54 protein-coding genes and 1 riboswitch (2 of these 55 running past the window's edge) are annotated in these 57,671 nt (G+C 38.6%); of the genes, 33 read left to right on the forward strand and 21 right to left on the reverse strand.

Annotation, left to right across the window (positions count from 1 at the left end):
• The 11 genes from ABD005_RS09910 to ABD005_RS09960 all read left to right on the forward strand — a co-directional run.
• A protein-coding gene (locus ABD005_RS09910) for an NUDIX hydrolase (protein ID WP_343817280.1) crosses the window boundary here: on the forward strand, positions 1–366 show its 3' portion. 342 nt of this gene lie to the left of the window's left edge; 366 of the gene's 708 nt are visible here — the last part of the coding sequence; its start codon lies beyond the left edge, outside the window; the stop codon is at positions 364–366.
• A 206-nt stretch (positions 367–572) separates the two neighbouring features.
• Positions 573–1,205, forward strand: a complete 633-nt coding sequence (gene lexA, locus ABD005_RS09915; RefSeq protein WP_215978657.1) for a transcriptional repressor LexA — start codon at positions 573–575, stop codon at positions 1,203–1,205.
• 431 nt (positions 1,206–1,636) lie between these two features.
• On the forward strand, positions 1,637–3,211 hold the full coding sequence (coxB, locus tag ABD005_RS09920; RefSeq protein WP_343817281.1) for a cytochrome c oxidase subunit II: 1,575 nt from the start codon (positions 1,637–1,639) through the stop codon (positions 3,209–3,211).
• Positions 3,212–3,221: 10 nt separating this feature from the next.
• On the forward strand, positions 3,222–4,844 hold the full coding sequence (gene ctaD, locus ABD005_RS09925) for a cytochrome c oxidase subunit I (protein ID WP_215978659.1): 1,623 nt from the start codon (positions 3,222–3,224) through the stop codon (positions 4,842–4,844).
• The gene (locus ABD005_RS09930; RefSeq protein WP_343817282.1) at positions 4,844–5,377 is read left to right on the forward strand and encodes a cytochrome c oxidase assembly protein; all 534 of its coding nucleotides are present in this window, start codon (positions 4,844–4,846) and stop codon (positions 5,375–5,377) included. The genes ctaD and ABD005_RS09930 overlap by 1 nt, the downstream gene beginning before the upstream one ends.
• A 26-nt stretch (positions 5,378–5,403) precedes the next feature.
• Positions 5,404–6,288, forward strand: coding sequence for a cytochrome c oxidase subunit 3 (locus ABD005_RS09935; protein WP_343817283.1), 885 nt, complete (start codon positions 5,404–5,406; stop codon positions 6,286–6,288).
• Positions 6,289–6,336: 48 nt separating this feature from the next.
• On the forward strand, positions 6,337–7,125 hold the full coding sequence (locus ABD005_RS09940) for an SURF1 family protein (protein ID WP_343817284.1): 789 nt from the start codon (positions 6,337–6,339) through the stop codon (positions 7,123–7,125).
• Positions 7,118–7,759 (forward strand): hypothetical protein, encoded by a 642-nt coding sequence (locus tag ABD005_RS09945; RefSeq protein WP_343817285.1) that lies wholly within the window; start codon positions 7,118–7,120, stop codon positions 7,757–7,759. Before ABD005_RS09940 ends, ABD005_RS09945 begins: the two co-directional genes overlap by 8 nt.
• A 2-nt stretch (positions 7,760–7,761) precedes the next feature.
• Positions 7,762–8,868: a COX15/CtaA family protein gene (locus tag ABD005_RS09950; RefSeq protein WP_343817286.1), complete on the forward strand. Its 1,107-nt coding sequence runs from the start codon at positions 7,762–7,764 to the stop codon at positions 8,866–8,868.
• A 52-nt stretch (positions 8,869–8,920) separates the two neighbouring features.
• A complete protein-coding gene (gene cyoE, locus ABD005_RS09955; RefSeq protein ID WP_343817382.1) occupies positions 8,921–9,838 on the forward strand; it encodes a heme o synthase in 918 nt (305 codons plus the stop codon).
• A 60-nt stretch (positions 9,839–9,898) separates the two neighbouring features.
• Positions 9,899–10,540: an SCO family protein gene (locus ABD005_RS09960; protein ID WP_343817287.1), complete on the forward strand. Its 642-nt coding sequence runs from the start codon at positions 9,899–9,901 to the stop codon at positions 10,538–10,540.
• A 33-nt stretch (positions 10,541–10,573) separates the two neighbouring features.
• Here ABD005_RS09960 and ABD005_RS09965 read toward each other — a convergent pair whose 3' ends face one another.
• The 3 genes from ABD005_RS09965 to ABD005_RS09975 form a co-directional block, all read right to left on the reverse strand.
• Positions 10,574–12,970 (reverse strand): TonB-dependent siderophore receptor, encoded by a 2,397-nt coding sequence (locus ABD005_RS09965; RefSeq protein ID WP_343817288.1) that lies wholly within the window; start codon positions 12,968–12,970, stop codon positions 10,574–10,576.
• Between the two features lie 130 nt (positions 12,971–13,100).
• The gene (locus ABD005_RS09970) at positions 13,101–13,982 is read right to left on the reverse strand and encodes a FecR family protein (RefSeq protein ID WP_343817289.1); all 882 of its coding nucleotides are present in this window, start codon (positions 13,980–13,982) and stop codon (positions 13,101–13,103) included.
• 2 nt (positions 13,983–13,984) lie between these two features.
• Positions 13,985–14,479: an RNA polymerase sigma factor gene (locus ABD005_RS09975; protein ID WP_215978669.1), complete on the reverse strand. Its 495-nt coding sequence runs from the start codon at positions 14,477–14,479 to the stop codon at positions 13,985–13,987.
• Positions 14,480–14,638: 159 nt separating this feature from the next.
• Between ABD005_RS09975 and ABD005_RS09980 the strand changes: the two genes are divergently transcribed.
• Positions 14,639–15,064: a tetratricopeptide repeat protein gene (locus tag ABD005_RS09980; protein WP_343817290.1), complete on the forward strand. Its 426-nt coding sequence runs from the start codon at positions 14,639–14,641 to the stop codon at positions 15,062–15,064.
• A gap of 129 nt (positions 15,065–15,193) precedes the next feature.
• On the opposite strand, the gene ABD005_RS09985 is transcribed toward ABD005_RS09980, so the two are convergent.
• A complete protein-coding gene (locus ABD005_RS09985; protein ID WP_343817291.1) occupies positions 15,194–16,267 on the reverse strand; it encodes a polysaccharide deacetylase family protein in 1,074 nt (357 codons plus the stop codon).
• Between the two features lie 89 nt (positions 16,268–16,356).
• Here ABD005_RS09985 and ABD005_RS09990 point away from each other — a divergent pair, with 89 nt between their 5' ends.
• The gene (locus ABD005_RS09990; RefSeq protein WP_343817292.1) at positions 16,357–17,697 is read left to right on the forward strand and encodes an MATE family efflux transporter; all 1,341 of its coding nucleotides are present in this window, start codon (positions 16,357–16,359) and stop codon (positions 17,695–17,697) included.
• On the opposite strand, the gene ABD005_RS09995 is transcribed toward ABD005_RS09990, so the two are convergent.
• The 4 genes from ABD005_RS09995 to ABD005_RS10010 form a co-directional block, all read right to left on the reverse strand.
• On the reverse strand, positions 17,694–18,056 hold the full coding sequence (locus tag ABD005_RS09995; RefSeq protein ID WP_343817293.1) for a VanZ family protein: 363 nt from the start codon (positions 18,054–18,056) through the stop codon (positions 17,694–17,696). The genes ABD005_RS09990 and ABD005_RS09995 overlap by 4 nt on opposite strands.
• 9 nt (positions 18,057–18,065) lie before the next feature.
• A complete protein-coding gene (locus ABD005_RS10000; RefSeq protein ID WP_343817294.1) occupies positions 18,066–18,329 on the reverse strand; it encodes a hypothetical protein in 264 nt (87 codons plus the stop codon).
• A 35-nt stretch (positions 18,330–18,364) separates the two neighbouring features.
• Positions 18,365–18,943: a Fe-S biogenesis protein NfuA gene (nfuA, locus tag ABD005_RS10005; RefSeq protein ID WP_215978674.1), complete on the reverse strand. Its 579-nt coding sequence runs from the start codon at positions 18,941–18,943 to the stop codon at positions 18,365–18,367.
• A gap of 223 nt (positions 18,944–19,166) precedes the next feature.
• The gene (locus tag ABD005_RS10010) at positions 19,167–19,949 is read right to left on the reverse strand and encodes a ComF family protein (protein WP_252738749.1); all 783 of its coding nucleotides are present in this window, start codon (positions 19,947–19,949) and stop codon (positions 19,167–19,169) included.
• A 74-nt stretch (positions 19,950–20,023) separates the two neighbouring features.
• On the opposite strand from ABD005_RS10010, the gene bioH reads away from it, so the two are divergent.
• From bioH to ABD005_RS10025, 3 genes are all read left to right on the forward strand, one after another.
• Entirely contained in the window at positions 20,024–20,878 is an 855-nt protein-coding gene (gene bioH / locus ABD005_RS10015) for a pimeloyl-ACP methyl ester esterase BioH (RefSeq protein ID WP_343817295.1), read from the forward strand.
• An 87-nt stretch (positions 20,879–20,965) separates the two neighbouring features.
• Entirely contained in the window at positions 20,966–21,271 is a 306-nt protein-coding gene (locus ABD005_RS10020; RefSeq protein ID WP_343817296.1) for a hypothetical protein, read from the forward strand.
• Between the two features lie 18 nt (positions 21,272–21,289).
• Complete coding sequence (locus ABD005_RS10025; RefSeq protein ID WP_343817297.1) at positions 21,290–22,276, forward strand: putative metalloprotease CJM1_0395 family protein; 987 nt, start codon at positions 21,290–21,292, stop codon at positions 22,274–22,276.
• A 17-nt stretch (positions 22,277–22,293) separates the two neighbouring features.
• Here the strand turns inward: ABD005_RS10025 and ABD005_RS10030 are convergent, their stop codons facing one another.
• A complete protein-coding gene (locus ABD005_RS10030) occupies positions 22,294–22,968 on the reverse strand; it encodes a TetR/AcrR family transcriptional regulator (protein WP_215978678.1) in 675 nt (224 codons plus the stop codon).
• 242 nt (positions 22,969–23,210) lie between these two features.
• On the opposite strand from ABD005_RS10030, the gene coaD reads away from it, so the two are divergent.
• On the forward strand, positions 23,211–23,681 hold the full coding sequence (gene coaD, locus ABD005_RS10035) for a pantetheine-phosphate adenylyltransferase (RefSeq protein ID WP_215978679.1): 471 nt from the start codon (positions 23,211–23,213) through the stop codon (positions 23,679–23,681).
• Between the two features lie 31 nt (positions 23,682–23,712).
• Here the strand turns inward: coaD and mutM are convergent, their stop codons facing one another.
• From mutM to radC, 8 genes are all read right to left on the reverse strand, one after another.
• Positions 23,713–24,528, reverse strand: a complete 816-nt coding sequence (mutM, locus tag ABD005_RS10040; protein ID WP_343817298.1) for a bifunctional DNA-formamidopyrimidine glycosylase/DNA-(apurinic or apyrimidinic site) lyase — start codon at positions 24,526–24,528, stop codon at positions 23,713–23,715.
• A gap of 15 nt (positions 24,529–24,543) precedes the next feature.
• Positions 24,544–25,038: a hypothetical protein gene (locus ABD005_RS10045; protein WP_343817299.1), complete on the reverse strand. Its 495-nt coding sequence runs from the start codon at positions 25,036–25,038 to the stop codon at positions 24,544–24,546.
• A 107-nt stretch (positions 25,039–25,145) separates the two neighbouring features.
• Complete coding sequence (rpmG, locus tag ABD005_RS10050; protein ID WP_011041084.1) at positions 25,146–25,301, reverse strand: 50S ribosomal protein L33; 156 nt, start codon at positions 25,299–25,301, stop codon at positions 25,146–25,148.
• A gap of 24 nt (positions 25,302–25,325) precedes the next feature.
• A complete protein-coding gene (rpmB, locus tag ABD005_RS10055; protein ID WP_215978682.1) occupies positions 25,326–25,562 on the reverse strand; it encodes a 50S ribosomal protein L28 in 237 nt (78 codons plus the stop codon).
• A 263-nt stretch (positions 25,563–25,825) separates the two neighbouring features.
• A complete protein-coding gene (locus ABD005_RS10060; protein WP_343817300.1) occupies positions 25,826–26,248 on the reverse strand; it encodes a hypothetical protein in 423 nt (140 codons plus the stop codon).
• Positions 26,235–26,903 carry an AAA family ATPase gene (locus ABD005_RS10065; RefSeq protein ID WP_215978684.1) on the reverse strand — a complete coding sequence of 223 codons (669 nt, stop codon included), beginning with the start codon at positions 26,901–26,903 and terminating at the stop codon, positions 26,235–26,237. Before ABD005_RS10065 ends, ABD005_RS10060 begins: the two co-directional genes overlap by 14 nt.
• A 97-nt stretch (positions 26,904–27,000) precedes the next feature.
• Positions 27,001–27,303, reverse strand: coding sequence for a PilZ domain-containing protein (locus ABD005_RS10070; RefSeq protein WP_343817301.1), 303 nt, complete (start codon positions 27,301–27,303; stop codon positions 27,001–27,003).
• 149 nt (positions 27,304–27,452) lie between these two features.
• Entirely contained in the window at positions 27,453–28,160 is a 708-nt protein-coding gene (radC, locus tag ABD005_RS10075; RefSeq protein WP_343817302.1) for a RadC family protein, read from the reverse strand.
• A 135-nt stretch (positions 28,161–28,295) separates the two neighbouring features.
• Here radC and coaBC point away from each other — a divergent pair, with 135 nt between their 5' ends.
• The 6 genes from coaBC (at position 28,296) to ABD005_RS10105 (ending at position 35,209) form a co-directional block, all read left to right on the forward strand.
• Complete coding sequence (coaBC, locus tag ABD005_RS10080; RefSeq protein WP_343817303.1) at positions 28,296–29,504, forward strand: bifunctional phosphopantothenoylcysteine decarboxylase/phosphopantothenate--cysteine ligase CoaBC; 1,209 nt, start codon at positions 28,296–28,298, stop codon at positions 29,502–29,504.
• Between the two features lie 62 nt (positions 29,505–29,566).
• Positions 29,567–30,163 carry a nucleoid occlusion factor SlmA gene (slmA, locus tag ABD005_RS10085; RefSeq protein WP_343817304.1) on the forward strand — a complete coding sequence of 199 codons (597 nt, stop codon included), beginning with the start codon at positions 29,567–29,569 and terminating at the stop codon, positions 30,161–30,163.
• 46 nt (positions 30,164–30,209) lie between these two features.
• Entirely contained in the window at positions 30,210–31,673 is a 1,464-nt protein-coding gene (locus ABD005_RS10090; protein WP_343817305.1) for an aminoacyl-histidine dipeptidase, read from the forward strand.
• Positions 31,674–31,949: 276 nt separating this feature from the next.
• Positions 31,950–32,711 carry a hypothetical protein gene (locus tag ABD005_RS10095; protein WP_343817306.1) on the forward strand — a complete coding sequence of 254 codons (762 nt, stop codon included), beginning with the start codon at positions 31,950–31,952 and terminating at the stop codon, positions 32,709–32,711.
• Positions 32,712–32,971: 260 nt separating this feature from the next.
• Complete coding sequence (locus ABD005_RS10100) at positions 32,972–33,631, forward strand: response regulator transcription factor (protein WP_215978690.1); 660 nt, start codon at positions 32,972–32,974, stop codon at positions 33,629–33,631.
• Positions 33,632–33,844: 213 nt separating this feature from the next.
• The gene (locus ABD005_RS10105) at positions 33,845–35,209 is read left to right on the forward strand and encodes a leucyl aminopeptidase family protein (protein ID WP_343817307.1); all 1,365 of its coding nucleotides are present in this window, start codon (positions 33,845–33,847) and stop codon (positions 35,207–35,209) included.
• A 117-nt stretch (positions 35,210–35,326) separates the two neighbouring features.
• Here the strand turns inward: ABD005_RS10105 and ABD005_RS10110 are convergent, their stop codons facing one another.
• Complete coding sequence (locus ABD005_RS10110; protein WP_215978692.1) at positions 35,327–35,689, reverse strand: Crp/Fnr family transcriptional regulator; 363 nt, start codon at positions 35,687–35,689, stop codon at positions 35,327–35,329.
• A 281-nt stretch (positions 35,690–35,970) separates the two neighbouring features.
• Between ABD005_RS10110 and ABD005_RS10115 the strand changes: the two genes are divergently transcribed.
• The gene (locus ABD005_RS10115; protein ID WP_343817308.1) at positions 35,971–38,034 is read left to right on the forward strand and encodes an alpha/beta hydrolase family protein; all 2,064 of its coding nucleotides are present in this window, start codon (positions 35,971–35,973) and stop codon (positions 38,032–38,034) included.
• Positions 38,035–38,226: 192 nt separating this feature from the next.
• Positions 38,227–38,309, forward strand: a riboswitch (cyclic di-GMP riboswitch).
• Between the two features lie 88 nt (positions 38,310–38,397).
• Complete coding sequence (locus ABD005_RS10120; protein ID WP_343817309.1) at positions 38,398–42,216, forward strand: DNRLRE domain-containing protein; 3,819 nt, start codon at positions 38,398–38,400, stop codon at positions 42,214–42,216.
• A 257-nt stretch (positions 42,217–42,473) separates the two neighbouring features.
• On the opposite strand, the gene ABD005_RS10125 is transcribed toward ABD005_RS10120, so the two are convergent.
• Complete coding sequence (locus ABD005_RS10125; RefSeq protein ID WP_343817310.1) at positions 42,474–42,824, reverse strand: helix-turn-helix domain-containing protein; 351 nt, start codon at positions 42,822–42,824, stop codon at positions 42,474–42,476.
• Between the two features lie 227 nt (positions 42,825–43,051).
• On the opposite strand from ABD005_RS10125, the gene ABD005_RS10130 reads away from it, so the two are divergent.
• The 3 genes from ABD005_RS10130 (at position 43,052) to ABD005_RS10140 (ending at position 44,786) form a co-directional block, all read left to right on the forward strand.
• The gene (locus ABD005_RS10130) at positions 43,052–43,540 is read left to right on the forward strand and encodes a hypothetical protein (RefSeq protein WP_343817311.1); all 489 of its coding nucleotides are present in this window, start codon (positions 43,052–43,054) and stop codon (positions 43,538–43,540) included.
• A 143-nt stretch (positions 43,541–43,683) separates the two neighbouring features.
• Positions 43,684–44,187, forward strand: coding sequence for a GNAT family N-acetyltransferase (locus ABD005_RS10135; RefSeq protein ID WP_343817312.1), 504 nt, complete (start codon positions 43,684–43,686; stop codon positions 44,185–44,187).
• 38 nt (positions 44,188–44,225) lie between these two features.
• Positions 44,226–44,786 carry a DUF922 domain-containing Zn-dependent protease gene (locus tag ABD005_RS10140; RefSeq protein WP_343817313.1) on the forward strand — a complete coding sequence of 187 codons (561 nt, stop codon included), beginning with the start codon at positions 44,226–44,228 and terminating at the stop codon, positions 44,784–44,786.
• Between the two features lie 7 nt (positions 44,787–44,793).
• On the opposite strand, the gene ABD005_RS10145 is transcribed toward ABD005_RS10140, so the two are convergent.
• Positions 44,794–46,071, reverse strand: coding sequence for an alpha/beta hydrolase (locus ABD005_RS10145; protein ID WP_343817314.1), 1,278 nt, complete (start codon positions 46,069–46,071; stop codon positions 44,794–44,796).
• Positions 46,072–46,503: 432 nt separating this feature from the next.
• On the opposite strand from ABD005_RS10145, the gene ABD005_RS10150 reads away from it, so the two are divergent.
• The 5 genes from ABD005_RS10150 (at position 46,504) to ABD005_RS10170 (ending at position 54,878) form a co-directional block, all read left to right on the forward strand.
• A complete protein-coding gene (locus tag ABD005_RS10150) occupies positions 46,504–47,577 on the forward strand; it encodes an acyltransferase family protein (RefSeq protein ID WP_343817315.1) in 1,074 nt (357 codons plus the stop codon).
• Between the two features lie 213 nt (positions 47,578–47,790).
• Complete coding sequence (locus ABD005_RS10155) at positions 47,791–49,896, forward strand: TonB-dependent siderophore receptor (RefSeq protein WP_343817316.1); 2,106 nt, start codon at positions 47,791–47,793, stop codon at positions 49,894–49,896.
• A 175-nt stretch (positions 49,897–50,071) separates the two neighbouring features.
• A complete protein-coding gene (locus tag ABD005_RS10160; RefSeq protein ID WP_343817317.1) occupies positions 50,072–51,658 on the forward strand; it encodes a methyl-accepting chemotaxis protein in 1,587 nt (528 codons plus the stop codon).
• A gap of 241 nt (positions 51,659–51,899) precedes the next feature.
• Entirely contained in the window at positions 51,900–52,976 is a 1,077-nt protein-coding gene (locus ABD005_RS10165) for a hypothetical protein (RefSeq protein ID WP_343817318.1), read from the forward strand.
• Between the two features lie 267 nt (positions 52,977–53,243).
• Positions 53,244–54,878, forward strand: coding sequence for a methyl-accepting chemotaxis protein (locus tag ABD005_RS10170; RefSeq protein WP_343817319.1), 1,635 nt, complete (start codon positions 53,244–53,246; stop codon positions 54,876–54,878).
• 771 nt (positions 54,879–55,649) lie between these two features.
• On the opposite strand, the gene ABD005_RS10175 is transcribed toward ABD005_RS10170, so the two are convergent.
• Positions 55,650–57,671: the 3' portion of a Tex family protein gene (locus ABD005_RS10175; RefSeq protein WP_343817320.1), read on the reverse strand. Its footprint extends 366 nt past the window's final position; 2,022 of the gene's 2,388 nt are visible here — the last part of the coding sequence; its start codon lies beyond the right edge, outside the window; it ends in the stop codon at positions 55,650–55,652.

Genomic DNA, 57,671 nt, shown 5'->3' on the forward strand with positions numbered 1-57,671 from the left:
TCACACATTGCAACCATCGACGAAGTGCAATGGGTAGAGCTTGATAAGCTAAACAGTTTATCAATGGCATTTGATCATAAAATGATTATTGAGCACGCCAAGCAACGCTTACAGCAAAAAGCACTTTATTCGATGGTACCTGTGTATTGTTTACCCGAGTATTTCACTGTCGGTCAGCTAAAATCTGTAATTGAAACCATCATAGGCAAAACCATACAACGCAAAAGTCTTATTCGACGTATTGAGGCTGCCAATATGTTTGAAGCTATTGACGAAAAGGTTAAGTCGGGTGGGCGATTAGCGCAACAATACAAAGTAAAATCGGGTGTTGATATTGTTCATTTTGAACGTAATTTAAGTGTTTAAGCATAAAAGTTAGTTTACAAGGGTATCTTAGCATTAGCTGATCGTCTGTAACATGAGCAATAGCTTTATTAACTGACACCTATTTGCAAAAACTTTCGCTGAATTTCAAACCAACAAAAATCAGTAAAAAACATACAGTACTTGCCTTTAAATACAGCCTGTATATACTAACAGTAACACTGTGTAAATTTACAGGCTAAATAATAATGAATTCGATACTCGATTTACCTTCGTTGACTAAAAGACAGCAACAAATATTAGACCTAATTAAAGATAAAATTGCTGATACTGGTATGCCACCTACTCGGGCTGAAATAGCGACTTTTTTTGGTTTTAAATCAGCTAATGCTGCCGAAGAGCATTTAAAAGCCCTTGCAAAGAAAGGTTACATTGAAATGTTAGCAGGTACCTCTCGTGGTATCCGTTTAACAGAAGAAATTATGGAAGAAGCGGGTTTACCACTTATTGGCCGTGTTGCCGCAGGCGAGCCTATTTTAGCGCAAGAGCATGTTGAAGATCATTACAAAATGGATGGTAGCCTTTTTCATCCGCCCGCCAATTACTTACTACGTGTTAACGGCGAAAGCATGAAAGATATTGGTATTTTAGATGGTGATTTACTAGCGGTTCACCAAACAACTGACGTGCAAAATGGTCAAGTTGTTGTTGCTCGTGTTGAGGATGATGTTACCGTTAAGCGCTTTAAGCGCGAGGGTAATATTGTTTATTTGCATGCTGAAAATGAAGATTTCTCCCCGATTAAAGTTGATTTAACACAACAGCAATTTAGTATTGAAGGTTTAGCTGTTGGTGTAATACGCAACGGTAACTGGATGTAACTCTAGTTTATAAAAACCGCACCACTATTAATAAAGAGCCAGTAAATAAATTTCAATAAATTCTTTTGATCTTTATTTACTGGCTCTTTAGTTTATTAAACCTCCGCTCAAACCTCGTACCTCCTACTAATGAAGACTATTTAGAGTTAACACTCTATTGAATTAAATGGTTTTTTTTCAATTCCTGTTCTATAAATTATATTGACCTACAATCAAATGTAGCGTATTCATAATACAAATAACGCATAAAAAACGAACAAAAAGAATAAGACGTTAATGCGCTAATACTCTCTCATCGAAGATTGTTATTATCAGCTCTCGTCACTAGCTAGTTTATAAAATAATAATAAAACTAACAGATATTCAGTTCAGTGGGCCGTGATTTACATTGCTGCAATTCTGTTTTCTATGCATTAGAAAGGAGATGTCGAGTGAGCAGACGTAACCTAGCTTGGCTACTATGGCTAAGTGTATTTAGTAATTCAACATGGGCAAACAGTAAGCTTAATTTAACCCAAGGTGTTACCGAAATAAGTAGAGAAGTATATGATTTACATATGCTTGTGCTCTATATTTGTACCGCTATTGGCGTTATAGTTTTTGGCATTATGTTCTGGTCTATCGCGTTTCACCGAAAATCTAAAGGTGCAAAGCCTGCAGACTTCCATGAAAGTACTAAAGTAGAAATTCTCTGGACCGCTATCCCTATTGTTATTCTTATTGCTATGGCAATTCCCGCAACTAAAACACTTATCGCTATGGAAAATAACGATAATTCTGACGTTACTATTCAAATTACCGGTTCACAATGGAAATGGCATTATAAATACTTTGATCAAGATATTGAGTTTTATTCTGTGTTATCGACGCCTCGTGAGCAATATGAAAACCATCAAGGCGAATCTGATAAAAGTGAAAATTATTTATTAGAAGTTGATAAACACCTTGTTATTCCCGCCAACCAAAAAGTACGTTTTTTAATTACCTCTGACGATGTTATTCATTCATGGTGGGTGCCTGCATTCGCAGTTAAACAAGATGCCAACCCTGGTTTTATTAATGAAGCATGGACCAAAGTCGACGAGCCAGGTATTTATCGTGGTCAGTGTGCCGAATTATGCGGTAAGGATCATGGGTTTATGCCCATTGTTGTTGAGGTAAAGTCTGTTGAAGATTACCAATTATGGCTTGATGAGCAGCACGAGTTAATAGCGCAAGCAGCTGATGCTGAAAAAGCCTCACTAAGCGCAGAAGCTTCAATGGATGAATTAATGGCCTTAGGTGAGAAAACCTATGTCGCTTATTGTGCAGCATGTCATCAAGTATCGGGAGCAGGTTTACCTCCTGCTTTTCCTGCTCTTAAAAATAGCCCCATTGCGACTGGCGATGTTAATACGCACATTCAAATAGTCTTTAATGGTAAAGCCGGTACTGGCATGCAAGGTTACGGTAAACAATTAAGTTTGAAAGAAATCGCTGCTGTTGTCACCTATGAGCGCAACGCTTGGGGTAACAATACTGGCGATGCTGTACAAGCATCTCAAGTGAAATCTGCAGCGGGTAACTCAACAGCTAGCGATGAAAAAACGCTCGAGGCAGTAACCCCCACCACCACTGACACTAGCGACAAAAAAGTCGACGCCCCCACGGTTACCAATACTGCGACCGAAGACCTCACTAAGATCTACAGTAAAGAGGAATTAATGACAATGGGTGAAAACGTTTATATGAAAGCGTGTGTTGCTTGCCATCAACCTACAGGAGCAGGATTACCGCCCGCATTTCCTGCACTAAAAGGTAGTCCTATGGTGTTAGGGGATATAGCGGCTCATATTGACATTGTACTTAACGGGAGCAAGAAAAATGCTGCTATGGCTGCTTTTGGTAGCCAATTAACCAAAACAGAAATAGCCGCCGTTATTACTTATGAACGCAATGCATGGGGAAATAATACCGGTGATTTAGTACAACCTGCAGCCATTAATACTGCTGCTAGCGCGAAGTAAGGGACATAAGATGACTACAGACGTTATAGAACAAGAATCCCACGACGAGCATCATGATGATCACAAAATGACAGGTATAAAGCGTTGGCTATACACCACCAACCATAAAGATATTGGTACGCTTTATTTATGGTTCGCTTTTATCATGTTTTTAACTGGTGGCGCTTTTGCCATGGTTATCAGGGCAGAGCTATTTCAGCCTGGCTTACAATTAGTTGAACCTGATTTTTTTAACCAGTTAACCACAGTGCATGGTTTAATTATGGTATTTGGCGCAATAATGCCAGCGTTCACTGGCTTTGCAAACTGGATGCTACCTATGATGGTTGGTGCACCAGACATGGCATTACCACGTATGAATAACTGGAGTTTTTGGATTTTACCTTTCGCGTTTAGTATTCTACTCGCTTCTTTTTTCATGGAAAGTGGCGCACCTAATTTCGGTTGGACCTTCTACGCACCGCTCTCAACCACCTACTCTAACGGTAGTACCGCCTTTTTTGTTTTTGCCGTACATATTATGGGGATTTCATCCATTATGGGGGCTATTAATATCGTTGTTACCATAATGAATATGCGTGCTCCCGGCATGACTTACATGAAAATGCCATTATTTGTGTGGACCTTTTTTATCACCGCTTATTTATTAATTGCCGTAATGCCTGTACTCGCTGGTGTAGTCACTATGCTATTAACCGACACTTACTTCGGTACCAATTTTTTCAATGCCGCTGGTGGTGGCGACCCAGTAATGTTCCAGCATATTTTCTGGTTCTTTGGTCACCCTGAAGTATATATTATGATTTTACCTGCCTTTGGTATTGTCTCTACTATTATTCCAGCGTTTGCCCGTAAACGTTTATTTGGTTATAGCTCAATGGTTTACGCCACAGCGTCTATCGCTTTACTCTCATTCATTGTTTGGGCGCATCACATGTTTACTACTGGCATGCCACTCTTTGGTGAGCTGTTCTTCATGTATTGCACTATGTTAATTGCCGTTCCAACTGGGGTAAAAGTGTTTAACTGGGTCGCAACCATGTGGCGCGGTTCATTAAGCTTTGAAACGCCAATGTTGTTCTCTATCGCCTTTGTTATTTTGTTCACTATTGGTGGTTTTTCAGGCTTGATGCTAGCAATGACCCCTGTCGATTTTCAATACCATGATACTTATTTTGTGGTTGCGCACTTTCATTATGTCTTAGTGACTGGCTCGTTATTTTCTATTTTTGCTGGTACTTATTATTGGCTGCCTAAATGGACAGGGCATATGTACAACGTCACCTTAAGTAAATGGCATTTTTGGTGCTCATTGATTTCAGTTAATTTACTGTTCTTCCCGATGCACTTCTTAGGCTTAGCGGGTATGCCGCGCAGAATTCCTGACTATGCGTTGCAATTTGCCGACTTTAACAAATGGGTCAGCATTGGTGGTTTTGCTTTTGGTTTATCGCAATTCATCTTTTTAGCCGTAATTATTAAATGCATTAAAGGTGGAAAAAAAGCACCAGCAAAACCTTGGGATGGTGCCGATGGTCTAGAATGGACAGTAGCGAGCCCTGCGCCTTATCACACCTTTACTACACCACCTTCACAAGCCGATATTGATGGAATATATAAGGACGAACACTAATGTCTGAAACAGTAAGCCATAGCAAAACCGTTAAAAAACTCAGCTTAGTGGTGCTCGCTATGTTTGGTTTTGGTTTTGCCTTGGTGCCTCTGTACGATGTTTTTTGTGATATTACCGGCCTTAATGGCAAAACTAACGATACTGCAGCCACTTACAATGCCAACGGAGTTGATGAGTCTCGCACAATTACAGTGCAGTTTATTACTCGCAATGCGCAAGGCATACCTTGGCAATTTTCACCTGTGATCAATAGCATTGATGTTCATCCTGGTGAAATGAAGTTTGTAAAATTTTATGCCAAAAATAAAGCAGGCCACGCCATGACAGGCCAAGCTGTACCCTCGGTTTCACCAGGAATGGCAGCTAATTACTTTAATAAAATTGAATGCTTCTGTTTCACTAATCAACCGCTAGCTGCAGGTGAAGAAGTTGAAATGGGACTGCAGTTTTATGTAGATCAAGACTTACCCAGCGACATAAGCACCTTAACGCTCTCTTATACTTTGTACGATATTGGTAAAAAATCATCCTAAGATAATACCTTGAAAAGGGATATGAAATGACTAATAAAGAATACGAAAATTACTATGTACCTAGCCAAAGTCATTGGCCTATTGTTGGGGCAATTGCTTTATTTATGATTGCCGTGGGTGCGGGAAACTATGTCACTGACTTGTCAAAAGATCAAAGCGGTTTTGGCGTTTATCTATTACTAGCAGGTATCGCCTTAATTATTTACATGTTAGTTGGTTGGTTTACTGATGTAGTGAATGAATCATTAGCAGGTAAATATTCTCATCAAATGGACCACTCTTTTAAACAAGGTATGAGCTGGTTTATTTTTTCTGAAGTGATGTTTTTTGCCGCCTTTTTTGGCGCACTGTTGTACTTGCGTGTTTTTTCTGTGCCTTGGTTAGGTGGGGCTGGTAATAATGCTGAAACTGGCGCGGTATTATGGCCAGACTTTGTTGCTGCTTGGCCCTTATTAAAGACCCCTGGAGGCACTGAAACAACGGCAATGGGTTGGTATGGTTTACCGCTGATTAATACGGTGATATTACTCACCTCATCTATTACTGCTCATTTTGCTCACAGCGCCTTAATGAAAGACAATCGCCGTCAGCTAAAAGTATGGCTCGGTATTACTATTTTGTTGGGTATCGCATTCATCTTTTTCCAAATTCAAGAATACGCCCACGGTTATTCTGAAGAAATGCGCCTTTATTTAACCAGTGGTGTTTATGGTAATAGCTTTTATTTGCTAACGGGCTTTCACGGCATGCACGTTACCTTGGGTTGTATCATGCTGATTATTATGTGGTTTAGAGTCCTTAAAGGGCACTTCACGCCAAAAAATCACTTTGCCTTTCAAGCGGCTAACTGGTACTGGCATTTTGTTGATGTTGTCTGGGTTATGCTGTTTATTTTTGTATATATTATTTAGTGGGGCACGTCTTTGGTAGTACGAGCGCATGATGCTAAAAGTTCATGGATGACAACACTACTTTGGCTAATATTTACCTTAGTAGTGTTTAGCATACTAGTACGTTTAAGTATTTGGCAATACGATCGTGGTCAACAAAAAGAGCAACGTTTAATGCGCATAACACAGCTTAGCCAAAATGCTCCGCTGTCTCTAACACAGCTATTGGCTTTACCTGCCTCCGAAAACCTTAATGATTACCCCGTAAGCATTACGGGAACTTTTGATAATCATGTGCTGTTTTTGCTAGACAACCAAGTTGAAAATGGCACCTTAGGTTATCGTGTGCTGCAATTACTACGCAGCGAAAATGTAAGTGCATTAATTAACTTAGGCTGGGTAAAAGGCTCCATCAACCGCCAAGAATTACCTGATATTCAAGCTATTACAGGTCAATATCAATTTACAGGTCATGTACGCTTGGTTGAAACCGGTATTATGCTACAAGCGCAACACTTCACCGAGGCAAGTTGGCCGTTAAGAATACAGCAAATAGAATTAAATAAGTTTTCAACTTTACTTAGTGAGCCTCTTTTACCTTTTGTAATTTATGTCGATGCACAAGAAAAACTAGGTTATTTAAAAAATTGGCAGGCTGTTGTGATGCCGCCAGCCAAACATTTTGGCTACTCCGTACAATGGGCAGGCTTAGCGGTCACATGGTTGTTATTAATGCTATGGCTTAAATTCTCTCGTACTAATCATACAAATCCTAAAACGGTTACAAAAGCTCTCAAGAACAATTCTCCAACAAAGCACGCTTATAATAAAAATAATGAGGCCATTAAATATGACTAATATTAATATGTCACCCGAGACTGATATGGCGATAAAGCCCAACAGAAACAGACAAAGTTTACTGTTATTATTGGTGGTTTTTGCCTTACCCGTTATTTTGGCAAAATTAGCCTTAGAGCAGAAGTGGTTAGAGTTTGGTGTAACCAACCAAGGAGAGTTAATTAATAAAAGTCTCACCTTAACCGATTTAGGTATTGAGCAAAGTCAATTTGAACACCAATGGCTTATTATGTATTTACTACCGGCGCAATGTCATAAAAGTTGTCAGCAAACCCTAGAAACTGTACACAATAGTTATGTCGCTTTAGGCAAAGAAATGCCCAGAATTACTCCCGTGGCATTAAAACAACATGAGTTTTCTGTAGAGCAATCTCAACGTTTAGCGAAAAGCCAATGGCAAATTATGCCAATGCCTCAACAAGCGCTACAGCATATCAGCTCAACGCAAATAGTTATTGTTGATCCCTTAGGTAATATTATTTTAAGTTACAACCCTAATGGTGATACGGCAAGCCAACTTGATTCTGCAAACACCTCAGCAGAAGCGCAAAGCAACTCAACGCAACAAACACGTTTAGGTAAAGCCATTATTACCGACATGAAAAAACTCCTTAAGTATTCTAAGGTAGGTTGAGTATGGAAAACTCTGCAAATATCAATATTATCGCCTTACGTCGCTTAGTGTTAATAAGTATCGTATTAACCATTTTTGTGATTGGCTTAGGTGCTTATACGCGTTTAACACATGCTGGGCTTGGCTGTCCTGATTGGCCAACCTGTTATGGCTTACTTGATGTACCACAAACCAGTGAACAAATAGCCGCGGCAGAGAAAGCGTTCCCTGAACGAGCAGTAGAGCCAGAAAAGGCATGGAATGAAATGATCCATCGTTATTTTGCTGGTGCGTTAGGGTTATTTATTGTTGCCATTGCTTTTATTTCAATAAAGCTGAGAATAAAACACAAAACATCAACAAAAACACCTTTGCTATTGCCTTTACTTGCTTTAGCCGTGGTTATATTTCAAGCTGCATTGGGTATGTGGACGGTCACCTTAATGTTAATGCCCGTGATTGTTATGGGGCATTTACTCGGTGGTTTCACCACGCTTTGCTTACTGTTTCTTTTATATTTAAAGCTCAACCCTGAGTTATACAATAAGAAAATTGAAGCAGCAATAAGTGATAAAGCGGTAACAATAAATTCCAATGCCGCAACTCAAATTAAAAAAACGTCTTCATACCAACGCTTTGCCATAGTCGGTATTGTTATTTTAACCATGCAAATTGCGTTAGGCGGTTGGACTTCTTCGAATTATGCAGCCTTAAGCTGTATTGAACTACCTATTTGCCAAGGGGACTGGCAAAACCAACTTAATTTCAAAGAAGCTTTTACTTTATTGCCTCCACCACAAAAAAGTTATGAATTTGGTCACTTAGACCACCACGAACGACTCACCATTCATGTCGTGCATCGTTTAGGCGCAATTGTTACTAGCCTATATTTATTATGGCTAGTTATCGCCACCTTAAAAAAATACCCCGTACGACAAGTGCAAATATCTTGCACCGTGTTGGTGTTATTTTTGGTGACCCAAGTCAGTTTAGGTATTAGTAATATTTGGTTTAAATTACCGCTCAATGTTGCGGTTGCACACAACTTAGTTGCCGCCTTGTTAATGTTAAGTTTGATTTCATTAGCATATCAGCTCACCCAACACTCACGAGGTAGTTGTCATGAGTAGATTAATTCATTCAAACCTTAATAAAGCATTAGTTAAAAGTGCTCCTGAAACCATGCTTGTGACCCTCAGTGAGTCCAATAAAAACAGGCTACTAAGCCATATAAAAAACTGGCGCGCTTATTATGATATTACCAAGCCGAAAGTCGTCGCTTTATTAGTGTTAACCGCGCTAGTCGGTATGAGTTTATCGGTACCCGGCGCTTTGCCTTGGCAAGTTCTTATTCCCGCTATGCTAGGTATTGGGCTACTTTCTTCAGCAGCTGCCGCCATTAATCATATTGTTGATAAAAACATTGATACTGTGATGGGACGCACACACAACCGACCTTTACCTGAAGGAAAAATAACAACACAAAGCGCCATTACTTTTGCTGTAAGTTTAGCGGTTATGGGGTTTGCGTTATTATATGGCTTAGTCAACCCATTAACAGCTTACTTAACTTTGTCTGGTTTAGTCGGTTATAGCTTTATTTATACGTTGTACTTAAAACGAGCAACACCGCAAAATATTACGATTGGTGGTTTAGCTGGCGCTATTCCGCCATTATTGGGTTGGACCGCCATGACCAACGAAGTCTCTGGCAATGCGCTGCTATTGGTATTAATAATTTTTACTTGGACACCACCTCATTTTTGGGCGTTGGCAATTCATCGCAAAGATGAGTATGCCAAAGTAAATATCCCTATGTTACCAGTAACGCATGGTGTGGAATTTACCAAAACTCAAATACTGTTATATACGGTACTACTCTTTGTAGTAAGCTTATTACCTTACTTAGTTGGTATGAGCGATATACTCTATTTAGTATCAGCCTGCATTCTTAATACGATTTTTTTTGCTTATGCATGGCAATTGAAATTTCATGCAAAAGCTGACACCGCTATGGCAACCTTTAAATTTTCTATTGTGCATTTAATGTTGCTATTTATTGCCTTACTTGCCGATCATTATTTAATGGCGATTAGCTAACAACAGTTTAGTGGTAAACCACTATACCGACACTGATACGATTAACTCGAGAATAATTTCATGAATAAAATGCTCTACGCCATTGCCATTATAATTTCAGTAAGCATTGGCGCAGTTGCCTTTCAGTTTCTTGCTACCACTGAGTCAACCGATTATGCATTGTACTACCAAGAACCAAGAACTATCCCAGCGTTTGAGCTTACCGATGAAGACGGCAATAGCTTTGCAAATAGTGCTCTAGAAAATCATTGGTCTTTCGCTTTTTTAGGTTATACCTCCTGCCCTGATGTTTGCCCTATTACCTTACAAAGCCTGAATGCTATTTATGATGACTTACAACAAATCGCCAATAACAGCCAAGTTTTGCTTATTTCCGCTGATCCCAAACGAGATAGCCAAGAAAAACTTGCTCAATATATTGCTTATTTTAATCCCGAATTTAAAGCGCTCCGTGCCGAACATAATGTTTTGTTCCCGTTTACCCGTAGTTTAGGATTAATGTACGCCATCACTGACAATACCAGTGATAATGCTAACAATGTTGAAAATTACTGGGTTGATCACAGTGCCTCGCTTATTTTAATTAATCCTGACGGTAAAATTGCTGCCATTTTCAAACCAGAGCAAGCCTTAGGTGAAGTCCCCAGTATTAACACTGAGCAAGTGTTAAGCGATTTTAAAAAAATCGTCGCTTTAGATTAAGCAAAGCGACTACCAATTAATAACATCATTCGTTTAAAATTGAATACTCATTGTTAACTTAATTGTGCCAGGTAAACCTTGCGCTAATAAACGAGAGCCTGTTGCTGCCCAATATTTCTCATTCGTTATATTTTGACCATATAAGCTAAACTCAACTTGATGATTAAGTAACATTGTTTGATAGTTTGCACCTATATCAAACAACGTATAACTATCAGCAAAAGCACTATTGAGAGCATCGACAGCGCGATCACCCGTATAGAATGCACCTGCGATAACACTTAAACCCTCAATACTAGGCATATTATACTTAATAAATACTGATGCAGTGTGCTCTGGAGTATTTTCTATACGTTTTGATGTCAGTAGCTCACTACTGGTTTTTTCCTGCTGAGCGTGAATATAAGTAGCATTAGCCATAAGAGATAAGTTATCGGTTAGCTCACCTGAAGCGCTCACCTCAACTCCTTGATAAACCGCGCGACCGTCTTGCACAAAATAGTTAGTTACGGGGTCAATAAAAGCTGAAACCCTATCAATATCAAAATAAGCTGCGGTAAAAAATAGCCCTTGTTCAGACTGGTATTTAAGCCCTACTTCTTGCTGTTCGCTCACAGCAGCAGGTAAAACTTCCCCTGCATTTTTAGCTATTCCTTGTGCTAAACCACCTTCCTCTAACCCTTCAATATAACTCGCATATAATGTCAAATTTTCTGTTGGCTGAATTAAAATACTACCCGATAATGAGCCTATTTTGTCATAATAATCACTCGTAAAGCTTTCATTTTTGTAATCGGTGTAACGGTAACCTAAAGTCAATGCTAGCCATTGCGTTATTTGTGAATGTGTCGCTAAATATAAGCCTTTTTGTTCTTTATCTATTTCATTTTTTACGGTGCGTTGTGGTGTATCAACGGCTGCGATATTTTCAGGATGGTATAAGTCTTGAGACCACGCCCCTTGCTTTACCTTTTCGGGGATCACTGCATTACTGGTATTTAAAGAACCTCCTGCAATAACTTGATGGAAAATATTTCCAGTATTAAAACCGCCTGACAATTTAATATCAACAACCTTATTATCATACTCAGTCTCGGGAAAAGTTGATAATGCGACTTTACCGCCACTACCAGAATCGATATCAAAACCATAAAATGATGAGTAGCGTCGAGTATTTATTGAATACGAACGACCAGCCGCAAATGTTCCTTGCCAAAAATCAGAAAAATCATAAGTGAGTGACCCTAGTAAATTATATGATTCTGCCTCAGCCTTAAACCACTCAGCACCATGATTAGTGGAAGGCTCTAATAAAGGAGGTAAAGTAATCTCTCCATCACTATTCGCTAATAAGTAATATTCTGTCTGCTCAGTAATATCCCTACTAATATATTCACCATCAAATTCAAAGCGTAATGATTCACTTAACGATAAATCGTAACCAATAGAAGCAAAATGACGATCACCTGAGCTTCTATCAACACCAAGATCTTCATTGGCAGTTACTAAATTAATACGTACACCTGAATTATCAAAGGTTTTTTCAATATCTACGTTTACACCTAAACTACCGTGATTATTTGCGAAAGCCTCTGCTGTAACCTTATTGTCGTAAGCTCTTTCGGTTACCAAATTAATAACACCCGATGGAGAGCCAAAACCATAATATAGCCCTGATGCACCTTTAAGCACCTCAACTCTATCTTTGTTCTCTAACGGCATTTGTATGTAGTTAGATAAAGGTAAAACACCATTCAACCGGTAATTAGTATTATTTTCTAAACGAATACCACGAATTGCCAAATTGCTATAAATTGCCGTATTAATTTGTGCATAACTTACCCCTGCAGTATTTCTAACCGCATCTGCTAAAGATGAAGCTTGCTGCGCCTCTAGTAACTCTTTAGTTAAAATACTAGTTGTTAATGCTGTATCTAAAACTCGGCTATTGCGAAAAGTTCCTGCTTGTACATAGTTGGCAGCAAAGCTTCTTGGTCTATCCGTTGTGATAACAATAGTTTCAAGTGTATTTTTCACAACCGCATCGTCATTAGTTATTAAACCTGTTTCAGCTTCAATCGTTTGTTTAGCTAATTTTTCCTTAACGATCACCGCATTGGGCGATTTCCACACGGCAATTAGCCCCGTGTTATCTAATAATATATCTAACGCTACAGCGGCCTGATATTGCCCTTTCAGTGATTGAGCAGACAATCCTATTACAGCCTCATCTTTAACAAATAGCTGCACACCCGCCACGTGGCTAAACTGTGTTAAAACCTCTTTAAATGACGCTGTAGAAATATCAAAATTAATACGTTGTTGTTGATAATTCAAACTGCCGTCAGTTTGATTGGCTATTGCAGGAAACGCCGCCATACTTGCTAACACCAAAGCGGATGTTAACGCGGATACTTTAAATAAAGACATACTTCTACCTATAAATAATAACAATTACTATTTACAATAACGATATAAAAAACAAAACCCGTAAATTAATTTGAAAATAATTTACAGGTAATTCGAATTTCAGATAAAAACGAGCTTTATTACTTACACTTTAATAAAGCAAAATATCACCGTTAGGCATTTCTTTTACTTGTAAATCTAAACCTTCTGCAACCATGTTAAGGGCCAAATCTATAGAATCAATTTGAAAGCGACCTGATATTTCTTTTTTTATTACAGCACTATTTATCACTTTAATTGGCTTGTCTAAATAAAGTTCAAACTCTTTTAAAACCACCGATAACGGCTCAGAAGAAAAAACTAATAATTGATCACGCCATGACAACCCTGAGTTAAATTGCTCAGCTGATAATGACTTCCATCGTTGTTTTATTCGCCTACGTCCTTCTCCCTCGTTAACAATGAGTGGTACGCTATTATTTAACGACTCTACCTTTACACTATGCTCTGTTACTTGTATTTGTAACTGCGCATGTGTTCTTACATAAAATTCCGTCCCCAATGCGGTTATATTAAGATCATTATATTGCACAATAAATGGTCTGTTTTTATCTTTAGCTACCCGAAAATAAGCATCACCAGAAAGTAACTTAATAAAGCGCTGTTCTTGCGAATAAGCTATTTTTAAATGTGTATTATGTTTTAATTCAATCACCGAGCCATCTGGTAAAGTATAAGTTGATTGTTGTGCGTACGACTGGTATTGCTGCTCTAAAACCTTAGGTGGCAAAAATAATATAATAGCAGTAACCATCAACACAACGCTGGCCGCCAAACTAAAAGACCACTGTTTGCTGTAACCGCGCTGTTTTTGCTTAGCAAATAGTTCTTTTCGGCAACGAAAATAAGTTGCCTTATGTAACGATGACTGCTCAATCCAGTGCATAAACTCTTGCTGTTCAGTAAAACTTACTTTTTCAGATAACATTAATGTTAGCCACTGTTGAGCTTGTTTTTCTAATATTTCATTCATCGTTAACGCTCCTTATGTAGCGCTTGTTTACATTGTGCGAGTATGTGAGCGATAGATTTTTCAACCCAACTCACCGAACGCTTTTTTTCTCGTGCGATTTGCTCATAATTTTGACCATGAATTTTTGAACGCCATAATAAATCTTTTTTTTCAGTATGTTGCTTATCAATACAGTGCTGAAGTTGCTCCAAAGATCGATTATGCATAAATGTTTTCTCTGTGCAATTATCACTTATTAACGAATCTTCGCAAAATACTTCATTGTTATGTAGTTGCGTTTTACGGTAATAATCGAGTACTAAATTATTCATAATGGTTTGAACATAACCAGCAATATTATCAATAGTATGCCAATGCTCAACACGCATTAATCGAATATAAAAATCTTGCATTAAATCTTCTCGTTCCGCAGAGCAACTAACTTTAGATTTTAAACTTTTTTCGATGCCCGATTGAAAGCGCTGATAAACTTTTTCTGCTGTATAGGGAGGTGTCACGACGAACTCTTGTATAAATCACGAGACCACCATGTTAACGCAATTAATTCTCATTGTTAATTAGAATCAATAAAGTACGTATTTAAGGACGCATTAAATAACAACGGGTATATAATCACTTATTAATAACAAATGTCATTAAACGACTAGAAGGCACCCATGAATACTAAAATATATAAAAGCGTACTTGCGCATACCGCTAATTTACTAGGCGCTGTTCAACAAAAAAACCAAGCTCGCTTCGATGACTACTATGCTGAATTAAAGCAATTATGTGAAACTCATGAAAATACCGATAAAGACCACCCGGTACAGTGGGAAACCCTCGCTGATTTTACCGATGATTTAACCGAAGCTGTAACATTATATGAGCACGCGTTGATAAAAGCTGAGGCGATTAACGATAAAGATTTCCGTTCATCTATTGGTTACTCAATTGCGGCACTTAAAGTAGAGTTAGGTGATAAAACCAGTGCTATTGAGCATTTAGAAAAGGCCAAAATTAGCTGCAATAAAATTGTTGATAAAGAATTAAAAGCAGAAATACATGACTTATTAGAAGAGTTAAAAGTCGCAGAAGGTTAATAAACCTGAATTCTGGATAATTGCCCGCAATTTGAGTAACGTCAGCACAAAGCACAAAAGAGTAGCGTCATAGTAACGCAGCTACTCTTTACTAGCTTGCCAATAGGTAAATTGAGTAGGCAATAGTTGTTATAGCGGATACCAACTGCCATCTTCATTTAGAATAAACCACGGTTTAGAGTACCAATAATAACGACCCGGTTCACTAATACTAGCCGCGGTACAATTACCGCGAACACGTCCTACGGGTAAGTCTTTACTGAAGGTGATGCTAAAACTATTATCATCATGCCAAGTAATATCCTGTTTACCTAACCCCGAGATGTAACAGTTTAAACCTGCTTTATAAAAATCGTCATTTTCAACATTAAAGGTGATACTTTTCGGCTCACCATACTTATAAATTGTGTTGGCATTTTCGCCTTTCAAGCCAAGCGCTAAAGGTAGCGAGCCTAACTTATCACGTAAACTCGATATTTTGTCATACGGCATTGAAACAGGAAAACGCGACAAGCTACTTAAGTCACTTGCTAAACCAACTGCGCCAGATTGCTGTGAAAAACCCACATAACCAAGTTCGCGTAACCACTTTTGAGTCGCAACATCATATTCGCCATAAGGGTAAGCAAAATAATGCCAGCTTTGACCAGTTTTCTCTTTAATAATGGCTTCTGCTTTTACCAATAAAGTGCCCTGTTGAGTTAACCACTGCTGCTGTGTGAGTTGTTCAGTTTCGCTTGTCGGAATACGTGCTAGTGAATGATGCTCATAACCATGGTTAGCAATAATAACGCCCTCATCGGCTAAAGCTTTAAGTTGCGCCCAAGATAAAGAATTAGAAGCTGGATTATTTTCATTACGATTAATGACCGCTGGGTTAACAAAAATGGTGTAAGGAAAATTAAACTTATCAAGTAATGGCTTAGCGTTAGTCGCAATATTACTGTAAGCATCATCAAAAGTAATCGCCACCAACTTATCTTCAAGTGGCTGTTCGGTTTTAATAGCTTCAACCAAGGTCGAAAGTGCGACCACCTTAAAATGATTATCTTTTAAAAACTGCAAATGCTTTTCAAATTGCGCAGGAGTAATGCTAGTGCTTTTCGGTGTTTCATCACTAACATGATGATATTGCAATATAACCGCAGCAAAGCTGCTCAAGTGAAAGAACAATAAAAATAGAGTTAAAATGCAGCGTGTCATGATAATTTTCTCTGTCCGTAGCTGGATAATTTTGAATAGGGTAAAATAACGCTTTTGCACTGAAAAGCCCAGCCAATAGGAACAGTTTATTGTTATTATTTAGTAATCCCGATCAACATAAGCGTTTATTTGCCCTAGCGCTACCAATGATACTATCGAACATAACCGTTCCTTTAATTGGTTTAGTTGATACTGCGGTCGTTGGTCATCTTGAGCATGCCTATTATTTAGGTGGTAGCACCATTGGCGCAATGTTAATTAGTGTTGTGGTATGGCTATGTGGTTTTTTACGCATGTCTACTACAGGTCTTAGTGCACAAGCATTTGGCCAAGATAATACTCGTAGTAATATTATGGTGCTACTGCGTGGTATTTGTGTCGCCTTTACCGTTGGTGTCGTGTTAGTACTATGCCAAAGTGTTTATATTGATGTCGGTTTAGCACTTGCTGGTGGCTCCGAGCAAGTGCAGTTTTATGCAAAACAATATGCCCAAATTAGAATTTGGGGAGCGCCTGCTGCTTTAGCCAATTTAGTCATACTTGGTTGGCTTATTGGTAATCAAAAAAGTAAAGCCGTTATGTGGCTATTAATCACTGCTAATTTAGTGAATGTTGGCCTAGATCTGCTATTTGTATTTGGCCTAAACTGGCAAGTAAAAGGCGTAGCATTTGCTAGCCTTATAGCCGAATACTCAACCGTGATGCTGGGCTTGTTCTATATTTTATCGCGCTATAACACGACGGTTATTCAATTATGCCAAGATAAAAAAAATACACTAGTGACCTTAGTGGAGCGTTCGGCATTATTAAGTTATTTTCGTTTAAATCGCGACATACTCATTAGAACCTTATGTTTACAAGTCGCCTTTTTATTTATTACCTTTCAGGGTGCAAAACTAGGCGATAACGTTGTAGCCGCCAATGCTATTTTAATGAATTTTTTACTGCTAATTTCTTTTGGTTTAGATGGAATAGCCAACGCTGCAGAAGCCATGGTAGGTAAAGCCTATGGTGAAAAAAACACAAAGAAATTACAGCAAACTGTACACATAGCGTTATTCTGGAACCTTGTTTTTGCCGGTATATACTCAGTGCTATTTCTAGTCGCTGGTGAGTACTTATTAACACTAATTACCAGTATTGACAGTGTGATCGCGTTTGCTAAAGATTACTTAGTGTGGATTATTCTATTACCTATTATTTCATGTTGGTGTTATTTATACGACGGTATTTATATTGGCTTATTACAGGCAAAAGTGATGCGTAACAGTATGATAGTGGCTACCTTTGCTTGCTTCTTCCCGCTGTGGTTTGTGTTACAGGCTTATGAGAATCATGCTCTGTGGGCGGCCTTTTTAGGTTTTATGTTAGCCCGTGGTATAACCCTCGCTTGGCACTTTCATACCATAGTATTGAAAGAGCGAGGTTAACGAGGTTGAGCTTGTTTGATATTCGACCAAAGCAGCAACACTTGCGCTACTAAGTAACCGCAAGCTAAACCTGCAACATTAGCTGCCATATCTAACCACTCACCATAGCGATTGACGTACGGTTGAATTAACTCAATAGCGCCACTAAAAAGTGCAAAGCCAAAAGCAATATAAAGTAGATATTTAGGTCTTGCTAAAGCCGCTGGTAACATTAACGCGCCATACGAAATAAAATGATGGGTTTTATCGCTACCTGGTACTTGCGGTAAATGAGCAGCTGGCCATAATGACAAGGTGGCGATCGTCGCAAGTAAGGCTAACGTAATAAACAACCAATAACGTTTAATTAACTGTAGCATGATTATTAATTACCACTTTGTTGAGTTTTTTGTTTTAGCTTGGTTGCGATATATAATATTCAACCAACGATTAGCAAACATACCTGTGTATCCCCATGCAGCAATTAAGCAAGCGATTACCAAAGTAACAATACCCGCCACTTGCCATAAATGGTGATGAAAATAGCCCAACGCAATAAATGCTAAAGCGACACAAAAAAGGCCAAGACCACGCAAGAATAGCCTTAAGCTAGCTTGGGGGTTTTGACCTAGTTTTTCGAGTAATTTATACATCAGCGAAACCGTTAAATACTGATTAACGTACGCTATTAATAGTAAGAGTGCTCGCCACGCTCATGTTCAGTCGCGTCTTTAACGCCTTTAATTTCGCCAGCCATAATATCAATAAGCTGTTTTTCAATGCCATCTTTAACGGTAACATCAATTTGACTACAACCGTTACAACCACCACCAAATTGCAATACGGCATAACCGTCTTCAGTAATTTCAACCAAAGTACAATCACCGCCATGACCCGCTAACTGAGGGTTAACCTCAGCTTGTAAAAAGTAATGCACGCGCTCAAATAAAGGAGCGTCGTCAGCAACTTTACGTAATTTAGCATTTGGTGCTTTTAACGTAAGCTGTGAGCCCATTTGATCAGTGGTAAAATCAATTTCAGCTTCTTCTAAGTAACTTTTACTGTCACTGTCGACCATTGCTGAAAAGCCATCAAAAGGTAAAATAATATCATCAGGCTCTACGGCATCAGGAGGACAGTACGAAACGCCACACTCGGCTTTAGCAGTGCCTGGGTTTACGACGAAAACACGAATATGCGTACCTTCTGCTTGCTGTGAAAGTAAATTTACAAAATGTTTTTGTGCGCTTTCTGAAATACTAATCATATTATACTACTCTCTCTGCTCTCGGTATTTTTGAGCAAGTTTCATCTTAAACATCGCTTAAAAAAGTACCTGACTATTTTACTCAAGTATAGCTATTTTACGCTGCAATGTTGTTATGTGCCAATGGTTTTTGTGCTTTTGTTTATTCAGTCATTACACCGTAAAGCTAGAGAAAGCATTCATGAGCGTAAAACGCTTTTCATTAATAATAATTCTCGCTGCTTTATACTTTAGGTAGTGTTAAGCAAACCGCGACAACAGTGACGGTTTCAACGCCAACCGCTTTTAATAATCGACTGATTTCGCTGGCTGTTGTGCCTGTAGTAACAACATCATCAATCAAAATAACATGTTTTACATCGCTAAAGTCATTCGTTAATTTAAAGCTATTCTTGAGGTTTTTTCGACGCGCCTGACCCGTTTTCCCCATTTGACTCTCATCTTTTTTAATTCGACTGACGGCATTAGGTAAATACTTAAGCTGTAAAGCCTGAGCGAAAGGCTTAGCAATTAAATGCGCTTGATTATAACCTCGTAATTGCCACTTACTGAGATGCAATGGTACAGATAGCACCACCTCAGGGGCTATTTCAGTTGCATAGTGTTGCCATTGCTGCGCCAATAAAACCGCAAATAATTGCCCAAGCTCAAAACGGCCATGATACTTCAACTGAGCTAGCCATTGAGTAAAGGGAGGTAGGTAAGGCGCTAACGCAAAAAGCCGATCAAATTTTATCTTTGGCAAAGCATGGTTAACCGCTGGCCACATTAATAAGTCACCATGAATTAACTCTTGCTTAAAGTACGGTAAATCATTTTGGCAATACTGACATATTAAATATTGTTGCTTGCTATTTATTCCGTCATTTTCAGTGTCGTTTTCAGTAATAATATCAAGACCACACAAGTCACAACTACTTAAAGAAAATAGCTGCTGCTTTAGTTTTGCTAAATAACTCAAGAAAACACGACTAGTCATCGTGCTAATACCTTGTTGCCACTCCATGGAAACGCCCTTTTGATAAACAGCAGTATGATATAAACTACGCCTTTCATTGAACAAGGCAGCATAATACAAGCATGGCAAAAAACTTGGCTTTTACCACTACACCTTCCCATACTTTACGTAAAGATAAAGGCGAGCATAAAATTCCCGTGGTTTTAATCCATGGCTGGGGCCTAAACTCAGGGGTTTGGCAACCGCTACTTGAGCTATTATCAGCGCAAGACGACACTCCTTTTGAGTATATTACCGTTGACTTACCCGGCTTTGGGCAAAATAGTGAATTAACTTTAACCCCTTATAGCTTGGACAACATTTGTGAGACGCTCAATAAAACGCTAACAAAACCTGCTATTTACTTAGGCTGGTCTTTAGGTGGGCTAGTTGCAACACATATGGCATTACACCACCCCAATAAAGTTTTAGGATTAATTACCGTTGCTAGTAGCCCTTATTTTGTTGAGGAAGAATATCAGCAAAATAATACCATTTGGCCTGGAATTAAAAGCCATGTATTAACTAGCTTTCATCAGCAACTCGCGCAAGATACTGCAAAAACCATTACTGGATTTCTAAAAATTCAAGCAATGGGTAGCCCTCATATTCGTCAAGATTTAAAACTCATCACCCAATTAGTTATGGCGCACACTTTACCCAACAAAAAAACCTTAGATGAATCACTGAACTTATTAAGTGACAGTGATTTGCGAATACAACTAAAAGCTATTGAACAACCCTTTTTGCGCTTATATGGTAATAACGATAGTTTGGTTCCTAAGAAGGTCATTAATTTAATTAATGACCTTGCGCCAAAGAGCGAGCAACATACGTTTATGCAAGCCTCTCACGCACCTTTTATTTCACATCTCGATGATTTTCATCAAGTATTAAAAACTTGGTTAGGAGCGCACTTTTTAAATAGCACGAGTTAAAGAGTTTCAACCGATGTTAGGCTTTACTTTTACTGCAAAGTGATTAATAATTAAACAATGTAATATACCATTAATAGGAGTCGGTCTATGTACATACAATCGTCTTTCAATTCAGGTATTGAAGGTTTTCAAAATGCTCGAGCAACTGCGGACAAAGCCGCTGCGGATATTGCTGCCAATACCCTTGCTAGCAATGAGCAGGCTGAAACTCAAAATGTTAATGCTGAAGTAAATACCGATATCGTTAGCCAAGCAACTAAGCCAGAGAGCGTGCCTGACTTAAATCAATCTATTGTTAATTTAAAAGTTGCTGAATTCCAAGCTAAGGCTGCCACAGAAGTCATTAAAAGTGCAGATGAGAGCTTAGGCACCTTGATTGACGTTACCGCTTAATCAGCCTATTAAAATACTATGAACATTGCCCCTTCTGCTCCAACGCTTTCTACACCAACGGTAGTTAATCCACCGACGGAAACATTGCGTCGTGAAAATAATCGCCGTGAAGTCATTACCCAAGTTGCAAGCGCCAACCCATCGGCAGCAGAAAAAGGGGTCGCATCGGATAAAGATCGCGCCAAAACTCCCGCACAAAATAATGAACAATTCGACTTCGCTAATTTACGTAAACAAGCTGAGCTTGCTGCTGGTAAAGTCAGCGAGAAAGGCGGCGAGCAAAGTGAACAGAATCCCGATGAAAAAGACCAAGAACAACAAGCAGCTGCCGCTAAGCAAGAAGACAAAAAAATTGCTGATGATATTGAAGCAGAAGCGGCAGCCGATGAAAAAGTTATTCGACAATTAGCAAGTCGAGATCAAGAAGTAAGAGCACATGAAAATGCTCATGCAAGTGTTGGCGGCGCAACAACAGGGGCTCCTTCTTATAGTTTTGATGTGGGCCCTGATGGAAAAAAGTATGCCGTAAGTGGGGAGGTTTCTGTCGATTTGTCAGTGGTTTCAGGCAACCCACAGGCTACAATTAAAAAGATGCAACAAGTACATGCTGCAGCGCTAGCACCAGCTAACCCTTCAGCACAAGATATTCGTGTCGCAGCCAATGCCACCAAAATTATCTTAGAAGCGCAATCTGAGCTACTGAATAGTCAACCCGATGGTTCCAGCAGCAATAATCATAAAAATGATATTAACATTGCCAATAATACGCTTAAATCCGAATCGCAGGTAACTAATCAAAACAATGACTTTGATGAACTAATCAATCAAACATTAAACGCACAAGAAACCATAGCTCCAAGTAAAGCAACTTTAAACAGCAATGCTAATATTGGTACACAAACTATCGAAGTACAACAAAGAGCACAACGTGTAGAAAGCTTTTATCATACAGTTAGCCAAGGTTATGAGCGACCAGACAGCCACCATTTCGAGCTTACCGCATAGCTTAAGTGATTAAAGACTTAAGCTGTAACTACTTCTTCTACTGCTATAGTAGCTTCTTGATAGCGTTTTTGATAAATATCGCGTGCTGTCATTAGATCATCAAGCGCATGTGATTGGGTATAAGGACGTAGAATAACCAAAATTTTCAAAACACCTTGGTAAAATACAGAATCATTAACTTCATTCACTATGGTTTGTGTTTGATGAAAGCTGACCCAAAAGGTATTAATTAAACGTAATATACTGACAATATCCACTAACTCCTCATCTGAAAAGTTAATAATATCTGCTGCTCGTAATGACAGTAGTAATTGACTCACTCGCTCTGAAATAGACTGTTGTACTTCAACATACTTTTCACGTAAACATGGATTTTTATCTAACAAAACCGGTAAGTTACTATAAAAAAATCTAAACTTCATAGTTGTTTGAAAAACAGAGTCCATATACAAAATCAATGAATCGAGAGGTTTTACTTCTGCAGACACTGTTGGCAATGTTTCAAGTAATAAGCTACGTGCGTATTCTTCATAAATAGACAAAATAATGTCTTCTTTATTACGAAAATGATAATACAAATTGCCAGGACTAATCGCTAAGTGCGCTGCGATATGGTTAGTGGTAACATTTCGCTCTCCCTGCTCATTAAATAATGCAATACTGGCTTGTATTATTTTATCGCGAGTCTTCATGCGGTTACTTCTTCTTAAATTAGATTAAAACTAAGACAATCATACTATCAAAATTCAGTTGATATAAAGTATTTTGAGTAAATACTTTAAGATTTCACCCATATTTTATGATTATTTATTCATTTTTGTTGCTTGTCGACTGAATACTAGCCAATGAATAACAGAAAGGCTTGTCAGTGGATAGCTTCCACTATTACAATAATTACTTTAAATAATAACCTCAACACAGTGAATAATAACTCATGGCCGTAATCGCAATTTATCCAGGTACTTTTGATCCTGTCACTAATGGTCATACTGATCTCATTACTCGTGCTAGTAAGCTATTTACTGAGGTTATTATTGGTGTAGCGGCAAGCCCCAGTAAACAACCTCGCTTTGAATTGGCACAGCGGGTTGCCATGTTAGAAGAAGTCACTAAAGACTTACCTAATGTACGCGTCGTTGGCTTTACAGGTCTATTGGTTAACTTTGCCAAAGAGCATCAAGCTAAAGTACTTATTCGTGGCTTACGCGCTGTTTCTGATTTTGAATATGAATTTCAATTAGCGAATATGAATCGCCGTTTATCACCAGAGCTTGAGAGTGTTTTTCTCACGCCAGCTGAGCAGAACTCTTTTATTTCGTCTTCATTAGTTAAAGAAGTTGCCTTGCATCAAGGTGACGTAAGTCAGTTTGTTCACCCAATTGTTAAAGCAGCTTTAGAAAACTAAATTATAACCCTGTTAGCCTTAACCCTAACAGTTAAGGTAACTGACAACTAGGGCAATAAACTGAGCTGCGATTAGACTGACGCACTTCAAGTAATGTTGTTTTGCAAGTGAAACACTCCTGCCCAGCTCGACCATAAACAAGTAGCGACTGCGCGAAATAACCTGGGCGGCCATCCGCTTGGGTAAAGTCTTTTAAGGTTGTGCCGCCTTGTTTAATAGCGGCGCTTAATACTGATTTTATAATATCAGTGAGCCGATCATAGCGTTTTTCACTAATGTCACAGGCTTTTACCGTAGGTAAAATTCCCGCTTTAAACAATGCTTCGTTCGCATAAATATTGCCAACACCAACCACAACCTGATTATTCATCAAAAAGGTTTTTATTGGCACTTTGCGGTTTTTAGCCTTTTCAAAAAGGTAACCATAATTAAAATCATCACTTAATGGCTCAGGGCCTAACTTGGTAAGTAGCCCTTGTTCATCGATATGGTTTTCAAACCATAACACGGCACCAAAACGCCTTGGGTCATTCAACCGTAATGCTTTGCCGTGTGCAAAAACTAAATCAAAGTGATCATGCTTAGCAACAGCTATATCAGCCTCAATGACTCTTATCGTGCCTGACATACCTAAATGTATTAACAAAGTGCCTGTACTAAAACGTAACAGCAAATACTTCGAGCGCCTTTCAACACTTTGCACTACTTGTCCGGTAATTTTTTGCACCGACTCAGGAATAGGCCAGCGTAAACTAGCGTTACGTACAACAACCTTAGTCACTTGTTGATTAATAATATGTGGGCTGATCCCTAAACGACATACTTCAACTTCTGGTAATTCTGGCATTTTATATAGGCTCGATTAATAGGGTAATAATTGTTTGGTTAAGGCAACAGGGAAAGCTAACCAAAGGTTGTCAGTTTGTTTATATACTAATAGTTGGTCATTTAAGGGATATACCATAAAATTTTGATGTTGCGCGCCACCCGCTGTGGCAATATTTACTTTAATCGCTAATTGCTCATCAATAATAATATCGTCGGCCTGCATTAAACCTTCACTTTGCTGCCAAGCCAAGATGATTTGCTCTACCTGCTGGTCGCTAAAGCTTAAAATAACGCCTTTAGTAGTCACTTGCCAGCCTAAGCCTGCGCGCTCAAAAATAACCTGTGTATTATTGGGGAAATGCATTGATAGCGTTAAAATCACACTTTGAGCAGGCAAAATTGTTGCTTGGGCACTCTCTTTTTCATCATCGTTAGGGAAGAGTTTATTATTAGTGGTGTTAATTAATAGAATAAATAACATCACAGAAAAAATAATGACGTTATTCCAGCCTGTGCGTGAGAGTTTCATAGCATATTCCCCAAAAGATAATATCTCTATAATACTGAAGTTTATCTCAAATAGCGCGCATAAAAAAACCCGGTAAAACCGGGTTTTTTTAATTGAAACAAAATTAATTACTTAATTTTAGCTTCTTTATAGATTACGTGCTTGCGAATGGTTGGATCAAATTTTTTGATTTCCATTTTTTCAGGCATAGTCTTTTTATTCTTATCAGTAGTATAAAAATGACCAGTACCAGCACTAGAAACTAAACGAATTTTATCGCGCATAATAATTTCCTTAGAATAAAGTTATTAAACTTTTTCGCCACGGGCACGGATGTCAGCTAATACTACATCAATACCTTTTTTATCGATAATACGCATTCCTTTCGGAGTTAAACGTAATTTAACGAAACGATTTTCGCTCTCAACCCAAAAACGGTGAGATTGAAGGTTAGGTAAAAAACGACGACGAGTCGCGTTTCTTGCGTGAGAACGGTTGTTCCCTACGACTGGTTTCTTGCCTGTAACTTGGCAAACTTTAGACATGTGAGTCACTCCAAATATTAATTTCAGCTCGAGCTATATTTTCCCCAAGACCGTCGCCTTAGGATCCTGAAAAAGGTGGCATATTATAGAGAAACTAATTAATTAATGCTAGCCTTAATGAAAAATTAGTAAATTAATAAACTTTCATCAATATAATTAATTAGTTAGCTGGGTATTATGTTCTAAATAAAAGACGAAATGCACTTTTTTCGTATGAATTTTGTCTCGTTCAAGGACAAAAAGTCAGCAAAAATAAAGTTTATTTAGCTGATTTTAGATTGGAGAAGTTTTGTTATTTGCTCATTCTGTTCTTTATTACATAATTCATCAATAAGAATACGCAAAATATGTGATTTTGCTAAGTCAGTGCCCTTTGATAACTCATGTAATTGAGCGATAGCGTCTTCACTTAAGGTAAATGTTGCACGGCGAAAACGCTTTTCTAGTTTAGCTTCTTCCTGCTTAGCAAGCTTATGTTCAGCTTCTGTCATTTCAACATAACGCTTGGCTTCATTAATGGCATCTTGCAGGCTTTGTTTTTGAGGGGCTTCCTGCTGATGCAGTTCACTCACTATTTTTGGCGCCCCTTTAGCATAATCTTCAGCGTCAGCAATAAACTCATCAATAGTAAAGTTCTGCTTCTTAACTTTACTATTTTTACCTTTTTTAAGATCAGTTAAACTCATGTGAATTATCCGGTTCCATAGCTAATAACTCTTCTGCAATAGCCACCATCTCTTGTGCTGCTTTACCTGTTGGATCGATTTCAATAACCGATGAGCCTTGTTCTTCACTGTCATCATAGATATTGCGACTATAAGTAACCGCATTCAATACATTAATACCGTATGAGCTACATACTTCTTTCGCTTCAAGAATACGACCAGCTTGATTAGGTAGTGCTGGGCACTGAGTAATAACAAAAGACGCCATCATTTTAGGGTTAACCATTTTACAGGTGCTAAGCATATCTTCCATATGAGGAACTGTTTTCAAGTCGCGCCTTTTCGGGCGTAATGGAATAATAACATGATCAGCAACCGACATTGCCGCTCGCAACGCTAAGTTGTCCTGCCCCCCACAATCGACAATAACATAATCATAATGTTGAACTAGACTGAGTAAGTCGTTACGAATTTTTCCGTAAAGTTGAATACAATTAATGGCCGGTAAAGAGGGGTCACCGTTACGTGCTTGTATCCAATCGGAAGTGGTTCGCTGAGGGTCACAGTCAACCATAAGTACAATCGCTTTTTTATTTCTAGCAAAATATACGGCTAAGTTTTGTGCCAAACAGCTTTTACCGCTGCCCCCTTTTTCACCACCCACAAGTATCATCATTTCACTACCATCCTTAACCGAGATTGATTATTGCTAACCTATTAATTGTAGTTCAATATCTAAAAACTGCGCCAAGACTGCTTTTTGGATTCATTTCTTATTCCAAAATAAGTGCGATATTAAACCAGCCACTATTTTGCTTAGTACAACGCAACACTCTTCCTGATAGTTTTTGGCTGTTCGCGTTAGCTGATTTAAAAATAATAGTTACCGGTGTTGCAATAGGTAAAGCTTCATCGCAGTCTAATTTAAGACCTCCTCGAGAAAAGTCTAAACAGGCAATTTTTTTCACTCGCTCAACATTATTTTCATCGAGCCAAGTAATATCAACTAACTCTTTTTCCATATCTAGTCGAAATGAACCACGACGCTCAACCTCGTCATTACTACTGTCGGTCATAAGTGTTCCTTATTCGGGTTGCACAATGTGGCTAATTTGGGTGATTAAACCTAAACGGCCTCTATTTATAAAAATTTTAATACTTAAATAACCTCAATATTAAAAGTAATTGTTTTTAGTTGATTTATCAAATTTTCAATCATTAGCTTTTAGTTCAGCTCACCATGCTCGGCAAAGGAGTAACATTGAGCTCCTGCAACAATAATATGATCGAGCACCCTAATATCTAACAGTGCTAATGCTTGTATTAGTCGACTTGTTAAAAGCTTATCTGCTTGGCTAGCTTCTGCAATACCAGAAGGGTGATTATGCGTTAATATAACCGCTGCGGCATGATGCTTTAATGCTTGCTCAACCACTACCCTTGGATAAACTGCTGCAGCATCTATGGTTCCAAAAAATAAACGTTCAAATTTTAAAACCTGATGTTGATTATCTAAAAATAGTACCGCAAAAATTTCTCGACTCTCATGGCGCAATTCACTCAACAAATAATCTCGCGTTGCTTGTGATGACGTCAGTTGCTGCCCTTGCTGAATTAACTGCTCGGCTAAGTAACGTTTCGACATTTCTAAGCAAGCTTGCAGTTGTACATATTTTGCCGTTCCTAAGCCATGATGTTGACAAAACTCATCATGACTCGCCTGATAAATAGCACCTATACCGCCAAAGTTAATTAACAGCTGACGTGACAAGTCGACCACGTTACAACCCTGTACTCCGGTGCGTAAAAAAATAGCTAACAACTCCGCATCACTCAAACTTGCCGACCCTAAATGTAATAATTTTTCTCGTGGTCGCTCGAGTTCAGGCCAGTTTTTAACAACATGAGTTGATAATATTTTCTCTTCTTTCATGTAGGCTTCCTTGCTTTACATTAGCGGCTATTTTTCATTAAGTTTTAGTGAGCTATTTAGCCGTAATTATTTTTAAATAAACGAATAAATGTTATCTTAAGGCTATTATTAGCTTTATTTTAAGATTAGCAGCTTATGCAAATTCTTCAGGACAAAAAAATAGTTCTAGGTGTTACTGGTGGTATTGCCGCATACAAAACCCCTGAATTAGTGCGTCGTTTAAAAGAACAAGGTGCCGATGTACGCGTGGTTATGACTGAAGGCGCGAAAGCCTTTATAACTCCCCTCACCCTACAAGCGGTTTCGGCAAACCATGTTGCCGACAGCCTACTCGATAGCCAAGCTGAACTAGCGATGGGCCATATTGAACTTGCAAAGTGGGCCGACCTAATCATAATAGCGCCAGCCACTGCCGATATTATTGCCCGTGTTACCGCGGGTATGGCAAACGATTTACTTTCAACCTTATGTTTAGCCACAAATGCGCCTATTGCCATTGCTCCAGCAATGAATCAACAAATGTGGCACGCCGCTGCAACGCAAAGCAATATCGACACGTTAACCGCTCGTGGTTGTTATATTTGGGGACCGGGTTCTGGCGAACAAGCCTGTGGCGATGTAGGTTTAGGCCGTATGTTAGATGTAGATGATTTAGTGACCCTAAGCAGTGACTTTTTTGCTGAGAAATATTTACAAGGGCAACACTGGGTTGTTACTGCTGGGCCAACACGTGAAGCGATTGATCCTGTACGTTACATATCTAATCACAGCTCTGGAAAAATGGGTTATGCTATTGCACATGCCGCATTACGAGCTGGCGCTAAAGTCACCTTAATATCTGGCCCTGTCACCATTAAGCCGCCTTCAGGTTGTGACATTATTAACGTGATTAGTGCTGAAGATATGCACCAACAAGCATTATTACATGCCAAACAATGTACTACCTTTGTCGCTTGTGCTGCAGTTGCTGATTATCGTGTTGCTGAAGTTGCCGCGGAAAAAATCAAAAAAACTACTGAAAACATGCAAATTGAGTTAGTTAAAAACCACGACATTGTTGCCGATGTCGCCCAGCTAAAAAATAAACCTTTTATGGTTGGTTTTGCTGCTGAAACACAAAATATTGAACAATATGCCCGTGGCAAATTAATGCGCAAGAATTTAGATTTAATTGCAGCTAATGATGTTGCCAAAGCTGGGCAAGGATTTAATAGTGACGATAATGCCTTAACACTATTTAGTGCAATTGATAAAACCGATCTCCCTTTAACCAGTAAACAAAATATAGCCAAACAGCTGGTATCTCTGATTAATCAACATTATCAAGCTAAACACACACAATAGTAAATACTCATAAGCACGTCACAAGTTTAACGGATTTAATAATAACAAAAGAGAATATTTTTATGGTCGCCACACAAACTAAAAAAGCAAAGCCAAACCGTAAGCAACAAATATTAGAATGCCTAGCGTTAATGTTACAAAGCTCTCCAGGTGAGCGTATTACCACTGCCAAACTAGCTGCGGAAGTAGGCGTATCAGAAGCAGCGCTTTATCGTCATTTTCCATCAAAAGCACGAATGTTTGAAGGGCTAATCGACTTTATTGAAGAGTCAATATTCTCTCGTATCAACCTTATTTTAGCTGACCACAAAGAAGCAATCGTACGTTGTCATCACATTTTACACGTATTACTTGTGTTCTCTGAACGTAACCCAGGTATTTGCCGTATTTTATCAGGTGATGCTTTAATGGGTGAAAACGAACGTTTACGCGGGCGTGTGCATCAATTATTTGAAAAACTGGAGTCACAATTTAAACAAGTATTACGTGAGCGTAAGCTACGTGAAGGAAAAACTTTTCCAATTAACGAAGCTCCGCTAGCTAACTTGCTAGTGGCCTTTGCTGAAGGTAAAATTAGCCAATATGTTCGCTCTGGATTTGAGAAAAAACCAAGCAGCGACTTTAATGAGCAATGGCAATTTTTAATGGCGAGTAAATAGCCCTAAATTCACACTTGTCCTGAATAAATAATATATAGGAAACTTAATGAGTACACTCTCACACTTACAACCTGCTAGCTTATGGCAGCTATTCGAAAAAATTTGTAGCATTCCTCACCCTTCAAAACATGAACAACAGATCTCACTATGGATTCAACAATGGGCAAAAGAGCTTGGTTTATCTGTTAAAGAAGATGCCATAGGTAACCTATTTATTAAAAAGCCAGCAACTGCCGGCATGGAGAATTGCAAGGGCGTTATTTTACAAGCACACATGGACATGGTACCGCAAAAAAATAACGATACTGCGCATGATTTTTTAACCGATCCTATTAAGCCCTACGTGATTGATTCAGGTGACTGGGTAACGGCCGAGGGTACTACCTTAGGTGCCGATAACGGCGTGGGTTTAGCGTCTGCATTAGCCATTTTAGCAAGTGATGATATCAAACATGGTCCGCTAGAAGTATTAGTAACTATTGATGAAGAAGCAGGCATGAGTGGCGCTTTTGGTTTAGAAGCTGGTTGGTTAGATGGTGACATTTTAATTAACACCGACTCAGAGCAAGAAGGCGAAATCTACATGGGCTGTGCTGGCGGTATCGACGGCAACTCAAGCTTCAATTTAGATTTTGAAGATGTACCGGCTAACTACCAAGCATTTAACTTATCTATTTCAGGTTTAAAAGGCGGTCACTCAGGTGTAGATATTCATACGGGTCGTGCTAACGCCAATAAATTATTAGTACGCTTTTTATTAGACGCAAGTAATGAGTTTGACCTTAGCTTAACCGAGCTTAACGGTGGTAGCTTACGTAACGCGATTCCTCGTGAAGCTAACGCAAGTTTTGTTGTGGCTAAAGATAAAGTAGAGCCATTAAAAGCAGCATTAAATGATTATTTAGCCACTATTCGCCAAAATTTATCAGCCATTGAAACTGATATCGATATGCTCTTAATTTCACCTGAAGATTTTGAACAATGTTGGACAAAAGCTACTCAAGCGGCAATTTTACGCGCACTGAACGCTTGTCCAAACGGTGTTATTCGTATGAGTGACGATATTGAAGGTATAGTAGAAACCTCATTAAACTTAGGTGTTATGCGCATGCGTGGCAACAAATTTAATGCCATGGTATTAATACGTAGCTTACATGACGATGGTCGTTTAGAAACACAACGTACTGTACAATCTGTATTTGAATTAGCGGGCGCAAATATAGTATTTTCTGGCGCTTACCCTGGTTGGAAGCCTGATACTGATTCTGCCATTATGAATACAGTACGTGATACTTACGAAAGCCTCTTTAATAAAGTGCCTGAAGTAATGGTTATTCATGCAGGTTTAGAGTGTGGCTTATTTAAAACTGCTTATCCGCATTGGGACATGGTTTCAATTGGTCCAACAATTAAATTCCCACATTCTCCAGATGAAAAAATTGAAATTACTACCGTTGCTCAATATTGGCAATTGTTAGTCGCTGTTTTAGGAAACATTCCGCAGAAGTGATCTGATTATAAGCGTTACTGTAAAGTTAACGCTTAGTGTACCTCATCAGGGCGCGTGTATAAGTATCCAAAGTCACCGCCCTTTATTAAGCCCTCTTCTTTATTAAGATTAACAAACCAATTATTATCATACATATGTCCTATGTTTATCAAAGGATATAGTATATATTATCGTCGAAATATTGTTACAGACAGTAGCAACACCTTTAATACTTAAAAAACACCTTGCCGCCTCGTCACTTAACGATCGGCATTAATTATAATATGGACATTAATAATGAAACTAACTCAACTCCTTTCTGCTGGTTTATTGGTAGCAGCCTTCTCTTTTACTGCTAATGCTGGCCTTGTTACTCATGCAGTATCAACTAACGTAGGTGGGCAACCTGACTCTGATACCAATGGCAGCTCTATCTATCAAGAGCTTAATGCTCAAAATAAAGCTTATGCTTCATTAACTGGTGCTGGTTTTTTACCAACTCTGAAAGTAATGGCTCAATCTTCTAGCGATTCATATTCCTACGTTAGAGCTTTAGCTTTACAAAAATTTACATACCACGGTAATGAAGCAAGTACTTTTTTGCTTAATTTCAATTTACACGGCGACGTAAACTCGTCTAGTAACTACTTACCTCTACGTTCTGATATTGGTATTTTAAAGGGGAACAATGTTTGGTTTTATGAGACTTATGACTTCCCGACTAACTTCTTTGAGGGCGGTTTATATAACGACACGAATGAGATGTTAGGTTATAAGACTATAGGTATTGAAAATGGCTTAAATCAAAATGTAGCTGACAGCCTATCATTTGACATCCAACCAGGTGAGTCATTTTTTGTTTATGCTCAAGTTTCAGCCGAAATCCAAAATGGCTTTGTTGATGCATGGAATACACTTACAATGAGCTTTGCAGATAGTACTGGTTTAACTGCAGCATCATCGATGTTACCAAATACTGATATTCCTGAGCCTGCGTCTGCCTTACTTCTATTTTCAGCGCTGGCCCTTATGGCTCGTAGAAAAACGTTAGCTAGCTAAACATATAAATACCTTTATATAGCGCCTGCCATTATTTACCCAAATAGTCTAAACGGCTATTTTAAAAGAATAATGGCAGATTACCTTCCTTAATTTAAAAGGAATATTCATAATATTCTCTCCATCAAGTATGTACTTTACTTTAATTATTTCAAAGAATATATCAGCTGAACAAGAACGATATTAACTATTCATAACTAAGGTTTGTTATTAACATTATTTCCGTTAGAATGGAGTAATCATTTTTTAGGATATTTGCTATGAATCAGCCAGAAAAAATTATAATAGCTGACGACCACCCTTTATTTAGGCAAGCATTACTCGGTACACTCAAAAGCAAACTTACTTATACGCAATGGCTTGAAGCTGAAACCATTGACGAGTTGAACGAGCAACTGAATGCACATAATAATAGTGATTTATTATTACTCGACTTAAATATTCCTGGAGCACATGGCTTTAATACCCTAATACACGTTCGTAACCACTTCCCCCAAATTCCTGTTGTAATTGTTTCAGCTCACGAAGATCACGATACTATTAGTAAAGCCATGAATTACGGTGCTGCGGGTTTCATCCCCAAATCAACCCCCGTCGATGGTATTTACACTGCAATTATCACGATATTATCAGGTCATACTTGGCTACCAGACACTTTTGAGCAATCACAAAATAATAATACCGATATTGATATAGCAGAGCGCGTTGCTAGCCTAACCCAGCAACAATACCGAATATTAATGATGTTTGCTCAAGGTATGCTAAATAAACAAATTGCTTATGATTTAAATGTTTCAGAAGCGACCATTAAAGCACATGCAACCGCCATTTTTCGTAAACTTGATGTCAGAAATAGAACACAAGCGGTCATTGCTATCGGTCAATTAGACCTATCTGAAGCTGGTTTCGAGTCTCGCTAATACTTAACATCCAAATTTAGCCTGCTAATTAGACGATTGATATTTAGTACACTCAAAGTAAGCTTAGATAAGTTTACAATATAGTAAAAAAACATAAATCCGAATTAATAATAATAGCGATGAAGCGCCTTACTCTATAGCCATCTTAGGTTACAATCAAAAGATGTATTTGCCTTATCGTTTCAAATAAAAACGGTTAGTTTAAGGAAGCTCATGAATAAACTATTAACAACAAACAACACAGGTATTCCACTTTTCGTTATTGAAAAAAGCGCTTACCAAGGCTGGGTCAACGCCCAAAGTAGCAGCAATCAAAATTGGCTAACTAACACCAATTTTTCAGGCCAAGGGTTAGCATTATTTGCCAACGAGCAAGGCGAATTAAACCAAGCACTTTTCGTCGTCAGTGATGCGAATGATTATTTTGCTTGTGGCGAGTTAATTAAATTATTACCTCCTGGTCAGTACCTTTTAAATGCCGATAAAGCGCACCACAGTGCAATATGTTTTGGTTGGCTAATTGGCGCTTATCAATTCAATCAGTACTTCTCAACTGACAAAAATACCGCTTTTCCTTCACTAGGCGTTAACGATCAGACACTTATCGACAACACCATTAAATACGTAGAAGCAACAGCATTAACTCGTGATTTAATTAATATACCTGCTGCTGATATGATGCCAGAGCATTTATCACAAGCAACCCAACAACTCGCTGATGAGTTTGGCGCACAAGTAAACCATATTATTGGTGACTCATTACTTGAGCAAAATTATCCAACAATTCATGCGGTAGGTCGTGCTAGCGTACATAAGCCAAGATTAATCGACTTAACTTGGGGTGATGATAACCATCCACAAATTACCTTAGTAGGCAAAGGCGTTTGTTTTGACAGTGGTGGTTTAGATATTAAACCCGCTGCTGGTATGCGTAATATGAAAAAAGACATGGGTGGCTCCGCTCATGTTTTAGGTTTAGCTCATCTTATAATGGCGCATAACTTACCCGTTAAGTTACGTGTACTTATTCCAGCGGTTGAGAATGCGGTTTCAAGTAACGCACTTCGCCCAGGTGACGTGGTAACGACACGTAAAGGTATTACCGTTGAAATACATAATACTGATGCTGAAGGGCGCTTAGTATTATGTGACGCCTTAGCTGAAGCAAATAACGACAGGCCCGAACTCATTATTGATTTCGCCACACTTACGGGTGCTATGCGCGTTGCATTAGGTACTGAATTACCAGGATTTTTCTCTACCAACGACCAAATTGCAGCAGATATTACCCAAGCTGGCAGTGCTATTAGTGACCCCGTATGGCGCATGCCATTACATAGCGCTTATGATGACTTATTAAGTAGCACTATTGCCGATATGACCAACTGCCCATCAGTACCTTTTGGTGGCGCAATTACCGCTGCTTTATATTTGGATAAGTTTGTTGATGATGATATTGATTGGTTACATTTTGATATTATGGGCTTTAATATTAGAAACTTATCAGGTCGTCCAATTGGCGGGGAAGCGTTTGGTATTCGTGCTGTCTTTAACTACTTACAGCAACGCTTTCAGTAAAAAGTCACCTTAACACTCCAAGACAGCGCCCAGCGCTGTCTTTTTTGTTCTAACTTACCGAAAATTATTACTGCACTTTCCAGACGATCTTAACGAACCAAATTAACACACTGATAATTATAAGATTTCTAACGGGGAAACTAATTTTTCTGTTGTATAAACTAATCGTTCAGCTAAACCTTCAATAATAGTCAAGGCAATATCGTTATTGCTTTTTAATAACGCTTTAAACTCTGCTTCACCGTAAGCTAATAAGTTAACATCTGAATTGGCGGTAGCAGTACATGAACGATCTCTGCCTGTTAATAGCGCCATTTCACCAAGAAAGTCACCTTTGTTAAGGGTTGCAATCGTTACTGATAAACCATTTCTTTCTTTGCTTAAACGGACTGTGCCGCTATTAATTACATACACCGCTCGACAGGTATCTCCCTCAGAAAAAAGTACCTCTCCTTTGCTTAATTCTACCCTGTTACTCATATGTATTTTCACCTTAAAAATGAGGATGTTCATCAACAAATTGAAGAATAAACTCACTGCTAATGAAAGTCTACCGTTATCCTATATATCCAGCTAGAGTTCAGGTTATCACTTAACACTAATAGTTTGCTTAAAAACAAAACCTGAATATCTATTTAATCTCGATTTATCTCCATTTCGTCGAATTTACTCCACTTTTTATTGGTTTAACGCTCAAAAAAACATAAACTCGAACAGACTTCACTAACATGCCTCTTTTTAGGTATATATTAGGAATATAAATGAAACATAAAATCTCTTATTTAAAACAAGCTTTAGCAGTAAGTTTAGGCTTATTAAGCGCATCAGTTTTTGCAACTGATAAAGTTATTACTGCTGAAAACTTAGCAACAATACAAAGTGTTGGCCAGGTGCAAGTTAGTCCAAGTGGTGACGAATTTGCTTTTATTCGCTCTGTGCCTCGTGAAATTTACGTTGAAAAAGATGGATCAAACTGGGGTGAGTTACACCTAGTTAATGATGAGGGTGTTGAACGCCCATTTATTACCGGTAAAGTAAACGTTCGCAGCATTCAATGGTCTGCAGATGGCGCTTTTATTTACTTCTTATCGAAAATGAACGGTGATAAGTTTACCTCGCTTTATCAAATTGCGGCCAATGGTGGTCAAGCACAAAAAGTATTATCACTAAAGGATACTAGCATTAGCAGCTATACCTTAAGTAGCGATAATAAAAAGGTTGCCCTGTTAGCGAAAAAGGCTAAAGATAAATCAGTTAAAAAACTTACTGACTTAGGCTTTAAAGCTGAAATTTATGAAGAAGATTTAGCTGATCAATTTTTATATGTAGTTGATTTAGCGATAACTGAAAAAGCCATTACCCCTGAAGCGTTAGCAATTAAACACTATGTTTCTGATGTACATTTTTCGCCAAATAATAAAAATTTATTAGTTAAAACTCAGCCGACCGCATTAATTGACGATAAATACATGAAATCGCAATGGCATATCGTTGATGCAGCAACGCAAACGGTTAACGTTTCTTTTGCTACCGAAGGTAAATTAGGCGCTGCTGAGTTCTCTCATGACGGTAAATATATTGCTATCCACGGTGCCGAAGACAAGCATGATCCAGCAACAGGTCGTTTATTTTTAGCTGACGTTAAAACAGGTAAAGTTACTGACTGGTTACCTAACTTCGCAGGTCATGTAAGTGACTTTGAATGGTCAAACAAGCGTAATGAGCTGTTTTTAGTTGCCAACGTAGGTCCGCAATCTGTTATCGCCAAAATTAAGCCTGGTAAAACATCGTATAAAGAAGTTGTTAAAGCGGGCAAATTAATTGCGGGTCGTTTAAGTATTTCAGATTCAGACAAAACAATTGCCTTAGGCGCAAATACAGCGAAACACCCAAATGAAGTATTTATGCTTCGCGGTAAAAAAGCATCTCGTTTAACTAATTCAAACCCGTGGTTAAACGACGTGGCATTAGCGAAACAAGAAATTGTGACGATAAAAGCACGTGACGGCGTAGAAATTGGTGGTGTATTAGTTTATCCACTAAACCACAAAGAAGGTCAACGTTACCCACTAATTATGTCGGTACACGGCGGCCCTGAAAGCCATGATAAAGATGGTTGGATCACCGCTTACTCTCGCCCTGGTCAATTAGCAGCAGCACAAGGCTACGCGGTATTTCACCCTAACTATCGTGGTAGTACAGGTAAAGGGGTTGCCTACTCTAAGTTAGGTCAAAATGATTACGCAGGTAAAGAGTTTGATGACTTAGTTGACCTAAAAAATCATTTAGTAAACATTGGTTTAGTTAACGAGAAAAAAGTTGGTATTACGGGCGGATCTTACGGTGGCTATGCGTCAGCATGGGGCGCAACTAAACTAACTAAGCACTTTGCTGCGAGCGTTATGTTTGTTGGTATTTCTAACCAATTATCGAAATTTGGTACTACTGATATTTCAAATGAAATGCACTTAGTACACGCACGTTCATACCCTTGGGAAAAATGGCAATGGTACTTAGAGCGCAGCCCTATTTATTGGGTTGAGCAATCAGAAACGCCATTATTAATTATGCACGGTAAAGCAGATCCTCGTGTACACCCTGCGCAATCAATGGAAATGTACCGTTATATGAAAGTACATGGCAAAACAGTACGTTTAGTTTACTACCCAGGCGAAGGCCATGGTAATAAACGTGCTGCTGCTAAGTACGATTACAGCTTACGTTTAATGCGTTGGATGGACAACTACCTAAAGCATGACAATAAACCAATGCCTGCACACGAATTACCGCATGCGGCTAACTTAAAAGCTAAAAAAGAAGCATAACGCTATTAATGGGCGCATTGCGCTCATAATCATTTGTTTCAATAAAGGCCAGATTTTTTCTGGCCTTTTTATTCCTGAAAGTCGCCAATAATGAATTTTTATTCTCCTGAAATAATAGAAACAATAACAAGTTAGCTATTAACGGTAATTAAAAGTTTTTTCTGTATTTGCCTTATCAAGGAATGCGTGACTACACTGATAAAGCAAACCTAATGAAAGTTAGGGACGCAAAGCCACCGGTCTAAGGAGTACTCTACGACAGCGGGGTTGCCAATAATCTAGTAAGAATTATTGCCAGTTACCACTGATGATGTATTTCTGTGACAGGTATGTTTGTAATTACATTTTAGGATGGGATGTTTCATGCATAGTCAACTGAGTTGCAACGCTAAAAAAACTAAAACGCTTACCTATAAATCATTCTTATTCATTTACCCTTTACTGACTCCCTCACTTTACTCATTATTTTTTTTAGCGCTCTGCGTAACTAGCTTTTCCAGTTTAGCTACTTCCTTCAAAACGCAAATCAATGCAGCAAACAATGAAGAATTCTATCAACCTGACTACCCGTTAATTTTTGTCAGTGCTCCAATTAAAGTGTTTGATAATACTTACGGTGGAGTCACAGGTACATACAAGTTAGGCACCGATGTACTCAGTGCAAATAACCCCAGCGGAGGTAATGAGTTATGGATTTTATTACCTAACGGCCAAAGTAAAAAACTATTTCCTTTAGAGATACACCTGCAACAACAACTCATTGACACGCCTACAGGTATGTTAAATCAAGGCTCGGTAGTTGAGCCAAATTTATCTGAAGACGGTAAAACTGTTTATTTCAGTTACTTTCATAATGCTGACGATAAAACATACCAAAGTGGCTTACCCAAATTAGGCGCTGATATTTATAGTATTAACCTTGGTGATTTATTAGCTGACTACTCCTTCGCTCCAGAGTTATTACCCGCTAAAAGGCTCACATACGCTAATACAAATGACAATAATGAGTTTGATATTTATAAAGATGCGATGAATTTACCCTTAAAACAAACAGGGTCGCATAACTGGGGTAATGTCTATATGCACGCTGAAGAAATGCGCACCGATACCGGTTTAAAGCTTATTTACGTTAGTAACAAAAAACGCATCAGTAACGCCAATCTCGCTATGGGGTATGCCAATCATAACTTCAACTTATTTAGTGCTGATATTACTGATAATGGCGACTTAAAAAACCATCAACAATTTCAATATTACACAACGACATCCGCATTAAGCCCCAATAAGCTTCGAAATGGCATTGCATTTTCATATCAAGCAACCACAGAAGATGCCCGTCACTGGCAAATTCAAGGGTTAACATCATCAGGCAAGTGGTACCCTATTTTTGGCTACGGCAATAGCCCAGAAGCAGCGCACCTCAGTACCTTTTGCGTTAAAGGTAAAGGAGCTAACCCTGGCGATTACCTTATTACGACGAGCTACTACAACTTAAATAACAATGGCTTTGGTGCGCTGCATAGTGTGAAATTATCAATGGCGGGATTAAACGCTTACGATAGACCAGATGCTGGAGTAGAAGTTCCTCGTCAACTTGGCGCAAAATTATTAACTAAAGGCGTAGATATTCATGACTTACCTTCAGATAGCCATAATGGAATATTATTAGGTAAATTCACTACTCCACGGTGCGGAAAGGCTGATGAACTCTTTTTTTCGCATACAAAAACGAGCGCCAATAACCGAGGTTTAGACTCAGAAAAAAGCAAAGGCGTATACGAATCCTATATCGGCTTTCGAAAGGATTTAGAAGCCTTTGACCCGACTGAGTCCATCAATATTAATGCTAATACGGGCATTATAAAAGTCATCGAAGATGAATCAGGAACGACTAATTTATTATGGCCACTACCCGTTATCACTTGGGAAGAGAGAAGTGGTGATAAAGAACAAACTTATTCTGCGCCCGCAGTTGCTTCAGCGACTACTATTACCCCTGGTAGCCCTTTTGCACAAGTTGGAACCTCCGCTTTATGGAATACTGATCGTAAGCCTTTTGACTGCTGGCTTGGAGGGGATGGTAAAACCCCATTTAGCCCAAATAAGGCAAATAAAGACTATAATTCTGAACGTCAAGAGTTGATCAAGCAATCAGCGCCACTCACGCGCGTACAAAACCAAAATGATTTCTGTGAATACCTTCTTCCTGAAAATGTGCTCGGAGTTGCAATTAATTTAACCTCAAACAAGCTAAAAAACTCTTACGCAAGCTATCGCTCAGCTGGTTCACAAACAAAAGAGACATCTCGTTTACTTGGTGTTTACTCTGTCGTCAATCAAGTTGATCAATCTTTTAAAGCAATTATTCCCGCTAACGTGCCTTTCGATTTTCATTTGTTAGATCGTGAAACTGGGCTTAAATTAACCGACACTCGTAGTTGGCACTCCCTAAAACCTGAAGAAGATAGAACAGATTGTGGTGGCTGTCATCAACATGAAAAAAACAAAGCGATACCTTTTGAAGAAACATTTTCAGCTCAAAATGAACCGCTAAATATGGTTGAGCAAACCTCATACATTGATTATGACGCACAATGTAACCCTGAAGTAAAAATTAGTAGCCTTGCCTCAATAGCACCTCTAGAGTGGGTAGCTGACATATGGCCTGGATTTGATCGTAATTGCAGTGATTGTCACAACTCAACCATAAGTGAAGATACTCTCGCCTTAAAAGCACTGAATTATAATAACGAGCAAGATGCTTACAATATGCTTATTGCCCGCAAATTTATTAATCAAGCATTAGGCGCTATCGGCAGTCCTGCTTGGTGGGCCGCTCGTGGAAAAAGAACTGATGGGCGTGATAATGATTTAGAGAAATATCAAACTGATTACGATAACGAACAGTGGGGATTTCGACATAGCAATATTCACGGTTCTCAAAAGCCTCTTTGTAATGGCAACTCACCTGATGAAGCTAAGTGGGTTTACAAATTTGGCCACTGGATTGATAACTTCCAGCACAGGGATGTTAATAGTGGTGTTTTTAACACTAAACTAGATCGATATCATCCTACCGTCAGCAGCTCTATCGGTGGAAATTGTGCAGGCGGCGATCTTACTGTGGGTTGGTGGGATGACTCAGGAAAAATTGAACAACTTACTGTTAATATCAACGGCAACCTGGCACTACTTTTAAATAATCAAGCTAATAATTCTACTGAAGTTGCTATTGGCAACCTACAAGATAACGACAGTATTTATATTGAAGCTAAAGACTTTACGGGGAACACTCAACGTTATGAAAAATCATTCAAACACTTAGTATCTGAATGTAATGCACGCGTTGCTGGTGAAAATGTCTTTTCAACAGCAAAGCCTTACAGTAATGAACATGATTACACTGAAGAACAAACTGCATTGGCCAATGTATTAGCTAATGAAAAACTAGGTGCTGCTGACCCAACTACCGAAAGCTTCAATCAAGCGACAGATACCACCAGTGCTCTCAGTGCCGATATTGATATTCCTATTGACGAAGGCGTTATTTTTAGCACTATTGAACTACCGATTCAGGCTGACGCAACCGTGAGTCAATATAACAGTTCTGAAAAGAAAATGAACTTTGGTGGCTCACAAGAGTTAAACATCGGCACAGGAAAAGCTCGTCGTATACTAATCAAAGCCGATTTATCTTTGGCTCCAGTCGAAAGAGAGTTACTTAAAGCAAGCCTAAAAGTGTTCGTCCTTCAAGCCAGTTACACATCTAGTCCAATGTTATTAGCGTTTGAAGTCAATAAACCATGGGTTGAGGGCAATAGAATTTGGGGAGGCATACCTAATGGTGCCACGTGGCTAGAGCATAATTATTTAGATCATAATTATAGTACTGAAAATGACTGGCTTATACCTGGCGGTGAACTTGATTTAACGAGTAACTATGGTTATGGAGAAAATGGGCTGATTAAGCGCGCGCCAATTATTGAAGGAGAGTGGGTTTCTTTAGATATAACCCCAATAGTTCAAGCATGGAAGAGCACCCCTGAAAGTAATCATGGCTTACTATTACGAGGAATAATGCGCGCGGGGAATTATATTTCCTTTGCCTCTAAAGAACACTCGGATCCAACCCTAGCACCTAAAATTGAATACCACTACGCTGGTGAACCCATAGCTAATTAATACAAGTGCGTTAACTGCCACATAGCAAAGCACCGCACTCAACCTAGTGGTGTTTTGCTATTTTTCAGCCTGAAATAGCAATATAAACTAAACGCTATAATCAATAATAAAGAGCCAATACTCATGAGCCAGCGATTTTCAGCACGCTTAATTTCCCTTGTTGAGAGTAAAGTGTATTCATACTTCACACCTGCAAATTCCTCAATATACTTATCACCTTGATAATTATCAGTTAAATGATAATTGAGTGTTACTAGTTACTTTTCGCTTGCTGATACAACTTGGGCTTTGTAGGTGTAATAAGCTTGCGGAAAAATAAGTGCAAAGTATCCGTTAAGCAACAGCATTACACCTAGTGTTGCTGAAACAATGGCGCTCGGTAATAAATACCGCATCAAAGCAGGTTTTGCTTTAAGCTGATTCATTAGCGAGTTAATAGGTACGTCATAAGCCAAGCACAGTTTTTCAATAACGTCATTTGATGGTTGGTAATGACCATTTTCTAACTTAGATAAATAAGACTGTTGAATCGCAATATTCTTTGCTGCAATAGCTTGCGTCCAACCTTTTTCTTTTCTTAATAATATTAATTTATCTGCTAGTTTCATACGACTTCCATGATCTAGATTCCATGTTGATATCAGGTAAACTTCATTCATTACATTAGCAAGCTATTATCTACAAATGAATTTTCAATTGAAAGTGCCCAACTCAAATTCATGGTAATGAATTTTATGAATATTAATGAATATCAGCAAGTTATGTTGATAACCTACTCTGACATGTGTTTTCATTACTATTAGAAATTACGGCTAACTTAACTTTAGGGATAACCATGAACATCAAAACCATCACCTTATTTATCACCTTATTCATTACTAGTGGGTTCAGTACCCTCTGCGCGAAAGAGGTTCCTATTATTTTAATTGAGATGGAGGTTTACAGTTTAAGCAACTCTCAACAAAAAACGACTGTTGAAAAAAACATGCCACAGGCACTACAAGCGGCAAAACTGGAAAGTAAACCAGTGCTGATGATAGAGCTCGGTGAGGACGCAACCATAGAAATGGGTACGCAAACCGCAGATGGTTTAGATGAAGATATGTTCAGAGTACAAATAACCACTGATATCCATGATAATAATTACGATATTGATATTGAGCTAACCAATAAAGGCGCTGAGCGCATAACAAGCTTAGTATTATCACTCAATGAAACATTTGTAATTTCGACATCAATTAACAATATTACTAAGCTCGTCAAAATTACGTCTACTCAATATGAAACACTTGCACAAGCAGAAGCTGCGAGAAGCGGTAAATAACTTCAAATCAACAACGTCCATATAGGTCTCTGTTATTTATCAATTACCTCTTGCTCTTTCCATACTAGAGTAGCTACGATAGTTTACCTTTATCCTAGCTACTTTCGTGCTCTATCTAAAATACGGTGCCAAAGCCAAAAATTATGAAGTTAATTATTCCAAACCAGCAGTATCAAAAAAGCTATAATGATTACATTCGTGAATTAGGCGATGAAGAGCGCTACCCGTTTCCACTCGATTTTGACCACCGCGACTTTCCTGCACTACTCGAAAAAAACAATAACTTTGCGCAAGGCAAAAATATACCTGAGCACATGGTGCCAAGTACTACTTTATGGTTAGTTGATAGCAATGAACTGGTTGGTGTAACTAACTTACGCCATTACCTTAACCAGCAAATAGCTCATTGCGGTGGTCATATCGGTTTAGGTATTAGACCAAGTTATCGTGGTAAAGGCTTGGGTCATTTATTAATGAAATTATCAATTGAGCAGTTATTTGCCCGTGGAGTAGGCACTATTCACATTCATTGTTATAAAAATAACAGCGCCTCTGCACGTACTATTCTGAGTAATAATGGCATATTAGACTCTGAGATAACTGAAGGTGGTCAAATTATTCAACGTTATCTAGTACAAACTATTTAACCCTGTTAAACACCACTACAACGGAGAAAGGAAGCCAAATGCGTTCATTACTTTTTATACTACTTTTTTACTCAATATGTAGTGAAGCCAAAGTAAATATCACTGAGAATAATGTTTTCTATTCAGTTAATGCCAAAACAAAGGAAACACTGTTAACCACCATAAATAATGCAACACCGATAAGAGAAGATGGCGAGGTATTTCATGGTCATACAAAATGGAATATCAATTGGCGCTTTTGGTGGAAGTCAAACTCAAGCCAATGTCGTATCAATAAGGTTGAAGCCTCATTAATATTAACCTTAACGATGCCGAAATTAGTTAGCACTGATGAACAGGTCAAGCAAGTTTGGTCTAACTGGTACCCAAATTTACTCACTCATGAAATCGGTCACATCAACTTAGCTAAAGCCACCATAAAAGAAATTGAAAAATCACTCTTAGCAATACCTACGCAGAGCTCTTGCCAGCGCTTAGAACAAACCGCAAACACATTAGCGCAGCAAAAAATGACCGAGTTATCAAAAGCAAGTAAAAAGTATGATCGGGAGACAAATCATGGTGAAAGCCAAGGTGCTTGGCTATACATGCATTTATAGCATCTCTTTATTTAACGGCGATTTTTGCCTCAAGTATATTTAACTGCCATTGGTTAGTATTGTATTTTTTAGCTACCGTTAACGCTTTTTGATAATATGATTTTGCCTTCAACATATCACCAACTTGCTCATAAGTTGAAGCAATAGCTTTAAGATGATCTATTGAGTTTGGGTACAAATATTCTACGCTAAGCAATAACTCTAACGCAGCTTTAGGGGAGTCAAAATGTCCAGCATAACTTGCTTGCATTGCAATCAAGGCCTGTCTAGACTCAGGAAGTTTTTCACTTGTATGGGCGATAAATACAGGTAATTTATCAACGTTATTATGTCGATAATAATGACGCACCATGGCTTTAATACTTGCTGATGGCATCGCTTGCTTAAAAGCATGCTTAGTCATGACGTTTTGATAATGCTTAACTATATCTTCTGGATTGGTAAACTTGGCTAAATCTTTTTCAGCAATATACCACTGGCTATATAGCGCTTTTAAACTGTCTCGTAGCGCAATTAAACCAACCGAATTATGGTTTTCATCGGGGTAATGCTTAAACGACCAATCAATATTTTTAGACTCATTAATATCAAGTAAGTTAATGAAATCGTACTGTCCCATACGGGTCTCATCTGCTAACGATAGAAATAGTGATACTGGCTGGTGTGCGTTTTTACCTAGTTTCTCTTTCGCTTTTTTTACAATGCCTTGATCAGCTACCCAAACAGAAGGGCTTATTGCAACATAATGCTTAAAAGCATCAGGGCTTTCTATCAATGCATTTAACACAAATAAGCCTCCCATAGACTGCCCTACTAGTATTGAATGCTCTGCCGACCGATAATTTTCAGCCACATAAGGCTTTACCTCGTCAGTAAGAAAACGTAGAAATTCTGCTGCATGTTTTGCTGGCGTCAATGCCCCTTTGGCTGGACTACTCGAACTCGCAACTGCAAGCTCTACTGGCGTCATCAGTTGTCGGTATTGGCTAGTACCTTTATCGGCAATGGCGACCAAAATCACATCAGGAATTAACTGCCCTTTATTTGCCAATAAATCTAACATCCCTGAAATGCCATGAAAGTTATAATCACCATCAAGCAAGTAAATAACAGGGTAATTACTCACGTTATTCTCATAATAATTTTCAGGTAGTAATATCTGTAACTCTCGCGTTTGTGAAAGTATCTGTGAATCAAGGCGTACCCTTTCACCTAAATGAAAACTAGCAGCCTGGCTTTTAGGCAAAAACAATGTAATTAAAAGCCCTAAAATCAATATTTTCATTACTATTCCTTATATATACTAACTAACCTAAGCTCGGCTTAACAAATGTTTCCCTAGCAACTACTTTCCTAACTTCTTCGTTAAATTTACTTGCAATAGACCAGTTATTGATGACGCGAAATTTGCCTTGCTTATCATATGAAAAGAAGAAAAACTATCAAAATAGCGCTTTAGAAAGGTAATTTTTGCTGATATTTCAACTTGTTAAATACCCCTTAAACCTAGTTCAGGTTAACTATCAACGTCAATAATTTTGACTATCGCCAGCTTACGCTAACTATTACTTGTTACTCAACCAAAATCTCGAAAACAGCGATGTTCATAAGTAACATTAATTGACAGGCCGATCGTAATTACATTACTTTTAGAGGCTTGATTAGTGCATTTGGCACAATACTTTTTATTCACTTACAGGGTTTTTAGGTGTCCGCAATGAAAACACGCTTTTACGAAATTGACTTACTACGGTTTTTATCGGCTTTTGCTGTTGTTATTTTTCACTATACCTACACGGGATATATGGAAGGTTTCGCTAAAATTGCAGACTTCGAAGCACTGCGTGTACTAACCCGATATGCTTATATGGGCATTAACTTTTTTTTTATTATCAGCGGCTTTGTAATTTTTATGAGTGTTGCCGATGGCAGCCCTAAAAACTTTTTAATCTCACGCTTTGTGCGCCTTTTCCCTGCTTATTGGTGTGCTTTGGCCCTCACGGCAATATTTACTGTGCTTTGGGGCGCTGAAGTATTTCACATTACTTGGCCGCAGTTGCTCGCTAATGTCACTATGGTTAATGAACTCTTGGGCTACAAGCCCATTGAAAGTGCTTATTGGACTTTATACATTGAATTAAAATTCTATCTGCTGATCTTAATAGTATTATCACTTGGCATGATGAAGTACTTTCAACACGTTATTGCGATCACACTGCTCGCTTCTTTCCTAATGCTATTTCATCCGTGGGCAAAAAATGTCGATATGTTTGTCGCCATATTCCCGCACTGGAGCGGCTATTTTGCTGCCGGCGGTGTCTTTTATTTACTACGTAGAGACGGGCTTAATGGCTATCGTAGTTTACTATTATTACTCTCATATGCCTTTGTGATTAAACAATCTATTTTGTTTGGTAACTTAATGAGTAGCTGGTTTAACATAACGTTTAATAGCACGGTAATTTTTGCCATTAACACCCTATTCTTCGCACTTTTTTGTGTAACGGCCTTATGTGAAAAAAATCCACTACGCCAGCGGTATTTTTATTATTTAGGAGTGTTAACTTACCCCCTTTATCTTGTGCATCAGCATATTGGTTATATGGTCTTTAACTTATTGGGTAATCAAGAGAATATTGCCTTAGTTGTCACTATCACCGTCATATTAATGCTATTGGTTGCCTACCTTATTCATACGCAGATAGAGGTAAAGATAGGTCGTCGACTCAAAAAAACTTTAACCTCAAAACCCGTAGTCACACAAGAACAAGCCGCTATCATAAAAAGCTAAAGCCTTGCTATTACTGCCAGCATAAAGCCATCACTAGGCTTTACTCTGGCAGCCCCTTCTACTCTTAAAAAATAATTACCTTAAGATCTAAGTTATTATAACACCCCCTAAACCTAAATAAGATAAGAATTGCAAACAACAATCGTTATCATTATACTTCACCGCAAAATACAAGCTCGCACCGTTTAATACCTAAATAAGGCGTACGTAATTATGAAGTTTACCCCATTATTTCTAGCGATAAGTACTATTGTTTCTTCACCTATCGTGGCTGCAGCGGACGCGCCAGAAAGCAAAACAGATTCAGCGATTGAAAAAATCCAAGTTAAAGGAACCTACTTTAACGGTTATACCGTTGATGAGGCTCATGGTGCTATGCGCGCCGATATTTCATTGCTTGAAACACCACAGTCGGTAACGGTTATTCCTAGCACAGTTATTAACGAGCAATTAGCGACTACATTAGGTGAAGTATTAGGTAACGATGCGAGCTTAAACGCAGGCTCTAAACAACGTAACCGTGAAGTATTTAACTTACGCGGCTTTGAATTAAGTTCATCAACCGGTTATTTACGCGACGGTCACCAACATTGGTCACACTACCAGCAACCAATTGAAACCTTAGAAAGCATTGAAGTCATTAAAGGTCCTTCAAGTATTCTTTATGGTCAATCTGGCCCTGGCGGCTTAGTTAACATGGTAACGAAAAAACCAACCGCTAAAACAATTTTTAACTTAGGTGCTGATGTTGACCAAGAAGGTTCTTCACGTTTCACCCTTGATGCAGGTGGCGCAATTACCGAAGATGAATCACTACGTTACCGTGCTAATTTAGTACAACAAGATGTTACTTACCAACGTGAATATCAAAATGGTGAGCAACGTGAACGTGAGCGCTTTTTAGGTGCTTTAGTCGTTGATTACGATATTACTGAAGATGCTTATGTTAGCGTACATTACGACATAACTAACGATAAAGCAGGGTTAGATACCGGTGGCTGGTTAGATAGCGATGGTAATATTATTGGCGATGAAAAAACTATTCGTGATATGTCATGGGCATTTACCGACATTACCGTTGAAAACTACGGCATTGATTTTAGCTACGCGTTTAACGACTCATGGCAAGTAAAACTCGGTCATAACCAACAAGTGTTTGAACGCCAACGTTTTGAGTCTGCTCCACGCAAACCAAGTAACTTCGCCGAAGGTGATTCATATGAATCAAGACCTTACGATCGCTTTGATGATTGGCAATTTACCACTAACTTTATTGACTTCACCGGTGAATTTACATTAGCGGGTGTTGATCACGTATTCCTTATTGGTGCTAATTCACTTGATTATTATTACGGTCAGCTAAGAACAAGTAACACGTCTGATAGATTTAATTATCAAGCTGGCCAAGCTGAGCCTCCTCGCCCAGATATTAGCTATACAACAGATACCAGTATTTCTGAAACAGAATACGATTATTACGGTGTGTATATTCAAGACTTAATTACTATCAACCCACAGTGGCAAGTAATGCTTGGTGGTCGTTATGACAAACAAACTAAAACTGGTGCTGATAACGAATCATTATTACCAAAAGCGGGCGTGTTATACCATCCTAACGACAGCACCACTTACTATGCTAACTACAGTGAAGGCTTCGAACCACAAAGTAGCGAAACCATCATCAATGAAGATGATGCTAATTTCGGCATGGAAATCGATGCTACCACCTCAACACAATATGAGTTAGGAGCAAAGTGGCAATTAGCTGACGATCGTTTACTAATCACAGCGGCCTTATTTGATATCACTAAAGCAGGTGTTCTTGTTTCTGAAGATCTGAATGATGGTTCACAGTACGAAACCATAACAACTCAAGTCGGCGAACAACGCCACAAAGGCTTTGAGGTGGCAGCACAAGGCGCGGTAACTGATAAACTCTTTGTTATGACCTCAGTAATGAACCTTGATGCACAGTATGAAAAAGATAAAGATTATACAGGTAATACGCCGGTAGATGCACCAGAGTGGTCAGCCTCAATATGGTCACGTTATGAGTTTACTGAAAACTTTGCCGTTAATGCTGGTGCTTTTTACGAAGGTGAGCGTTTTGCCGATAACGATAATCTCATCGTTAAAGATGCATATACTCGCGTAGACATGGGTGCTACTTATAAAGTGGAGTTCTCGAATACTGATATGAATATACGTTTTAATATTCAAAACTTATTCGATACCGATTATTTAGCAGGCGGCGGTGATAGCAATGTAACTATTGGTGATGGCAGAAGCTACCGTTTAGCACTACAAGTTGCCTTTTAAGTTACCCAAATAACCTTAATAGTTAAGTTAACACTCATCAAAGCCGCTATTTTCAGCGGCTTTTTTATTACTCACAACACAATGTGGCGAGAATAATTGTTATAATTATTTGCATAAAAATCAAACTCCATGCTAGCTTATAACTTACTTTTCAAATAGTAATAAGCAGGATGCCATGATAAGTAAAAAGACAAGTTCTTCTCTCATTCGAGTCATTTCAGTCGCTATTTTCATCACTTTAAGTAATTATGGTTATCAATATCTATTTAGCTCTCCTCTAGTGCAAGCAGTCTGCTTACTGATTACCGTTGCCGTTATACTAGCTGTGATTACTAAGAGTATTACCACTGATACAGCACCAAACCCAACAGCAAATAGCTCATCAATTAACGCATTTAACAAAGCAGGAAAAAACATTAGCAACAAAGTAAGTGAATTAGCAATTAACTCAGCTGAAATAAGCTTTTTTTTGGATAAGTTAAGTGCCGATATAAGTAAATCAAGCCACGATGTTAATCGCTTAGCAGCCTCTACTGAGCAAATGTCAGCAAATGGTAAGCAAATTAATGAGCATGCAGCTCTCGCTAGCGAGCAAGCAACTCAAGCTATGACCGCCAGCACAAATAGTTCTACACAACTCAATGAAAAAATTCATTTGGTTAACCAACTAAATCAGGCAGTAAATAGCGCGGCAGAACAAATACAATCACTTGAGCATAAAGCCAAGGAGATTCAAAATATTACCGATGTCATTGACGCCATTTCTGGGCAAACTAATTTACTCGCGCTCAATGCAGCTATTGAAGCGGCACGTGCTGGCGAGCAGGGCCGGGGTTTTGCCGTAGTTGCTGATGAAGTACGCGCGCTAGCAGCAAAAACCGCCGATGCCACAGCGCAAATAGGCGAAAGATTACAACAAATAAGTACAGAAACCTCTGATACAACCGCTATGATGCTAACTATTGTTGAACAAACTACTAGTGTTGTTTCAACCATGACTGACTTATCAACTAACTTTACTGAAATAGATAAACTCATGGAGTTATCAGTATCGGCTAGCGAAAAAATTACTCAGGCACTAATAGAGCAAGATCATGCCAGTGCAGATATTGCCGATTCTGTGAATAACTTACACAATTTCTTACTCGCTAAAAACCAAGAAACACAGCATATTTCAGCTCAAAGCAATAAGCTCTCGCGTAGTACTGAGTCAATCTTTGTTGAAGCTTCTGTTTTTGATAATAACTCACTCATTAACATCATGTGCCAGCAAGCACAAAGTGCTGCCACTTGTGTTAGTGAATTATTTGAACAAAGTATTTTGGCTAACAAAATATCTAACCAACAATTATTTGATTTTAACTATCAACCATTAGGAAATAGCAATCCAGCCAAATTTACCAGCGGTTTTGATAAATTTACTGATCAACATTTACCTGATATTCAAGAGCCATTATTAGCACAATACAGTGATATTATTTATGCGGGTGCAGTCGATATTAATGGCTATTTCCCCACCCATAACCAGTGCTTTTCGAAACCACTAACCGGCGATCCTGATATTGACATTGTAAACAATCGAACCAAACGTATTTTTGACGATGCAACAGGCATTCGCTGTGGTAAGCACACTAATAAATTCTTATTACAAACCTACAAACGTGATACAGGGGAAGTTATGCATGATGTTTCTGCTCCCATTTACATTAATGGTAAACACTGGGGCGGCTTTAGAATTGGCTTTAAGGCGGCAGCAACATAATATTCATCGACTAAAGTCTAAAGCGTAGTATCAACAATGTAGACTTAGGTCTAATTCCTTTTGTTTACTTTTCACTCTAACTTATTATCCAACCATAGTAAGTAACACAAAGAGTCACTAAGAACTCATATTACTCACTATTTATTTTAGAGAATAATTAAAACAACTAAAATAGCTAAAGTACTGAAAAATTTAAAAATAAAACATTACAATAAGTAAAAACAAATAATGGGGATAAACCATGCTACACAAAAAACTTTTCACAATAAAAAAATTAGCGCTAGCAACAAGCTTACTAGCGGTAACTGGTGCTGCTAATGCAGGTTACACGTTAAAATTAGATGACGATAACAGCATCACTTTTGGTGGCTATATTAAAGTAGATACACGTTACGTAGACGGAAATATTGCAGCAACTGACTACTGGTACGGTGGCGGCACAGTATTAGCAAAAGACCAATCAAACTTTGGTATTGCTGCAAATGAAACACGCTTTAATACTAAATATGTTCATGGCGATGTTACTGGTTTTATTGAAATTGACTTTTATGGCGACGCTGTTAGTGGTGGCGGTAATGAAGTTATCTCAAACTCTTCAAAACCACGTTTACGTCACGCCTTTATTCAATATAAAGATGTTCTTGTTGGTCAAACATGGACAACCTTTCAAAACACCAGCTCTCTCGCTGAATCTGCCGACTTTGGCGGCCCATTAGTCGCATCGGCTTTCATTCGTCAAGGCCAAATTCGTTATACCAACGGTGGCTTACAATTATCAATAGAGAACCCTGAATCATACGGTGGCTATCGTGGTGATAGCACAACACGTGATGATTCTGTACCAGACTTTATTGGTAAATATACCTTCAAGGGCGATTGGGGTAATGTGTCAGTTTCAGCATTAGGTCGTCAATTAAAAAGCGTCACGGGTAATACTGAAACAGCCATTGGTTACGGTGTAGCTGGTCGTATTAACACTTTCGGCAAAGATGATTTTCGTTTCCAAGTACACGGTGGTAATGTCGGTCGTTATGTCGGTGTAACGGCTTCAACAGATATGGTTGGCGAAGAAGCTGAAGATACGACTTCTATTATGGTTGCTTACCGTCACTTCTGGACTGAAGATATGCGCAGTTCAGTGTTTTACGGTAACACCCAAACCGACTTAACCGACCGAGATCGTTCACATTGGGGTGTAAACCTCTTCAAAAATGTCACTAAACAACTTTCTTTTGGTTTAGAAGTCGGTAACTTTGAAATGGCAGAGTCTGACGCTGACTCTAATTATGTTCAATTATCAGCTAAATTCGTTTTATAAGCTATTGATGACTTCACACTAATAGCGTTACACGTCTTGCGTTAGTTAACCTCATTTGAGGTTACTTTTGGGGAAGCTTTGGCTTCCCCTTTTTTATAATCCTCTTTAAAAACCTTGCCCAGCTTTAGTTAACTTGCACGGAAGCAATTATTTCACTCAATTTATTGATTTTAGTACTTTTATGCAATTTATTGTGCTATTAGTGTTTGTAGGAATATGTACTAGTATTAATACTTATGCAGCTGTTTATTCGCTTGAGAGGTTTTTATGGGGTTTTTACGAAGATATAGCATACAACAACGATTGGGTATGTTGGTTGTGTTAATTATACTTGCTGTCATTATGCTTGACACCGTGAGTTTATCTGAGGGTTATGACTCACTTCACCAACAAAAAAGAGATAGTACTAAAGAGCAAGTCGCCACGGCTTACAGTATTATCGAGTACCAATATTCATTGTTTAAGCAAGGCGAAATCAACGAAGAACAAGCTAAAAAAACAGCACTAAGCTTAATAAGCGCTTTGCGTTATAGCGGTGATAATTACTTTTGGGTAAATGATTACGAGCCAAAAATGATAATGCACCCCATAAAACCCGCACTAAACGGGAAAAACCTTTCTCAAACAACCGATCCTAACGGTACTGCTCTTTTTGTTGATATGGTCAATGTGGTTAAAGCACAAGGAGAAGGCTTTGTTCCATATCAATGGGCTAAGCCAGGTTTTGAACAACCCGTCGATAAAATATCTTTTGTTAAGGGGTTTTCATCATGGCAATGGATTGTGGGTTCAGGCACCTATTTAGATGATATCGAGAGCACTTTTGCCAAACATCGGAATATTCTTATCATCGATAGCATTCTTATTGCCATTGTAATGATTTTTTTCTGCTACATTATAGGCAAGAGCATTATTGTTCCTGCCCGTGATGCCTCTAATTTAATGAAAGATATTGCCCAAGGTGAAGGCGACTTAACGCGTTCACTCAACAGTACTGGGCAAGATGAAATATCGCATTTATCAGGCTATTTTAATGAGTTCACCAACAAAATGCGCCAATCACTGCAAGATGTTGCCAACAACTCTACGCAAGTGTTAAAGCATTCTGATGCCATTGCCCTTGCCAGCCAAACTACTCAGGCATCCACTCAAGATCAAAACGATATAACAGCGCAGGTTGCAACAGCTATGGAACAGATGACTTCGCAAATTAAAGAAGTGAGTGACAACGCGTCACTGGCTGAGCAAGCTGCCAATGACGCCCGAGGTAATACTTCTGAGGGTAAAGAGGTGGTTTCTCATGCAATCTCACAAATGCAAACTCTCTCAAGTAATATCGATAACGTTAGCCATGTTGTTAGTGCGTTAGCAGCTGAAAGCGACAATATAGGCTCAGTTTTAGATGTTATACGTGGCATTGCCGAACAAACCAACTTACTCGCGTTAAATGCTGCTATTGAAGCCGCTCGAGCTGGTGAGCAAGGCAGAGGCTTTGCTGTTGTTGCTGACGAGGTCAGAACATTAGCGAATCGCACCGAGCAAAGCACAAATGAAATACAACAAATGATACAAAAACTACAGGCAGGCGCACAAGAAGCCGTTTCAGCAGTAAAAATCAGCCAAGATATTTCGCTAGAGACTGTAGAGCAAACCGGTAAAGCCGATCATTCATTATCTGAGATAGACCGCCTGATGGAGGCTATTTCAGACATGAGTACGCAAATTGCGAGAGCAACAGAGCAGCAAAGCGCAGCGGCAGATGAAGTTAATTTACGTATTAATGATTTAGCAGGTATAACCCAAGAGTCGCTTACTAATACTGAGCAGCTAGCACTGACCAGTCAAGATCTACGTAGTAGCAGTACTTCAATGTCGGAAGTTGTTGGCCGTTTTAAGTTTTAATAAAGTCTAAGCAAAAAAAAAGCCAGCGGCGAAAACGCAGCTGGCAAACCATCAAAAATTTTAAATCAATTGACTCCTAGGAATCCAAAGTGGGCACTTAGTGGTTATGTGTCCTGGAGCATAACCACTAAGTTCCGTGCCTTGCTGTTACTTAATTAAGTGAGAGAGCATTCACCTGCCTAAGCAACAATCAAATGGTAATCATTCTCATTTGTATTGTCAACACTATTTATAAATAAATATTAAAAAGTTTAAAAATAAATTCTCGAGTCATATGTTAAAGACTAACTAGGGAGTTAAAACACGCCCTGCTCCTAATGCAACGGTTTCATCCCAATATGACATCACAAATATTAGAGACCTGCTAAACAATGTATGAGAACACATAGGCATTGCATTGAGTGGTATAAAAATAAAAGAGAAGAGAATAATTCGAAAAGTGCTTGTTACTATAACGACAACTATTAGCAGTAGTCCTTAATTATAACTTACCTTAAAGATTTTCAAGAATTTAAAAAGAAAAAGCCAGCGGCGAAAACGCAGCTGGCAAACCATCAAAAATTTTAAATCGATTGACTCAATAAGAATCCAAAGTGGGTACTTAGTGGTTATGTGTCCTGGAGCATAACCACTAAGTTCCGTGCTTTGCCGCTGCTTAGTTAACTGAGAGAGCATTCACTTACCTAAGCAACAATTAAATAGTAATCATTCTCATTTTCAATGTCAACACTATTTTGAAATTGTTTAAAAATAAAACTACTGCTAGGTAATTTATTTTTTTAGTTTCGCAAAGGCATCAGCAAAAGCGTTGCCCATAGCGGCATTGTCAATTTTTTTCGGTTTTGTCGAACCCGCATTTCTATTTTTTTGATTACTATTCTGGTGAGGTTTTTTAGGTTGACTCTCTGCTGATTGCACTTTATTGTTTTTACCTTGCGCATTATTTTTAGTTTGATTAGTTGAACTCGCTTTTTCATCTAAACGCATGGTTAAGCTAATACGCTTTCTGGCAATATCAACTTCGAGTACTTTCACTTTAACAATATCGCCCGCTTTAAGTAATTCACTCGGATCACTCACAAACTTGTCGGTAATAGACGAAATATGTACTAAACCGTCTTGATGAACACCAATATCAACAAAGGCACCAAAGTTAGCCACATTAGAAACAACCCCTTCTAACACCATACCAAGCGTTAAATCCGCCATAGTGCTAACGCCTTCAGCAAAAGTAGCCGTTTTAAATTCAGGACGCGGATCGCGATTAGGTTTAATGAGTTCATTAATAATTTCTTTCACGGTCACTTCACCAAAGTGCTCATCAGCCACTGTTGCTGCATCAACCTTGCTCAGTGCAGTTTCATTATTAAGTAACTGTAAGGCATCAAGGTTTAATTGCTTAACAATACGCTCAACAACGGGGTATGTTTCAGGGTGCACCGCAGACTGATCTAATGGGTTATCGCCATCAACAATTCGTAAAAATCCAGCCGCTTGCTCGAAAGCTTTCGGACCAAGACGAGCAACTTTTTGTAACTGGCTTCTATTAGTAAAGCGCCCTTCACTATCACGATACGCAACAATGTTATTCGCCATGGTTTTGGTTAACCCTGAAATGCGTGTTAATAATGCCGCGGAAGCGCTATTTAAATCAACGCCAATGGCGTTTACACAGTCTTCTACTACATCATCAAGGGTGTTACTTAGTTTACTTTGACTTACGTCGTGTTGATATAAACCGACACCTATTGCTTTTGGGTCTATTTTTACTAGCTCAGCTAACGGGTCTTGTAAACGACGAGCAATTGACACCGCACCACGTAACGACACATCTAAATCAGGAAATTCTTTAGCCGCAAATTCAGAGGCTGAATAAACAGAAGCGCCAGCTTCGCTAACCACTACTTTGGTCGGTATAACAAGGTTAGTTTTAGCTTCATCGTTATTTAGCGCTTTAATTAGCTCACCAATGAGCTTGTCACTTTCACGTGAACCTGTGCCATTACCAATCGCTATTAATTCAATTTTATACTGACGACATAAATTCACTAAAGTGCGTATCGATTTATCCCAATGGTTTTGTGGAGCATGAGGAAAAATAGTGGTGGTATGTAATAGCTTTGCGGTGCTATCAACAATGGCAATTTTACAACCTGTTCGTAAACCAGGATCTAACCCTAAAGTTACTTTAGCGCCAGCAGGTGGAGCCATTAATAAATCATGTAAGTTATTAGCAAATACTTTAATCGCTTGTTCTTCTGCTTGTTCTCTTAATTGCGTTAACAGTTCAGTGGTTAAGCTTTTGCTCAATTTCTCTTTCCAGGTGAGCTGCACTACTTTGGTTAAAAATTTTGCTCCGGCTTGTTGCGTTAGGCGTAACGTTAGGTGTTCACTAATAACCTGTTCAGCACTTGAAACACGCTGGCTTTCCTGCCCTGGGTCAACATCTATCGACAGTTGAATAAATCCTTCATTTCGTCCACGTAACATCGCTAACATACGGTGCGACGGGACATTGCGGAGTAATTCGTTATGATCAAAGTAATCACGATACTTGGCCGCTTCTTGTGTTTTAGCTTTAACAACACTACTTGTTAAGTGTGCTTGTTTAAGAATATGTCGACGTAACTTTTGTAATAACGCGGCATCTTCACTAAAGCGCTCAGCAAGAATATAACTTGCCCCTTCAAGTACTGCGGCTTCATCAGCAAAACCCGCCTCAACATTAATATAATTTTTAGCTTCAACTTCTGGGTTAAGCTGCCAATTATTGAACAGCTGATTTGCCAGCGG

The organism is Colwellia asteriadis (assembly GCF_039523295.1).
Lineage (GTDB): Bacteria > Pseudomonadota > Gammaproteobacteria > Enterobacterales > Alteromonadaceae > Colwellia > Colwellia asteriadis.

What these genes read in the sequence shown, in the direction of transcription:
- lexA (WP_215978657.1), top strand. Translation starts at nt 573, where the DNA reads ATGAATTCGATACTCGATTTACCTTCGTTGACTAAAAGACAGCAACAA.
- ctaD (WP_215978659.1), top strand. Translation starts at nt 3,222, where the DNA reads ATGACTACAGACGTTATAGAACAAGAATCCCACGACGAGCATCATGAT.
- ABD005_RS09930 (WP_343817282.1), top strand. Translation starts at nt 4,844, where the DNA reads ATGTCTGAAACAGTAAGCCATAGCAAAACCGTTAAAAAACTCAGCTTA.
- ABD005_RS09935 (WP_343817283.1), top strand. Translation starts at nt 5,404, where the DNA reads ATGACTAATAAAGAATACGAAAATTACTATGTACCTAGCCAAAGTCAT.
- ABD005_RS09940 (WP_343817284.1), top strand. Translation starts at nt 6,337, where the DNA reads ATGACAACACTACTTTGGCTAATATTTACCTTAGTAGTGTTTAGCATA.
- ABD005_RS09945 (WP_343817285.1), top strand. Translation starts at nt 7,118, where the DNA reads ATGACTAATATTAATATGTCACCCGAGACTGATATGGCGATAAAGCCC.
- ABD005_RS09950 (WP_343817286.1), top strand. Translation starts at nt 7,762, where the DNA reads ATGGAAAACTCTGCAAATATCAATATTATCGCCTTACGTCGCTTAGTG.
- cyoE (WP_343817382.1), top strand. Translation starts at nt 8,921, where the DNA reads ATGCTTGTGACCCTCAGTGAGTCCAATAAAAACAGGCTACTAAGCCAT.
- ABD005_RS09960 (WP_343817287.1), top strand. Translation starts at nt 9,899, where the DNA reads ATGAATAAAATGCTCTACGCCATTGCCATTATAATTTCAGTAAGCATT.
- ABD005_RS09965 (WP_343817288.1), bottom strand. Translation starts at nt 12,970, where the DNA reads ATGTCTTTATTTAAAGTATCCGCGTTAACATCCGCTTTGGTGTTAGCA.
- ABD005_RS09970 (WP_343817289.1), bottom strand. Translation starts at nt 13,982, where the DNA reads ATGAATGAAATATTAGAAAAACAAGCTCAACAGTGGCTAACATTAATG.
- ABD005_RS09980 (WP_343817290.1), top strand. Translation starts at nt 14,639, where the DNA reads ATGAATACTAAAATATATAAAAGCGTACTTGCGCATACCGCTAATTTA.
- ABD005_RS09985 (WP_343817291.1), bottom strand. Translation starts at nt 16,267, where the DNA reads ATGACACGCTGCATTTTAACTCTATTTTTATTGTTCTTTCACTTGAGC.
- ABD005_RS09995 (WP_343817293.1), bottom strand. Translation starts at nt 18,056, where the DNA reads ATGCTACAGTTAATTAAACGTTATTGGTTGTTTATTACGTTAGCCTTA.
- ABD005_RS10000 (WP_343817294.1), bottom strand. Translation starts at nt 18,329, where the DNA reads ATGTATAAATTACTCGAAAAACTAGGTCAAAACCCCCAAGCTAGCTTA.
- nfuA (WP_215978674.1), bottom strand. Translation starts at nt 18,943, where the DNA reads ATGATTAGTATTTCAGAAAGCGCACAAAAACATTTTGTAAATTTACTT.
- ABD005_RS10010 (WP_252738749.1), bottom strand. Translation starts at nt 19,949, where the DNA reads ATGGAGTGGCAACAAGGTATTAGCACGATGACTAGTCGTGTTTTCTTG.
- bioH (WP_343817295.1), top strand. Translation starts at nt 20,024, where the DNA reads ATGGCAAAAAACTTGGCTTTTACCACTACACCTTCCCATACTTTACGT.
- ABD005_RS10020 (WP_343817296.1), top strand. Translation starts at nt 20,966, where the DNA reads ATGTACATACAATCGTCTTTCAATTCAGGTATTGAAGGTTTTCAAAAT.
- ABD005_RS10025 (WP_343817297.1), top strand. Translation starts at nt 21,290, where the DNA reads ATGAACATTGCCCCTTCTGCTCCAACGCTTTCTACACCAACGGTAGTT.
- ABD005_RS10030 (WP_215978678.1), bottom strand. Translation starts at nt 22,968, where the DNA reads ATGAAGACTCGCGATAAAATAATACAAGCCAGTATTGCATTATTTAAT.
- coaD (WP_215978679.1), top strand. Translation starts at nt 23,211, where the DNA reads ATGGCCGTAATCGCAATTTATCCAGGTACTTTTGATCCTGTCACTAAT.
- mutM (WP_343817298.1), bottom strand. Translation starts at nt 24,528, where the DNA reads ATGCCAGAATTACCAGAAGTTGAAGTATGTCGTTTAGGGATCAGCCCA.
- ABD005_RS10045 (WP_343817299.1), bottom strand. Translation starts at nt 25,038, where the DNA reads ATGAAACTCTCACGCACAGGCTGGAATAACGTCATTATTTTTTCTGTG.
- rpmG (WP_011041084.1), bottom strand. Translation starts at nt 25,301, where the DNA reads ATGCGCGATAAAATTCGTTTAGTTTCTAGTGCTGGTACTGGTCATTTT.
- rpmB (WP_215978682.1), bottom strand. Translation starts at nt 25,562, where the DNA reads ATGTCTAAAGTTTGCCAAGTTACAGGCAAGAAACCAGTCGTAGGGAAC.
- ABD005_RS10060 (WP_343817300.1), bottom strand. Translation starts at nt 26,248, where the DNA reads ATGAGTTTAACTGATCTTAAAAAAGGTAAAAATAGTAAAGTTAAGAAG.
- ABD005_RS10065 (WP_215978684.1), bottom strand. Translation starts at nt 26,903, where the DNA reads ATGATGATACTTGTGGGTGGTGAAAAAGGGGGCAGCGGTAAAAGCTGT.
- ABD005_RS10070 (WP_343817301.1), bottom strand. Translation starts at nt 27,303, where the DNA reads ATGACCGACAGTAGTAATGACGAGGTTGAGCGTCGTGGTTCATTTCGA.
- radC (WP_343817302.1), bottom strand. Translation starts at nt 28,160, where the DNA reads ATGAAAGAAGAGAAAATATTATCAACTCATGTTGTTAAAAACTGGCCT.
- coaBC (WP_343817303.1), top strand. Translation starts at nt 28,296, where the DNA reads ATGCAAATTCTTCAGGACAAAAAAATAGTTCTAGGTGTTACTGGTGGT.
- slmA (WP_343817304.1), top strand. Translation starts at nt 29,567, where the DNA reads ATGGTCGCCACACAAACTAAAAAAGCAAAGCCAAACCGTAAGCAACAA.
- ABD005_RS10090 (WP_343817305.1), top strand. Translation starts at nt 30,210, where the DNA reads ATGAGTACACTCTCACACTTACAACCTGCTAGCTTATGGCAGCTATTC.
- ABD005_RS10095 (WP_343817306.1), top strand. Translation starts at nt 31,950, where the DNA reads ATGAAACTAACTCAACTCCTTTCTGCTGGTTTATTGGTAGCAGCCTTC.
- ABD005_RS10100 (WP_215978690.1), top strand. Translation starts at nt 32,972, where the DNA reads ATGAATCAGCCAGAAAAAATTATAATAGCTGACGACCACCCTTTATTT.
- ABD005_RS10105 (WP_343817307.1), top strand. Translation starts at nt 33,845, where the DNA reads ATGAATAAACTATTAACAACAAACAACACAGGTATTCCACTTTTCGTT.
- ABD005_RS10110 (WP_215978692.1), bottom strand. Translation starts at nt 35,689, where the DNA reads ATGAGTAACAGGGTAGAATTAAGCAAAGGAGAGGTACTTTTTTCTGAG.
- ABD005_RS10115 (WP_343817308.1), top strand. Translation starts at nt 35,971, where the DNA reads ATGAAACATAAAATCTCTTATTTAAAACAAGCTTTAGCAGTAAGTTTA.
- ABD005_RS10120 (WP_343817309.1), top strand. Translation starts at nt 38,398, where the DNA reads ATGCATAGTCAACTGAGTTGCAACGCTAAAAAAACTAAAACGCTTACC.
- ABD005_RS10125 (WP_343817310.1), bottom strand. Translation starts at nt 42,824, where the DNA reads ATGAAACTAGCAGATAAATTAATATTATTAAGAAAAGAAAAAGGTTGG.
- ABD005_RS10130 (WP_343817311.1), top strand. Translation starts at nt 43,052, where the DNA reads ATGAACATCAAAACCATCACCTTATTTATCACCTTATTCATTACTAGT.
- ABD005_RS10135 (WP_343817312.1), top strand. Translation starts at nt 43,684, where the DNA reads ATGAAGTTAATTATTCCAAACCAGCAGTATCAAAAAAGCTATAATGAT.
- ABD005_RS10140 (WP_343817313.1), top strand. Translation starts at nt 44,226, where the DNA reads ATGCGTTCATTACTTTTTATACTACTTTTTTACTCAATATGTAGTGAA.
- ABD005_RS10145 (WP_343817314.1), bottom strand. Translation starts at nt 46,071, where the DNA reads ATGAAAATATTGATTTTAGGGCTTTTAATTACATTGTTTTTGCCTAAA.
- ABD005_RS10150 (WP_343817315.1), top strand. Translation starts at nt 46,504, where the DNA reads ATGAAAACACGCTTTTACGAAATTGACTTACTACGGTTTTTATCGGCT.
- ABD005_RS10155 (WP_343817316.1), top strand. Translation starts at nt 47,791, where the DNA reads ATGAAGTTTACCCCATTATTTCTAGCGATAAGTACTATTGTTTCTTCA.
- ABD005_RS10160 (WP_343817317.1), top strand. Translation starts at nt 50,072, where the DNA reads ATGATAAGTAAAAAGACAAGTTCTTCTCTCATTCGAGTCATTTCAGTC.
- ABD005_RS10165 (WP_343817318.1), top strand. Translation starts at nt 51,900, where the DNA reads ATGCTACACAAAAAACTTTTCACAATAAAAAAATTAGCGCTAGCAACA.
- ABD005_RS10170 (WP_343817319.1), top strand. Translation starts at nt 53,244, where the DNA reads ATGGGGTTTTTACGAAGATATAGCATACAACAACGATTGGGTATGTTG.